We start from the raw sequence: 57,671 nt of genomic DNA, 5'->3' as shown, positions 1-57,671 counted from the left end.
GGTAATAGGGCGAGACTTCGTCGGTGCGCACCGGATAGCGCCAGACGCCATTGGCATCGGCAAAGCGCCACAGTGGCGTGCCATCCTCGGCCAGCACCACCCGCGCCAGGTCATCCTTGGGCAGCGGCAGCGGCCAGATGCGGTCGGCCAGCCAAAGCCCGGCCCACAGCAGCAACAGGCCGCCCAGCACGGTCCGCAGGATGCGCCAGCCTCGGCGACCGCTTGGTTGCGGCGATGGCAAGCCGGGCGACTGTGCCTGGCCAAATATTCGCCACCAAAAACTGCGCAGGCGCGATGCAACTAATCGAAAAATCAAACCCGCGAACCTCTATGCTTGGAACGGAACTCGCCAGCGCGATTGATGGCCAAAGGCTCAGGTCTGGCAAGCACGCCAACTTTTTCATCAGGATGCACGCATGCAGGTAGAAAGCTTCTTTGAATGGCTCGGCCAGGCGCTGGGCTCGGTCATACGGTTTATCGTCGATGGCCTCAGCGGTCTGTTCAACGCCCTGACCAACGCCGGCGGCAACTTTATCGACGGCTTGTCGCGGGCGCTGGGCATGGACACCTCGATCATCAGCATCATCACCCTGATCGTCGGGCTGATGCTGCTGTACTCGGCGGTCCGCGCCTTCATGCGCGCCTCGATCGTCATGGGCATCATCTGGCTGCTGCTGGGGTTGTGGCTGCTGAGCTGGGTGGTGCACTGACCGATAGACGACCGCTGCGCGGTCGTATCGCGAGCAAGCTCGCTCCTACATGAGGAACGCGCTTGCCGCGATCACCCTTCTCAACGCGCCTTGATCACCATCTCCGGCAGGGTTTCACCCACGGCCTGCCAGTTCGGCCGGTACATCGACTCCACTTGCGGCGGCGGCACACGGTAAGTGCCGGGCGTGACTGCGCGTGCCAGGTACAGCAGGTGCGTGACGCTGTCGTAGCCGTCCAGGTTCAGCGCCGCCACGTAGCGGTCATCGCGGAACTCCTGGTGCTTGAGGCTGGCGTTCTGCATCGACTCGCGCCATTCCTTGACCTGGCTGCTGGCGTTTTCCAGGCTGGCGGCGCTCTGCGCCAGGTTCTGGTTTTCCAGTTCCAGGCCGGCCGGCAGCAGGTCCACCACCAGCGCATCCGGCACCCGCTGCTTGGCGCTGACCGCCAGGTGCACCAGCACCAGGTCGCCGCTGCCCAGGGCCCGCAGATTCAGTGGCTGGCCGTTCATCCCCAGGTATTCGCGCCGAATGCTCAGGTTCTCGCCACCGGCCAGCGGCGCCTGCTGTGGATAACCGGAAATGGTCAGTTGCTGGTACACCGGCTCGCTGCCCTGATTGCTGATCGACAACGGCGACGCCAGCAACGCGCCTTGCAGCTTCAGGCCGGGCTGGCTGTTGTTCAGCTCGCGGCTTTCGGCGCCACTGCTCAGTTGTGCGGTCCAGTTGGCTTCCGGCTTGCCCAGCAGGCCGCGACCGGCGAGGAACAGCGAGTTGCGCTCCTGGGTCGACAGGTACGGGCTGGCCGCCAGTTGGTCGGACAGCTCGAACAGCCGCTCCTCGCGCTTGCCCTTGGCCAGGTCGTGCTCTTCCAGCAGCGCCAGGATCAGCGCCTGATCCCGTAGCGGGCTGCCGTAGTCGGCCAGCCAGTCCTTGCTGTTGCGCGAAGCCGCCAGGCCCGCGGTCAAGGCCTGCTCGGCCCGTGGCTGGTCGCCCATTTTCTGCAAGGCGATGGCCAGCTGTACCAATGGCAGGCCGGAGCGCGCATCGGTACGCCGTTCGAACAGGCTGCGCAGCGCGCCCAGCGGTGCCTGCTGACTGCGCGCCAGCACCAACCCGGCGTAGGCCTGCACGGCAAAGCGCGTGTGCTCGGCATTTTCGCTGTAGTTGACCTCGATCAGGTTGCGCTCCTGCAGGTAACGCAGCAGGCGTTCGTTGGCCTTCTTCAGCGCCTCGGCCGGCACCGCGAAGCCCTGGTCGCGTGCCCGCAGCAGGAAGTCGGTGACATAGGCGGTCAGCCAGTATTCCTCTTCGCCGTCCGCGCCCCACAGGCCGAAGCTGCCGTTGTAGCGCTGCATGCCCAGCAGGCGTTCGATGCCCAGCTCGATCTTGCGCTTGCGCTCGGCATCCGGCTCGCCTTCCAGGCCCAGGCGTTTCAGGCTGACGGCATCGGCGTACAGCGCCGGGTAGAGGCCGCTGGTGGTCTGTTCCAGGCAGCCGTAGGGGTAGGCCTTGAGTGCGCGGATCTGCTCGCCGAGGTTCAGCGGCGGCCGGCTCGACAGGCTCAACAGTGCTTCACGCCCGGCCGGCTCGAATGCCGCCAGCTCGCCTTCCGGCAGGCTCCACGGCTGATCCTTGAGTACCACGCGGTAATGCCTGAGCAACGCCGGGTAAGCCGGTCGCACCCCCAGAGTCCATTCGCGGCTGAACGGCGGCAGGCTCTCGCCCGGAAGGTCCAGGCCATTGACCAGCACCTTGACCTTGCCCTGGCCGAAGCCGCCCAGCGCCCGCACCGGAATCCGCAACGTGGTGCGCTGGCCCTGGGTCAGTTGCACGCTCTGACGGGTTTCGTTGACCAGCGCCAGCTGGCCTTCGGCGCTCAGTTGCACATCGAGTTTCTGTGCCTTGCCCGACAGGTTGGACAGGTCCAGCGCCAGGGTGGTCTGGTCGCCGCCGGCGAGGAAACGCGGCGCCGACAGTTCGGCGATCAGCGGCGCGGCGATCACCGTCTTGCCTTCGGCCATGCCGTAGCGCTCGTCGGTCCAGGCCTGGGCCATCAGGCGCAGTTCGCCGTTGAAGTCTGGGATGTCGACGCTGACTTCGCCTTCACCCTGCTCGTTCAGGGTCACCGGCGCGCTTTGCAGGGCGACTATGGTGACGCTGGTGTCCGGACGCTTGCCGCCCTTGGCCAACGCCGCGTCGCCACCGAAGGCCAGGCTGGCCAAGCGGCCCTGGCCGGCTTCGATCAACTGGCCGTAGATATCCAGCTGGTCGGCGCCATAGGCCTTGCGCCCGAACAGGCTGGAGTACGGGTCCGGGGTCGGGTATTCGGTGATGTTGAGGATGCCCACGTCCACCGCCGCCAGCAGCACATGGGCCTGTTTCGGCACGCTGCCATCGGCGTTCCTGGCCTGGATCTTCACCTTGAGCGGCTGTTTGGGGCGCATTTTTTCCGGCGCCGTCAGGGTCAGGCCGAGCTTGCGCTGGGTGCGATCCAGGGGCAGGTGCAACACGCCCACCGCGCGTTTCGGGGTGATGTTGGCCTTGCGCTCGCCGGGACGGATCACCAGCGCACTGACGTACAGGTCGTGGCGCGCCCATTTCGGATCGAGCTTGATCGCATAGCTCTTGCCTTCGGCCGGTACGTCGATTTCCTGCCACCACAACGGACCGTCGCTGGACTCCACCAGCAGGTAGCCCTTGCCGGCGGCCGGCGGGGTCACCGTGACATTGGCGGTGTCGTCGTCGCCATACAGCGGTTTGTCCAGCACCAACTTGACCTGGTCGGGCCGCACCGCGCCGCCTTCGGCGTTGTCCTGGGAACGGTAGCCGGCCCAGAAACGCAGGCTGCTGACCAGCCCGGTCTGCGGGTCTTCGACCTCGACGCGATAAGGGCCCCACTCCACCGGGAAGCTGACCTTCGCGGTATCGCCGGCCTTGATACTCAGGACCTGTTCGTCCTGGGTGAGGAATTTCTCGTTGAAGTGATAACTCCAGCCGTCGCTTTCCGAGTAATTCCAGTAGTAGTCACGGCGCTCGCGCACCAGGCGCACCTTGAGGTTGTCCGCCGCCAGCTTCTGGCCTTCATTATTGGCCACCAGCAGTTCGAACTCGGCCGGGCCGTCGCCGTCGGTTTCCGCACCGTCGAACAGCGCGCGCAGCCCCGGCAACCTGTCCGCTGGCCATACCGGCAGCACCACCCGCCGGGTGATCGGACGACCGCCCGACTCCTGCAGGCTGCCCTGGACGATCAGTTGCAGCGGCGAACGGGCCTCGGCCCATTTGCTTTCCAGGGCGATCAGCTCTTCGCCGTTTTCATCCAGCGTCGACTCTTCTATCTCCAGGTCCTGGCTCAGCTCTTCTTCGGTGACCGAGCCGAACTGGTAGCCCGGCAAGGCCTTGACCGCCTCGCGCAGCGGTCGCACATAGATCTGGCCGCTCAGGCGATTGCCGGCGGCCGGGGCGCCATACAGGTAACGACCGTTGACGCTGATCTCGACGGTTTCGTCCGGTTTGAGCGGTGTGTCGCTGCCCTTGAGTTCCAGCGCCAGGCGCTCGGGCAGGAAGTCTTCCACGAGGAATTCATACAGCTGCGGCTTGCCGTCGCCGAGGTCGAACACCAACTGCCAGCGCCCGGTCGGCGCTTCGCCGGCCAGTTGCAGCTGGTACTGATAGAGCCCCGAGGCGTCGGCGTCCCAGACGAACTTGCGGCTGACCTGCTCATCCGGTCGGCGCACTTCGACGCTCACCGGCTGCGGCTTGACCGCATTGCCGTCCTTGTCCCGCAGCAGCGCGTTGAGCAGCACGGTTTCGCCCGGGCGATACAGGTCGCGGGGGCCGAACACGAAGAACTGCAACGGATGGGGCTGGGGGCCGCCGATATTGAATTCGGCCAGGTCCAGGGCGGCGCCGTTCAAGCGCAGCAGGCTGGTCTGCTCGCCCTGGTGGGCCAGCAGCACTTCGGCTTTCTTCGGCAGCGGCAACTCGGCATGGCCGCCCTTCTCGGTCTTACCCCGGCCGAGCACGCGGCCTTCGCCGTCCAGCAGTTCCAGGCTGACGCCGTCCAGCGCCTTGCCGCCTTCCAGGGCCTGGGTGAAGACATCCAGGCGGTTCTGGTAACGGTGCACCGACAGGCCGATGTCGCTGAGGGTGAACAGGGTCGCCGGTTGCGAATAATTGTAGGTGCCCGAGGCGCGCATCACCGCCAGGTACACGCCCGGCTGTTGCAGCGGCTTGAGCCCGGCGATCGGCAGCAGCAGGGTTTCCCGGGTATTGCGCGCCGGATTGAGGTCGAAGCGGCCGCCATACACCAGGTCGGCCATCGGCAGCAGTTCCCGGGACTCGTAACTGTGCAGGCTGTTATTACGCCCCCATTGGGCGAGGAACATCGGCAGCGATTCGGGCTTGATACGGAAGAACTCGACGTCGACCTTGTCGACGTTCAGCGCGATCACCGGCAGGCCTTCGGCGAGGCGGGTCGGCAACAGGGTGCCGCGGCTGGCGAACCCGACTGTGGCCTGCAGGTCGCGGGTTTCCAGGCGGCTGACGTATTCGGCGGCCAGGGTCGCGTCGTTCACCCCGCGCAGCCCGGTGTCGACGGTCAGCACCAGTTTGCGCTGCGGCTCGAGGTGGCGCAGGCGCAGCTCCATGAAGTTGTCCGACAGCTCCCAGGCACCGTCGACCTTGCCGCTCTTGCTGTCCACCAGATGCAGCTTGTCGGCGAACTTCTGCTGCGGCTCCAGGGGCACCGAGAAACTCACCGACAGGGTGCTGGCCCCGTCGAGTTGCACCTCGGACACGTCCACCACGTTCAACTCGCGACCGGCGTAGCGTTGCTTGAGCACAGCGACATCCTGCACGGGCCGGGCCTTGGCCGCGGGCACTGCCGCTGTCGGAGCCGAAGGGGTCGCCGCCTTGTCGGAGGTCGAGGAATCGCAAGCGCTCAGCAAGGCCAGCGCACAGGCCAGGAACAATCCTTTGTTAAACATGGGGCACTCATTGGCAGGAGTATCGAAGGGTTGAACTATATCTCACCGCCGTCCGGCTGGCTGTGGCGCAGCGCACATTGATCGACAGAGGGCCTGTCACCCGCAGCGTCTTTGTAGGATTCGGGCCGTGATCGGGATGGCATGGCCGGGCGGGCAAGCGGCTACAATGCCCGCTCTCAAGGAGCCTGCATGTCCAGCCTGATTTCTGCCTGGCGCCACCGTCCGACCCATGCTCGGGTGTGGGCGCTGGCCGCGCCGATGATTCTTTCCAATATTTCCGTGCCGCTGGTGGCGCTGGTCGACAGCACCGTCATCGGCCATTTGCCCCATGCCCACCAGCTCGGCGCGGTGGCGGTCGGCGCCAGCCTCTATACCTTCCTGGCCTGGGCCATGGGCTTTCTGCGCATGGGCGCCACCGGCTTTGCCGCCCAGGCCGCCGGGCGCGCCGACGGTGCGGCGCTGCGGCAGATCCTGGTGCAAGGCCTGCTGCTGGCCATGGGTCTGGCCCTGCTGCTGGGCGCCATAGGCGTGCCGCTGAGCGGCGCGGCCTTGCAGCTGATGCAGCCTTCGGCCGAGCTGGACGAAATGACCCGCACCTTCTTCCATACCCGCTTGCTCGGGCTGCCGGCGGCGCTGGCCAGCATGGCCCTGGTCGGCTGGTTCCTCGGCACCCAGAACGCCCGGGCGCCGCTGGCGATCCTGCTGAGCACCAACCTGATCAACATCGCCCTCAACCTGTGGTTCGTGCTGGGCCTGGACTGGGGCGTGGCCGGCTCGGCCAGGGCCTCGGTGATCGCCGAATGGACCGGTGCGCTGATCGGCCTGACCATGACCCGCCCAGCCCTGCGCGCCTACCCGGGGCAGATTGCCTGGGCGGCGTTGCAGCGCTGGGCCAGTTGGCGGCCGTTGCTGGCGGTCAACCGCGACATCTTCATCCGCAGCCTGGCGCTGCAATCGGTGTTCTTCCTGATCACCGTGCAAGGCGCGCGCCTGGGGGACGCGACCGTGGCCGCCAACGCGCTGCTGCTCAACGGCCTGCTGCTGACCGCCCACGCTCTGGACGGCCTGGCCCACGCGGTGGAAGCCCTGTGCGGTCACGCCATCGGCGCCCGCGATCGCCTGGCGCTGCGCCGTTCGCTGGTGGTCGCCGGCGGCTGGTCGCTGCTGGCCAGCATCGGTTTTGCCGTGCTGTTCCTGTGCGCCGGGCACCTGTTCATCGAGATGCAGACCGACATCGCCGAAGTGCGGCAGACCGCCTTCACCTACCTGCCCTACCTCGCCGCCCTGCCGTTGATCGCGGTCTGGAGCTACCTGCTGGACGGCCTGTTCATCGGCGCCACCCGCGCCCGGGAAATGCGCAACGGCATGCTGCTCAGCGTGCTCCTCACCCTGCCCTGCGCCTGGGCCTTGCAGGGCCTGGGCAACCACGGCCTGTGGCTGACGTTCCTGCTGTTCATGCTGGTGCGCAGCCTGACTCTGCTGGCCTTCGCCCTCGGGCTGCGCCGGCACGATGGCTGGTTCAGCCCGGCCCGCTGAGCTTTGCGGCGCGCATGAAAAAACCACCGCAAGCGGTGGTTTTTCTTGAGCCGTCGAAACCTCAGGAAGACAGGTACGACGAGCGGGTCAGGCCCAGACGCAGGGCGTCGAGGAACTGGGTACGCTCGCTGGCGCTGATCTTCGCGCTAGCCACCTTGTCGCGGTAATGAGTCATCAACTCCTCCGGCGACAAGTGCACGTAACGCAGCATGTCTTCGATGGTGTCATGGGTCTCGATCCCGGCGTGGTACACGGTGCCGTTCGGGTTCTGGTAGATGTTCACCGAGTCGGTATCGCCGAACAGGTTGTGCATGTCGCCGAGGATCTCCTGGTAGGCACCGACCAGGAACACGCCCAGCAGATAGTCCTCACCCTCGTTCAGGCCATGCACCGGCAGGCTGGTCTCGATGCTCTGCTCGTCGACGTACTGGTTGATCTTGCCGTCGGAGTCACAGGTCAGGTCTTGCAGCACGGCGCGGCGCAGCGGCTCTTCGTCCAGGCGATGCAGGGGGATGATCGGCAGGACCTGGTCGATGGCCCAGGTGTCCGGCAGGCTCTGGAACACCGAGAAGTTGCAGATGTACTTGTCGGCCAGCTTGTCGTTGAGTTCGTCCAGTACCTGGCGGTGCGAGCGCTGGCGCGCCTTCAGCGAGTTGTGCAGGCGCCGGCACACGGCGAAGTAGCACTGCTCGGCCAGGGCTTTCTCGGCCAGGGTCAGCTTGCCGTCGGCGTACTGGGCGGCCACGTCGCTCATGTAGTGGGTGGCGCGCCAGTAGGTTTCGGTGACCATCTCGATATCGGTCGGGCCCAGCAGATCCACCAGCCATTGCACGGTTTCCGGCAGGCTTTCCTTGTTCTCGATCAGCGGCACGTCGTCGTTGTGTTTCTCGACGTCGGTCACCTGCACCACCAGCATGGCGTGGTGCGCGGTCAGCGAACGGCCGCTTTCGGAGAAGATGTGCGGATGCGGCAGGCTCTGCGCGTCGCAGAACTCCTTGAGCATGCCGACCACGACACCGGCGTAGTCGTCCATGTCGTAGTTGATCGAACTGGCGTTGCGCGAGTGGGTACCGTCGTAGTCCACGCCCAGACCGCCGCCGACGTCGATGTGATCCACCGGCAGGCCGAGGTTGCGCAGCTCGCCGTAGTAACGGATGGCTTCCTTGAAACCGTGCTGGTAGTCCGCCAGGTTGGCGATCTGCGAGCCCATGTGGAAGTGCAGCAGGCGGATGCCCTGGTCCAGGCCGGCGCCACGGAAACGCTCGACCACCGACAGCAGCTGCGCCGCCGACAAGCCGAACTTGGATTTCTCGCCACCGGTGTCGGCCCACTTGCTCGACGCCAGGGACGACAGGCGCACGCGCAGGCCGACCTGCGGCTTGACCTTGAGCGAGGCGGCCTCTTCGATCACCAGGCCCACTTCGGATTCTTTCTCGATCACGATGAACACGTTGTGGCCCAGCTTCTGGCCCATCAGCGCCAGGCGGATGAACTCACGGTCCTTGTAACCGTTGCAGACGATGGTGCCGCCTTTCGGCGCCAGCGCCAGCACCGCCAGCAGCTCGGGCTTGGAGCCGGCTTCCAGGCCGATGGAGACGTTCTGGGTGGCGATGATGTTCTCGATCACCGCTTCCTGCTGGTTGACCTTGATCGGGTACAGCGCGGTGTACTTGCTCTGGTATTCCAGGCGCTCGATGTTGGCGTCGAAGGCACCGGTCAGCTGGCGCACCCGGTCCTGCAGGATATCCGGGAAGCGCACCAGCAGCGGCAGGGACAAGCCGCTCTTGCGCAGCTCCTCGACTTGTTCGAACAGGTCGATGGGCGAGCTGTTCGGGCCGTTCGGACGAACTTCGACGCGACCGGCGTCATTGATCGCGAAATACCCGGCCCCCCAATGGCGAATCCCATAAACACTGCGGCTGTCCGCAACTGTCCATTGGCTGCCATCGTCTTTGCGTGTGCGTCGTACGGACATCGAAGTCCCCTATAAAGAAGTCATAGAGCGCCACCCCGGTCCGGGGCTGGCGCAGTCTAAAGAATGAAAATGACGATTAGCCTGCAACGAGGACATAGACCTCGGTTACAGCGCTGAGTTTAGAAACCGGTCATGAACAGGCTCTGTGAAAACCATGAAGACGACGGCAAGCCTGAATCGGATCTGGGCTGCATCAAGTCGGGGGTGGTTTTCACAGAGGCTGCTAGCCGCCGGACTTCTTCGCCTTGAAACCGTGCTTGATCAGCTCTGCCAAGAGTAGCTCGACATGATCGCCCTGGATCTCGATGACGCCGTCTTTCAGCGCGCCACCGGTGCCACAACGTTTCTTCAACGTGGTCGCCAGCTCCTTGAGCGCGTCTTCGGCCAACGGCACGCCGGTGATGGTGGTCACCGTCTTGCCGCCGCGGCCCTTGCTTTCGCGACGCACGCGAGCGATGCCGTCGCCGGCAGGGATAACGGTTTGTTTGCAGATGCAGGCTGCCACCGGCTGGCTACAGTCCGGGCAATGTCGACCTGCGTCGGTGGAAAATACCAGGCCACCAAGGGCGGCGAAGGATGCGGCTTTTTTGGCCACCGGCAATCCTCTTGGGAGGACAAAGACTGGTCGAAGCACATGGCCTGTGCCATCGACCGCGAAGCCCCACTCAGGCAGGGGCAGCGCTACTGGACCGGTGCGCTTATATAAGAAGCAACGCCGGCTCAGCTTGAAAAAGGTCGCGCAGTGTAACGGCAAAAAGCCGACTTGCTAAGAGCCTAACCGCGCCAATTTATACAACTTTAGCGACGCCGCGCCAGATAGCGCTGCAAGGCCGCCAGGGAGTCCGGGCAATAGGGCTTTTCGGTGATTTCCCGCATCACTTCGTCGATCGCAATGAAGCGCGCTTCCAGCACCTCTTCCGGCTGCAGGCGCAGAGGCCCGTCCCAGACCGCCGAAAAGGCCGAGCACCAGAGACGATTGTCGGTGTCTTCGAAAAAGAAATGGTCATGGGCGGTCAATTCCACCCCGCTCACCCCCAATTCTTCCTCCAGCTCCCGGGCCGCCGACTCGGCGTAGCTTTCGACGGCCAGCACCATGCCGCCCGCGGCCACGTCCCAATAACCGGGGTAAATGGCCTTGCTCAGGGTGCGCCGATGCACACACAGCTCACCGGCGGAATTGAACAGCAGGATATAGGTGCCGCGCCCGATCAGGCCGCGCTCGCGCAACTCCGAGCGGGCCAGCGTGCCCAGCAACTGGTCTTCGCCATCGACCCAGGCGACTTGTTCGGCATCGGAGGCCGCGCGATGCGCGGCCTCATTGGAGGTAACCACCATGAATCAACCCTGATTGAGCAATTGACGCAAGTCGATGACAGCCGCGTTGGCGCGGGAAATATAGTTGGCCATGACCAGCGAGTGGTTGGCCAGCACGCCGAAGCCACTGCCGTTGAGAATCATCGGGCTCCAGATCGGCTCCTGGGACGCTTCCAGTTCACGGATGATCTGGCGCACGCTGACGGTGGCGTTCTTCTTGGCCAGCACGTCGGCGAAGTCGACCTCGATGGCACGCAGCAGGTGCGACAGGGCCCAGGCCTGGCCGCGTGCTTCATAGAACACGTTGTCGATCTGCATCCAAGGAGTTTCCACCACCTCTTCGTCGACCTGCGGCGACTGGCCCGGCGCCGGGGTTTCGGTTTTCAGCGCGGTGTTGAGCTTGACCCGGCCGACGCTGGCCGACAGGCGCTGGGACAACGAACCCAGGCGGGTCCCGACATCACCCAGCCAGTTGTTCAGGTTGTCGGCACGGGCGTAGAACAGCGCGCTCTTCTGGTTCGGATCGGACAGGCGTGCCTGGTAGCGGCTCAGGGAGTTGATGCCTTCCTGGTACTCGGACTCGCTGGACGGCAGCACCCAGCTCTTGTTGTCGAAGTTGAAGCGCGGCTCGGCCTTGGCCAGGTCGGCGTCCTCGGCGGACTGCGACTGGGAACGGGCGAAGTCCTTGCGCAGGGCCCGGGTCAGGTCGCGGACCTGCACCAGCACGCCGTATTCCCAGCTCGGCATGTTGTCCATCCACAGGCCCGGCGGGAAACGGTCGTTGGAGATATAGCCACCCGGCTTGTTCAGCAGGGTGCCGGCCACGGTCTTGAGGGTTTCCACCGTGGTGTAGCCCACGACCATCTGCTTGCCTTCCTTCTCGGCGGCAATTTGCGCGCCTTGCTGGACGGGGAACAGCGACGGTTCCTGGCTCCAGTACCAGCCCAGGGCACCGGCCACCAGCAGGTACAAGGCCACCAGGGTGCCCAGGGCGCGGCTGAACAGCAGGCCACCAAAGTAGCTGCGTGTCGCCGACTTGGGTTCGGCAGCACGATCCGGCGCGCTGCCCGCGCGGTTCTTCCAGTCCAGCATGGCTATATCCTTTCAATCACTTGGGTTCATCGGTTCGACCACAACCCTACTCCATCGTGCCTCGAACCGAGCGGATTAAAAATCATCCGCCGCGCAAGGCGCCACATGCCGGGTGTACATCGAGCGGCCACTATAAATGAAGCACAGTTCAGAACCTATGCGACCAGTCGGTCGGGAACTGAATAAGGTCGCGTTGCAGATTGTTGACGTACGACACTCGTACAATCCATAAGAGGTGCTAGCATAGAGCCACCAGTCGATCTCAGCATGCACCCTAACTAGTAGTCAGGATATGACCGAGCCAGAAGACCCCAGCCGTGAGCGCCTCAAGCACCACTTTGCCCAGCGGGTAATTCACCAGGCGCGTCAGATCCTCGAGATATGGCAGCGCCTGCAGCGCAGCGAATGGTCGACAGCCGACATGTCCGAACTCAGCGAGGCCAACCTGCGCCTGCTGCGTTTCGCCGAACGTTTCGAACAACCCGAACATACCCAGCTGGCGCGCAGCATCAGCGACTCGCTGGAAGCGGTGGACGCCAACCGCGGGCGCCTGAGCAGCGGCCTGATCACCGACCTCAACCGCCTGATGCAACGCCTGTCGCGCACCGGCCTGCGCCATGGCGACCAGTTGGAGCAGACCTTCCTGCCGCCCCTGCGCAAGCCGATCTACGTGATGCTGCAAGACCACGATCGCGGCGAGCGCCTGGCCAAGCAGCTGGAATTCTTCGGCCTCAGCGCCCAGTCCCTGGACAGCATCGCCGCGTTCCGCTCCTCGATGGTCGAGCGCTTGCCGGCGGCGATCGTCATCGACGTCGACTTCTGCGGCAACGGCATGGGCCTGCAACTGGCCGCCGAAGCCCAGGAAGGCCTGGAGCAGAAGCTGCCCCTGCTGTTCTTCAGCCTCCACGAAACCGACACCCCGACCCGCCTGGCCGCCGTGCGCGCCGGCGGCCAGGAGTTCCTCACCGGCACCCTGGAAGCCTCGAGCCTGCTGGAGAAGATCGAGATCCTCACCTGCGTCGCCCAGTACGAACCTTATAAAGTGCTGATCATCGACGACTCCCGCGCCCAGGCCCTGCACACCGAGCGCCTGCTCAACAGCGCCGGGATCATTACCCGGACGCTGATCGAACCGATCCAGGCCATGGCCGAACTGGCCGACTTCCAGCCGGACCTGATCATCCTCGACATGTACATGCCGGCCTGTACCGGCACCGAGCTGGCCAAGGTAATCCGCCATAACGACCGTTATGTCAGCGTGCCGATCATCTACCTGTCGGCCGAAGACGACCTGGACAAGCAGCTGGACGCCATGAGCGAAGGCGGCGACGACTTCCTGACCAAGCCGATCAAGCCGCGCCACCTGATCACCACCGTGCGCAACCGCGCCGCCCGCGCGCGCAACCTCAAGGCGCGCATGGTCCGCGACAGCCTGACCGGGCTGTACAACCACACCCATATCCTGCAACTGCTCGAAGACTGCAGCTTCCGCGCGCGCCGCGAAAACAAGCCGCTGAGCTTCGCCATGCTCGACATCGACCACTTCAAGCGGGTCAACGACAGCCACGGCCACCCCATGGGCGACCGGGTGATCAAGAGCCTGGCGCTGTTTCTCAAGCAACGCCTGCGCAAGACCGACTTCATCGGCCGCTACGGTGGCGAAGAATTCGCCATCGTCATGCCCGACACCGACCTGGAAGCGGCCTGCAAGGTGCTGGATGAAATCCGCCAGCGCTTTGCCGAAATCCATTACCCGGCCCAGCCCCAGGACCTGTGGTGCACCTTCAGCGCCGGAGTGGTTGAACTGCGGGAAGACTCCGACAGCCTGATGATGGCCAGCCAGGCCGACGAAGCGCTCTACCGTGCCAAGGACAGCGGGCGCAACCGGGTCCAGGCAGCGCGCCATCAAAGCGCCACTTTTTCACCGGAATCCACCGATTCGGTCATAACCCTGTAATACAAACGCAATAAGTTCAGGCGCTTACCATTCAAGTCGTTGGTAGGACGCGATGCGCCTGAAGCTGCTGACCAATCTCAATACCCTGCTATTAGTTGCCGTTTGCCTGGCCCTGGGCACAACGCTCTGGTGGTCGCAACGCGCCCTCGAGCGCCCCTACCTATTGATGGAGCGCTACCTGGGGCTGTCCCAGCAGTTCCAGAACCAGGTGGCGCGCAACATCGAGGACTACCTGGCCAGCGGCGACGCCCTGCGCCTGAGCAGCGCCAGCCAGGCCATCGAAACCCAGCAGGCCCAGCTCGACGAACTGCCCGCGGAACTGGCGCAAAGCCTGCGCCCGAGCCTGTCGGGCCTGGCCGAGTTCAGCAAGACCGACCTGCTGGCCGCCGGCAAACTGGCCGGCGATCCGCAAGCGCTGCTGCTGCAGGCCGAGCGCGAGCTGGGGGCCAGCCTCGAACAACTGAGCCAGTACGCGACCGGGGCGGCCAGCAATCCGAGCGCCGCGACCTACCTGCCGTTGCTGCTGACCGCCTCCCAGCACCTGGGCAAGCTGTCCCTGGCCCGCGACAAACTGGTGAGCAGCGGCCGCAGCGAACTGGCCGCCGATGTCGAGCGCGAAGTGAGCAACATGCGCGCCCAGGCCGAGCAGCTGGAAACCCTGCCGTTGCTGGGTGTCGCGGCCAGCAATGCGTCGAACACCGATGACTTCGCGGCCATGATGGGCCTGGAGAACACCGAGAAGGCCGCCGTCGAAGACGCCGGCATCGGCCTCAAGCGCGAACTCAACAGCCTGCTCGGCCGCTACCCCGCCGAGCTGAACCGCACCCGCGAACAGATCCAGAAACGCGCCGACCTCAGCGCCGCCACCCACCTGAAAATCACCGCCGTGCAGCAGGCCATCGCCGAACTGGAACCGGTCGTGCGCGCCCAGCACGGGCAGATCCAGGGCGAAGTGCGGCTGATGCAGGGCCTGATGATCGGCCTGATCCTGCTGATCGCCCTGCTGATCGACACCTTGCAGCGTCGGCTGGCACGGGTCCTGACCAACCTGGCGCCGGCCCTGTCGACCTGGGCCGAAGGCGACTTCAGCCGCGACATCCAGCTGGGCCGGACCAACCGCGAACTGCACGACATCGAAGAATCCCTGAACCGCCTGCGCGCCTACCTGGTGGACCTGGTGGGCACCATCCGGCAGAACGCCGAACAGGTCGCCGGCAGCAGCCGCGCCCTGGCGGAACTGAGCAGTGGCCTGCACGGCGGGGCCGAGCGCCAGGCCGGCGACACCGCGCAGATCCGCGACGCCCTGGGCGAGCTGGAAGCGACCATCCAGCAAGTCGCCGGCGATGCCAGCCAGGCCGCCGATGCCAGCCGCAGTGCCGGAATGGCGGTGGAACAGGGGCAGAAAGTGATCGGCCTGAGCCTGACCGGGTTACATGCCCTGGTCGGCGAAGTGCAAGGCAACGCGCAGATGATCGAACAGCTGGCCGAGGAGTCGGCAACCATCGGCGGCGTGCTCACGGTGATCCGCTCCATCGCCGACCAGACCAACCTGCTGGCCCTGAACGCCGCCATCGAAGCCGCGCGAGCCGGGGAAATGGGCCGCGGTTTTGCCGTGGTCGCCGAAGAGGTGCGCTCCCTGGCCCAACGCACGGCGGGTGCCACCGCCGAGATCCAGACCCTGATCGCCGGCCTGCAGGCCGCCGCCCGGCAATCGGTGGAAGGCATGCGCGCCCAGGTCGAACATGCCGAAGCCACGGCCAGCCAGGCCCAGGCCGCCGACGGCGCGCTGGATGAAATCGTCGGGGCGATCCAGACCATTTCCGACACCGCCATCCGCATCGCCGATGTCACGGCCCAGCAAAGCGGCGCCGTCAGCGAAATCCGCGACCACAGCGAGCGCATCCATCAATTGGGCGGGGATAACCTGCAACGCATCGGCGAAGGCCGCGAACAAGGCGAGAACCTGCTGGCCCTGGGCGGCCAGTTGCACACGGCGGTGCAGGCATTCCGCGTCTAGCCCTATAGTCCTGTAGCCGCTGCCGAGCCTGCGAGGCTGCGATCGAGGACGCAGTCCTCGCAAAACCGGCCTATGCAGGTTGCCTGAAAGAACGCGGTCGCAGGCTCGGCAGCGGCTACGGGGCGCATACGCATACCCCACCGCTCTCCGCTATCATGCGCACACCTTCGATTCGCGAGATTGCCATGCGTCGCCTGCTTTGCCTGATGCTGTTTGTGCTTGCCCTGCCGGCGAACGCCGCCGGGTTGCTGGACAGCCGCCCCAGTTCGACCCTGGGTTCGATCAACAACAGCGCCGACTTCCTGCCGGTGCGCGAAGCGTTCCAACTGAGCCTGCTGCAAAGCACGCCGCAGTCGATCAAGCTGCGTTTCGTCGCCACCGAGGGTTACTACCTCTATCGCCACCGCTTCCAGTTCCGCGCCGAGCCCGCCGATATCACCCTGGGTGCCGCCCAACTGCCCAAGGGCGAACAGAAACACGATGAGTTTTTCGGCGACGTCGAGGTCTACCACGGCATTGTCGATGTCGAACTGCCGCGCAGCGCCACGGACCAACGGGGCTTCACCCTGGCCGTGACCTACCAGGGCTGCGCCGACAAGGGCCTGTGTTATCCACCGGAAACCGAGCGTTTGCAGATCGATGCCGCGGCCTCCTCGGCAAATGCCTCAAGTGCCGGCGGCCCCGCTACCGATAATGGGAAAACCGCCTGGAGCTGGCGCGAACTGGCGCTGTTCTTCCTGGCCGGCATCGGCCTGACCTTCACCCCCTGCGTCCTGCCGATGCTGCCGATCCTGTCCGGCGTGGTCCTCAAGGGCCAGGTCGGCGGCTGGCGCGGCTTCAATCTGTCGCTCGCCTACGTGTTGCCGATGGCCGCCTGTTTCGCCCTGCTCGGCGCCTTGATGGGGCTGTTCGGCGCCCAGCTCAATTTGCAGGCACGCCTGCAATCGGCCTGGGTGCTGGTACCCTTTGCGTTGTTCTTCGTCGTGTTCGCCCTGGCGATGTTCGATGTCTTCGAACTCAAGCTTCCGCGCTTTATCAGCCAGCGCCTGGAACGCATCGCCGGGCGTACCGAGGGTGGTTCGCTGTGGGGCGCGGCGATTCTCGGGGTGGTGTCCAGCCTGCTGGTATCGCCCTGCGTTTCGGCGCCGCTGGCAGGCGCCCTGCTGTATATCAGCGCCAGCGGCGACGCCCTGGGCGGTGCCCTGAAACTGTTCGCCCTGGGCCTGGGCATGGGCGCGCCGCTGTTGCTGGTGGCCACCGGCGGCGCGGCCTGGCTGCCGAAAAGCGGGCCATGGCTGGTCTACGTGAAAAACGCCATTGGCGTGCTGTTGCTCGGCCTGGCGATCGGCCTGCTGAGCCGGGTCTTGCCGGGCCAGATCAGCCTGTTGCTGATTGGCGCGCTGGCGGCCGGCGTCGGCCTGTTTCTCGGTGCCCTGGAGTTTGTCTACAAGGCACCGCGCGCGCGCCTGGCGCAGCTGGGCGGGCTGTTCCTGCTGTTTTATGCCCTGGCCTGCTGGTACGGCGCATTCAGCGGCCAGACCGACCCGCTCAGCCCGCTCGCCCGCCCACCGGTCGCGGCCACCAGCAACAGCGCCGGACAAACCAGCGCCGGCCAGTGGCAGACCATCACCACCCCCGGTGAGCTGGAGCAGGCCCTGGCCGATGCCCGGAATGCCGGTACCCCGCTGCTCCTCGACTGGTACGCCGACTGGTGCATCAGTTGCAAAGTCATCGAACACGAGGTGCTCAACGACCGCCAGGTCGTCGAACGCCTGCAGGGCTACCGCCTGGTGCGCTTCGATATCACCGCCAGCAACCGCGAACAGCGCGCCCTGCTGGACCGCTACCAACTGTTCGGCCCGCCGGCGCTGATGTTCTTCGGCAAAGATGGCGTCGAACGTGCCGATGTGCGTGTGGTCGGCGAAATCAGCGCCGCGGACTTCGCTGAACGCATTGCTGCAGCAAATGACCGGATTTAGTCAGTTGGTCACATATTTTAGGTAAACATCGGTCATCGTGCTGCCTATTGCAGAGAACTGGACAGTCACAAAGGCTTTGCGGCATAGTCGCCGGGTTCTGATAACCGCACATTCCAATCACTGCGCAATAACAAGGAACGGCAGATGGCGACCCTACTGGTTCTTCACGGACCCAACCTGAACCTGCTCGGCACCCGTGAACCGGGGGTCTACGGTGCAGTCACCCTGGCTGAGATCAATCAGGACCTGGAACGCCGGGCCCGCGAGGCCGGCCACCATTTGCTCTACCTGCAAAGCAACGCCGAGTACGAATTGATCGACCGTATCCACGCCGCCCGCGATGAAGGCGTGGACTTCATTCTGATCAATCCAGCAGCTTTTACGCATACAAGCGTCGCATTACGTGACGCGCTGCTGGCGGTGAGCATCCCATTCATCGAAGTGCATTTGTCTAACGTGCACAAACGCGAACCTTTCCGCCATCACTCCTACTTCTCCGACGTTGCGGTGGGAGTGATCTGCGGCCTTGGCGCCAGCGGTTACCGACTGGCCCTGGAGGCCGCACTAGAGCAGCTTGAACAACAAGCTAAACGCCCCTGACCGACCCTTGGGAGTTGATGATTCATGGATATCCGTAAAGTTAAGAAACTGATCGAACTGCTGGAAGAATCCGGCATCGACGAGCTCGAGATCAAGGAAGGCGAAGAGTCCGTACGCATCAGCCGCCACAGCAAGACTCCAGCCCAGCAGTACTACGCACCGGCACCGATGGCTGCTCCAGTTGCCGCGCCTGCCGCTGCCGCTCCGGCCGCCGCTGCCGCACCAGCAGCTCCAGCTGCCCCAGCGCTGAACGGCACCGTTGCCCGTTCGCCGATGGTCGGCACCTTCTACCGCAAATCCTCGCCAACCTCGCCAGCCTTTGTTGAAGTCGGCCAGAGCGTGAAGAAAGGCGACACCCTGTGCATCGTCGAAGCCATGAAGATGATGAACCACATCGAAGCTGAAACCAGCGGTGTGATCGAATCCATCCTCGTCGAAGACGGCCAGCCGGTTGAGTACGACCAACCGCTGTTCACCATCGTTTGAACCGCGGAGAGCCAACGATGTCTGCGAAGTTGGAAAAAGTTCTGATCGCCAACCGCGGTGAAATCGCCCTGCGGATTCTGCGTGCCTGCAAAGAGATGGGTATCAAGACCGTCGCCGTTTACTCCAAGGCCGACAAGGAACTGATGCACCTGGGTCTGGCGGACGAATCCGTCTGCATCGGCCCGGCCTCCGCCGCGCACTCCTACCTGCACATTCCGGCGATCATCGCGGCCGCCGAAGTGACCGGCGCCACCGCCATTCACCCAGGCTACGGCTTCCTCGCGGAAAACGCCGACTTCGCCGAGCAGGTCGAGAACTCCGGCTTCGCCTTCATCGGCCCGAAAGCCGAGACCATTCGCCTGATGGGCGACAAGGTATCGGCCAAGCACGCCATGATCGCTGCCGGCGTACCTACGGTTCCCGGTTCCGACGGCCCGCTGCCGGAAGACGAAGAAACCGCGCTGCGCATCGGCCGTGAAGTCGGCTACCCGGTGATCATCAAGGCCGCTGGCGGCGGCGGTGGTCGCGGCATGCGCGTGGTGCATAAAGAAGAAGACCTGATCTCCTCGGCCAAGCTGACCCGCTCCGAAGCGGGCGCGGCGTTCGGCAACCCGATGGTCTACCTGGAGAAGTTCCTGACCAACCCACGTCACGTGGAAGTCCAGGTGCTGTCCGACGGCCAAGGCAACGCGATCCACCTGGGCGACCGTGACTGCTCCCTGCAGCGTCGCCACCAGAAGGTGCTTGAAGAAGCGCCGGCTCCGGGCATCGACGAAACCGCGCGCCAGGAAGTCTTCGCCCGCTGCGTCAAGGCGTGCATCGACATCGGCTACCGCGGCGCCGGCACCTTCGAGTTCCTGTACGAGAACGGCCGTTTCTACTTCATCGAGATGAACACTCGCGTGCAGGTAGAGCACCCGGTATCGGAAATGGTCACTGGCGTCGACATCGTCAAGGAGATGCTGAGCATCGCCGCTGGCAACAAGCTGTCGATCTCCCAGAAGGACGTGGTCATTCGTGGCCATGCACTGGAATGCCGGATCAACGCCGAAGACCCGAAAACCTTCATGCCAAGCCCAGGCACGGTCAAGCATTTCCATGCTCCGGGCGGCAATGGCGTACGCGTCGACTCGCACCTGTACAGCGGTTACGCGGTTCCACCGAACTACGACTCGTTGATCGGCAAGCTGATCACTTACGGGGCAACCCGTGAAGAAGCCATGGCGCGCATGCGCAATGCGCTGGACGAAATCGTGGTCGACGGGATCAAGACCAACATCCCGCTGCACCGCGACCTGACCCGTGACGAAGGCTTCTGCAAAGGTGGCGTGAACATTCACTACCTGGAGCACAAGCTGGCCGGTCAACACTGATCGACACCGCACCAGAACGACAAGGCCGCTTTCGAGCGGCCTTGTCGTTTCTGCCCCCTTGTAGGAGCGAGCCTGCTCGCGATAGGGCCATCAGCGACAGCGCGCATTTTCCTGGTGTTATGCGGCGCCCTTGCAGGCATCGCGAGCAAGCTCGCCCCTACAGAGAGGCGGTGCGGGCAAGTGGAAATGGTGCCTGGCGTGTCGTCTTCTGCGCCTCGCTCGCGTAAACTTGCGCGCTTCTCGCAGCCCGCTAGGCTGCACATTACATATTTCAAAGGTGCCCGCCATGCCTTGGCTGCAAGTCCGTCTCGCCATCAGCCCAGAACAAGCCGAAACCTACGAAGACGCTTTTCTCGAAGTCGGCGCCGTTTCGGTGACCTTCATGGACGCCGAGGATCAACCGATCTTCGAACCGGAACTCAACACCACCCCGCTGTGGAACCACACTCACCTGCTGGCCCTGTTCGAAGACGGCACCGAGGCCGCCAGCGTGCTGGCCCACCTTGAGCTGCTGACCGGCAGCCCGCTGCCCGAACATCACAGCGAAGTGATCGAAGACCAGGACTGGGAACGCAGCTGGATGGACAACTTTCAGCCGATGCGTTTCGGCCAGCGCCTGTGGATCGTCCCGAGCTGGCACGCCGCTCCCGAGCCGGACGCGGTCAACCTGTTGCTCGATCCGGGCCTGGCCTTCGGCACCGGCACGCACCCGACCACCGCCCTGTGCCTGGAATGGCTCGACGGTCAGGACCTGAAAGGCTGCAACGTGCTGGACTTCGGTTGCGGTTCCGGGATCCTGGCGATCGCCGCCCTGCTGCTGGGCGCCAAACAGGCGGTGGGCACCGACATCGACGTGCAGGCCCTGGAAGCCTCCCGCGACAACGCCGGGCGCAACAACATCGCCGAAGCGCTGTTCCCGCTCTATCTGCCGCAAGACCTGCCGCAGGTCCAGGCGGACGTGCTGGTCGCCAACATTCTTGCTGGCCCGCTGGTTGCCCTGGCGCCGCAGTTGTCCAGCCTGGTCAAGAGCGGCGGACGCCTGGCGCTGTCGGGCATCCTCGCCGAACAGGGTGAAGAAGTCGCTGCCGCCTACGCCCGGGACTTCGACCTGGATCCGATCGCCAACCTCGATGGCTGGGTACGCATCACCGGCCGTCGGCGCTAGAATGGCCGCCTGTATAAACCGGATCGCCGCATGACCGACAGTTTCGTCACCCAGTGTCCGCATTGCCAAACCAGCTTCCGCGTCAGCCACGCCCAGTTGAGCGTGGCCCGGGGCGTGGTGCGCTGCGGCTCGTGCCTGCAGGTGTTCAACGCCGCACGGCAGTTGCTTGAGCAACGCGCTGGCAAGGACGCTGTCGTCACACCTCCCGCACCGACGGCCCCTGCTGAACCGCTGACCCCGCCGCCACCGCGCGCCATCAGCCAGAAGCAGTGGAGCGCCACCGAGCTCGACCTGGACAGCCTCGACCTGGACGAGGAACTGGCCAAGCTCGAACAGCGGGAAATCCAGCCGACCAAGGCCTTCGGCCAGGAACGCGCCTCCAGGGAAGACGCCCTCAGCGCCCGCCGCGACCAGCCGGATGCCGAAGAGGAACACTGGCCCGACAGCCTGTTCAGCCAGCCACCCGGCACCAGCGGCGACCTGAACGAAAAACCTGAACAGCCGCCCGTCGACGCCGGCCGCTCCGGGCGTACCGAACCGTCGCTGTCCTTCAACCTGGACGATCTGGAAGACGAACCCAAGGCGCCCTCCCTGCTCCTGGACGACGACCTGGAGCCCACGCCAGCGCACGGCTCCCTGAAGGCCGACGAGCCCGATGAGATCGAGCCGCCAGCCAGCCCGGCGCCACGCAACAAGCGCGGGCGCGCCGAGCCCGAGGCGCCGGACGCCGTGCTGCTGGACCTGGAAGACGACCCGATCCAGCTGGACTGGCAAAAGCGCCGCTCGCCCTGGGGCCGCCGCCTGCTCTGGAGCCTGTTGATCCTGCTGGCCGCCGCCGGCCTGGCGGGCCAGTACATCGCCTATCACTTCGACGAACTGGCGCGCCAGGACCAGTACCGCCCCTGGTTCCAGCAGTTTTGCCCGGAACTGGGCTGCACGGTGCCCTCGAAGGTCGATATCGGCCGCATCAAAAGCAGCAACCTGGTGGTGCGCAGCCACCCGGACTTCAGCGGCGCCCTGGTGGTGGATGCGATCATCTACAACCGCGCGCCGTTCTCCCAGCCCTTCCCGCTGCTGGAACTGCGTTTCGCCGACCTCAACGGCCATCTGATCGCCAGTCGTCGCTTCAAACCCGGCGAATACGTCAAGGGTGAGCTCGAAGGGGTGTCGGAGATGCCGCCGCAGACACCGATCCATATCGCGCTGGACATCCTCGATCCGGGCCCCAAGGCCGTCAACTACAGCCTGAGCTTTCACTCGCCCGAGTAAGGCGCGCCATCCGAGCAAAGGCCGCCCGGGATTGACGGCGGTTTTCTGACTGCTGCCCAGCGGACCAAACCGTTGGCAATAACAGAATAACTGTTCAGATTTTATCCAATTCAGCCTTTATCCAGTCATCGAGAGCGGGTATCATGCCAACCCTTTTTCGAACTCTCATGATCCGGCCCCACAACAGGGAAGTCCTATGTCGGCGGTACGCATCGGCCCATATACATTGCACAACGGCTTGATTCTCGCCCCCATGGCGGGCGTCACCGACCAGCCCTTTCGTCAGCTTTGCAAGCGGCTGGGTGCAGGCCTTGTAGTCTCGGAAATGGTCACCAGCGACATGAGTTTGTGGAACAGTCGCAAATCGCGCCTGCGCATGATCCACGAGGGCGATCCCGAGCCGCGCTCGGTACAGATCGCCGGTGGCGATGCACAGATGCTGGCGGATGCCGCCCGCGCCAACGTCGAGTTGGGCGCACAGATTATTGATATCAACATGGGTTGCCCGGCGAAGAAGGTCTGCAACAAGGCCGCCGGCTCCGCGTTACTGAAAGATGAAGATCTGGTGAACGAGATCCTGCAGGCCGTGGTGGCCGCAGTCGATGTGCCGGTCACCCTGAAGATCCGTACCGGCTGGGACCGGGCGAACAAGAACGGCCTGACGGTGGCGAAGATCGCCGAACAGGCAGGCATCACGGCATTGGCGGTCCATGGCCGGACCCGGGCCGACCTGTACACGGGCGTTGCCGAGTACGACACCATCGCTGCGATCAAGCAGGCGGTGTCGATCCCGGTCTTCGCCAACGGCGATATCGACTCGCCCGAGAAGGCCCGCTACGTCCTCGACGCTACCGGTGCCGACGGGCTGTTGATTGGCCGGGCCGCTCAGGGGCGGCCATGGATTTTTCGTGAAATCGAACATTTTCTGCGTACCGGTCAAACCCTGCCGGCACCTGAACTGTTCGAAGTGGAACGTATTCTGCTTGAGCATCTGGCCGCGCTGCATGCCTTCTATGGCGATGTCATGGGCGTACGCATTGCTCGCAAGCATGTGGGCTGGTATCTCGCAACTCTGCCGGGCGCCAGGGAGTTTCGCGCCCACTTCAATCGTTTGGAAGATACGGAAGCACAGTGCGCCAACGTTCGTGAGTTCTTTGCCGAGCGTTACAAGAGCCTGGTGACAGGGGACGGAGAAGGGGTGGCCGCATGACGATGATGACCGAGACTTTAGTGAGTGGAACAGCACCCGTGAGCGACAACGTGAATTTGAAACAGCACCTCAATACGCCGAGCGAAGAAGGCCAGACCCTTCGCGGGAGTGTCGAGAAGGCGCTGCACAATTATTTCGCCCACCTTGAGGGCGCGGCCGTCACGGACGTGTACAACCTGGTGCTCTCCGAAGTCGAGGCTCCTTTGCTCGAAAGCGTGATGAACTACGTCAAGGGCAACCAGACCAAGGCCAGCGAGCTGCTCGGTCTGAACCGCGGCACCCTGCGCAAGAAACTCAAGCAGTACGATTTGCTGTAAGCATTCAATCAAACCAGAAAGGCGCCCGCGTAAAACCGGTCGCCTTTTTTGCTGACTCCTTTGCTTTTGATGGAAATTGAGATGACCGACCAGACTACCCGCCTGCCGATCCGCCGCGCCTTGATCAGTGTTTCCGACAAGACCGGGATCCTCGAATTCGCCAAGGAGCTGGAAGCCCTGGGCGTGGAGATCCTCTCCACCGGCGGGACCTTCAAACTGCTGCAGGACAACGGCGTGGCCGCAGTGGAAGTCGCGGATTACACCGGTTTCGCGGAAATGATGGACGGCCGGGTGAAGACCCTGCACCCGAAAATCCACGGCGGTATCCTCGGTCGTCGCGGTATCGACGACGCCATCATGAACGAGCACGGCATCAAGCCGATCGACCTGGTAGCGGTCAACCTCTATCCGTTCGAAGCCACCATCTCCAAGCCGGGCTGCGACCTGCCGACCGCCATCGAGAACATCGACATCGGTGGCCCGACCATGGTCCGCTCGGCGGCCAAGAACCACAAAGACGTGGCCATCGTGGTCAACGCCAGCGACTACGGCCAGGTGCTGGAAAGCCTCAAGGCCGGCGGCCTGACCTACGCCCAGCGTTTCGACCTGATGCTCAAGGCCTTCGAACACACCGCGGCCTATGACGGCATGATCGCCAACTACATGGGCACCGTGAACCAGGCGGCCGAAACCCTGACCACCGAAGGTCGCAGCGAATTCCCGCGCACCTTCAACAGCCAGTTCATCAAGGCCCAGGAAATGCGCTACGGCGAGAACCCGCACCAGAGCGCGGCGTTCTACGTGGAAGCCAAGCCTGCCGAAGTCGGCATCGCCACCGCCACCCAGCTGCAAGGCAAGGAACTGTCGTACAACAACGTGGCCGACACCGACGCCGCGCTGGAATGCGTGAAGAGCTTCGTCAAGCCGGCCTGTGTGATCGTCAAGCACGCCAACCCGTGCGGCGTGGCCGTGAGCCCGGACGCCGAAGGCGGTATCCGCCAGGCGTACGAACTGGCCTACGCCACCGACACCGAATCGGCCTTCGGCGGCATCATCGCCTTCAACCGCGAACTGGACGCCGAGACCGCCAAGGCCATCGTCGAGCGTCAGTTCGTTGAAGTGATCATTGCCCCTTCGGTCAGCAACGAAGCCCGTGCCATCGTTGCCGCGAAAGCCAACGTGCGCCTGCTGGCCTGCGGCCAATGGTCGGCAGACCGCGTTCCGGCCTGGGACTACAAGCGCGTCAACGGTGGCCTGCTGGTGCAGAGCCGCGACATCGGCATGATCGGCGCCGACGACCTGAAAGTGGTGACCAAGCGCGCCCCGACCGAACAGGAAATCCACGACCTGATCTTCGCCTGGAAAGTGGCCAAGTTCGTCAAGTCCAACGCTATCGTCTACGCCAAGAACCGTCAGACCATCGGCGTCGGCGCCGGCCAGATGAGCCGCGTGAACTCCGCCCGTATCGCCGCGATCAAGGCTGAACACGCCGGCCTGCAAGTGCAGGGCGCGGTCATGGCGTCCGATGCGTTCTTCCCGTTCCGCGACGGCATCGACAACGCGGCCAAGGTCGGCATCACCGCGGTGATCCAGCCAGGCGGCTCGATGCGCGACAACGAAGTGATCGCCGCCGCCGACGAAGCCGGAATCGCAATGGTATTCACCGGTATGCGCCACTTCCGCCACTAATACGGCAGCGGCCGCACTGAAGCAGGCATCTGCTGCGTTGCAGCCGCTTGCGATGATGCTCATTGCCAGAAGGCAACTCCGCTCATCGCAAGCGACTGCGCCTTGCATCTACCTACTTCATTGCGACCTCCTGAAGCGTGAAGAGCTTTAGGCTCCTAACAGAATTAGCGTCATCCGAGGTTTTTGAAATGAATGTACTGATCATTGGTAGCGGCGGTCGTGAACACGCCCTGGCCTGGAAAGTCGCTCAAGACCCACGGGTCGAGAAAGTCTTCGTTGCCCCGGGCAACGCCGGCACCGCCATCGAAGCCAAGTGCGAGAACGTGGCCATCGACGTATTGGCCCTCGAGCAGCTGGCCGACTTTGCCGAGAAGAACGTGTCCCTGACCATCGTCGGTCCGGAAGTACCGCTGGTGGCTGGCGTGGTCGACCTGTTCCGCTCCCGTGGCCTGGATTGCTTCGGTCCGACCGCTGGCGCGGCCCAGCTGGAAGGCTCGAAAGCCTTCACCAAGGATTTCCTGGCGCGCCACAAGATCCCGACCGCCGACTACCAGAACTTCACCGAGATCGAGCCGGCCCTGGCTTATCTGCGGGAAAAAGGCGCGCCGATCGTGATCAAGGCCGACGGCCTGGCCGCCGGTAAAGGCGTGATCGTCGCCATGACCCTGAGCGAGGCCGAAGACGCCGTGCGCGACATGCTGGCCGGCAATGCCTTCGGCGACGCCGGTTCGCGCGTGGTGATCGAAGAGTTCCTCGACGGCGAGGAAGCCAGCTTCATCGTCATGGTCGACGGCAAGAACGTGCTGCCCATGGCTACCAGCCAGGACCACAAACGCGTCGGCGACGGCGACAGCGGCCCGAACACCGGCGGCATGGGGGCCTACTCCCCTGCCCCGGTGGTCACCGCCGACGTGCACCAGCGCGTGATGGACCAGGTGATCTGGCCGACCGTGCGCGGCATGGCCGACGAAGGCAACGTCTACACCGGTTTCCTGTACGCCGGCCTGATGATCGACAAGGCCGGCAACCCGAAAGTCATCGAGTTCAACTGCCGCTTCGGCGATCCGGAAACCCAACCGGTGATGCTGCGCCTGCAATCGAGCCTGGTGCTGCTGGTCGAGGCCGCCCTGGCCCAGGCGCTGGACAAGGTCGAAGCGCAATGGGATCCACGTCCGAGCCTGGGCATCGTCCTGGCCGCTGGCGGCTATCCTGGTGACTACGCCAAAGGCGCGGTGATCGAAGGCCTGGACGCGGCCGCCAAACTGGAAGGCAAAGTCTTCCACGCCGGCACCGCGCTCAAGGACGGTCAGGTGGTAACCTCCGGCGGCCGCGTGCTCTGCGCCACCGCCCTGGGCGAAAGCGTGGGTGCCGCGCAGCAGCAGGCCTACCAACTGGCAGCTAAGATCGATTGGCAAGGCTGCTTCTACCGCAAAGACATCGGTTACCGGGCCATTGCCCGCGAGCGTGGCGAAAGTCAGGAGTAATCCTGTCTTCCTGTCCGGCAGGGGCCCCAGGCCCTTGCCGGACGGCTCCAGCGCCGCGCATAGTTATAATCTGGCATCAACCTACGAAGGGATTTCGCCGTGCGCTGGCTCAGGACTGCCATAGGTTTCACCGTCACTCTGCTGACCCTGCTCTGCTTGATCCCGGCCCAGGCCGCACAAGGCAGTAACTGGGCCGTTTTGCTCGATGAACAGGCCGACCTGCAACTGAGCGATATCCGCTCCCCGCGCTACACCAATCAATTCAGCCCGATCGAACTGGAACGCATCACCGCCGCCGAACCCGGAGGCGCGTTATGGCTGCGTTTCAAACTGCAACCGGGCAAGCACGAACAACTGCTGCGGATCTTCGCGCCCGACCTGTCACGCCTGGACATGTATGTGCTGGACGGCGACAACCTGGTCGAGCAACTGACCTCCGGCACCCAGCAGCCCCAGGCCGAACGGCCTTTGCCCAGCAGTGACTTCATGCTGCCGCTGCCGCAGAACCAGAAGACCCTCGATGTCTACCTGCGCCTGGTCTCCGACCATCAGTTGCGCCCTTACATCACCCTGCAACCGGCGGTCATGACCGCGGCCAATCAAGGCCAGAGCGTGCTGTACGGCCTGCTGTTCGGCTGCATGGGCATGCTGATGCTGCACAACCTGGTGCGCTACGCCTACACCCGTTCGCGCAGCAGCCTGTGGCTGGCGTCCTGCGAAGCCCTGGTGATGCTCAGCCTGGCGCTGATGCTCAACCTGTTCGGCCCCTGGCTGCCGGACTGGCACGCGATACAGACCCCTGGCGCCTACCTGGCGCTGTTGCTGACCACCCCTTGCGGGCTGATGTTCGTCTATCGTTTTTTTGCCCCGCTGGGCCCGCACCCACTGAACAAGCTGCTGCTGGTCGACATCCTGATGGTCGGCCTGTGCAGCCTGTTGCTGCTGTTCGTCGATTCGCTCCCGCTGAACCTCATCACCTACGGCCTGGTGGCCCTGGTCGGCCTGAGCATGCTGTTCATCGCCGGTTATCACTGGCACAAAGGCTACCGCCCGGCGCGCTACTTCGTGGCCGGCATGGGCATCTTCAACATCGGCGCGCTGATCGTGCTGCCGGCGCTGCTGGGGCTGACCATGGTCGCGCCCCAGGGCCTGATCATCACCCTGCTGGTGACCATGTGCCTGAGCGGGTGGGCGATGAGCATCGCCCTGGGCGAGCGCCAGCGCAGCATCACCGAGAACGAGTTCAGCGTCAGCCGCGACCTCGCCGCCAGCAACGCCGAGGTCAATGCCAAGGCCGAGTTCCTGGCCAAGATCAGCCACGAGATCCGCACACCGATGAACGGCGTGCTGGGCATGACCGAGCTGCTGCTGGGCACGCCACTGTCGGTCAAGCAACGCGACTACGTGCAGACCATCCACAGCGCCGGCAACGAGCTGCTGACCCTGATCAACGAGATCCTCGACATCTCCAAGCTCGAGTCCGGGCAGATCGAGCTGGACGACGTGCAGTTCGACCTCAATGCACTGATCGAAGACTGCCTGAGTATTTTCCGCGCCAAGGCCGAGCAGCAGAACGTCGAGCTGATCAGCTTCATCCAGCCGCAGGTGCCGCGCGTGATCAGCGGCGACCCGACGCGCTTGCGCCAGGCCATGCTCAGCCTGTTGGAAAACGCCCTGAAGAAGACCGACGAAGGCGAGGTCCTGGTGGTGGTCGCGCTGGACGAGCGCACCAGCAAACCGCGCCTGCGCATCGCCGTGCAGGACAGCGGCCAGCCGATGGAAGCCGAAGAGCGCGATGCCCTGCTGCATTCGGAACTGCACAGCAAGAACTTCCTCGCCAGCACCCGCCTGGGCGGCAATCTCGGCCTGGTCATCGCCCGCCAGCTGATCCTGCTGATGCATGGCGAGTTCGGGGTCAAGACCAGCGCCAACCAGGGCAGCACCCTGTGGCTGACCCTGCCGCTGGACCCTGAGCGCCTGGAGCACCCGACGTCCGACCTGGATGGCCCGCTGCAAGGCGCCCGGGTACTCGTGGTGGACGACAACGACACCTGCCGCAAGGTCCTGGTGCAGCAATGCAGCGCCTGGGGCCTGAACGTCAGCGCCGTGCCTTCGGGCAAGGAAGCCCTGGCCCTGCTGCGCACCAAGGCGCACCTGCGCGACTACTTCGATGTGGTGCTGCTCGACCAGAACATGCCCGGCATGACCGGCATGCAACTGGCGGCCAAGATCAAGGAAGACCCGAGCCTGAACCACGACATCCTGCTGATCATGCTCACCGGCATCAGCAACGCGCCGAGCAAGGTCATCGCGCGCAACGCCGGGGTCAAGCGCATCCTCGCCAAACCGGTGGCCGGCTATACCCTCAAGACCACCCTGGCCGACGAGCTGACCCAGCGCAACAAGGGCCAACTGGTCCCCCATCAGCCCCATTCGCTGAGCGGGGTTGCGGTGCCGGTCAAGGTGCCGAGCGACTTCCGCATCCTGGTCGCCGAGGACAACAGCATCTCCACCAAGGTGATTCGCGGCATGCTCGGCAAGCTCAACCTGCAGCCCGATACCGCGAGCAACGGCGAAGAAGCCCTGCAAGCGATGAAGGCCCAGCGCTACGACCTGGTGCTGATGGACTGCGAAATGCCGATCCTCGACGGTTTCTCCGCCACCCAGCAGCTGCGGGCCTGGGAAGTCGGCAACCAGCGCGTGCGCACGCCGGTGGTGGCGCTGACCGCGCACATCCTCACCGAGCACAAGGAGCGCGCGCGGCAGGCCGGCATGGACGGGCACATGGCCAAGCCGGTGGAGCTGTCGCAACTGCGCGAACTGATCGAACACTGGGTGGCGCAGCGCGACCTGCAGGACCGCACCACGGCGCAACCGTCCTGAGCCGACAGTCCGGCAAACGCCTGTTAAACTCCGCTCGCCCTCCTTCGCTGTGAGTTTGCGCCATGCTCCATGTGCTGTTCAGCGTGTACCTGAAGATGCTGGTGCTCTACAGCCCCTTCTTCGTCCTGTCCTGCTTCATTAGCCTGACTCGCGGCTACTCCAGCAAGGAGCGTCGGCGCCTGGCATGGAACGTCGCCCTGGCGACCCTGGCCTCCAGCGTGCTGCTGTATCTGTTCGGACGGGTGATCTTCAATGTGTTCGGCATCACCGTGGACGCCTTCCGCATCGGCGCCGGTAGCGTGTTGTTCATCTCGGCACTGGGCATGGCCCAGGGCAAGTCGGCGATCCAGACCGACAACGTGCAGCAGGACGTGACCATAGTGCCCTTGACCATCCCCCTGACCGTCGGCCCCGGCACCATCGGCGCCCTGCTGGTAATGGGCGTCAGCCAGCCGCACTGGGACGACAAACTCACCGCGATCCTCAGCATCGCCCTGGCCAGCTTCACGGTCGGCGTGGTGCTCTACCTGTCCAACCGCATCGAACGCATCCTGGGCGAGCAAGGCTTGCAGATCGTCAGCCGACTGATGGGCCTGTTCGTCTGCGCCCTGGCGGCGCAGATCATCTTTACCGGGGTCAAGGGGTATCTGGGGTAGAGGCAGCGGCAAGCTTCAAGCTACAAGCGGCAAGAACAAGCAGGCTCACTGGGGACAGTGAGCCTGGGCTTTTTCTGGGGTGGGATTTTTTACGCCTGCAGTTGCCACTGCAAGGCATCCAGCGCGTCGCAGCCGTCTTGCAGCAACAGGTGGGCGGCGTTGACGAAGTGAATCAGATCCTGATCGCCCACACCTTTGACACTCAGGCAATTGAGGCTGTGCATCAAATCCCGCGAAGCCTTGATGCGCTGTACCGCGCCGCCATGCAGATCGGCTGCGGGCGCGTTGCGGTCGAGGTGGAAAATTGGGGTGGGGGTGAGATTGCTTTGTAGTGGGATGAACTCGGTCATTGGGAAGCTCCATGGTTAGCATTTCTGCATTCATAGGCTCGCTTTCCGACCGGCTAAGATCGGCCGCCGATGCGTCGGCGACCGGGCAACTATGGCTTCGCAAAAAAACTGCGACAACCCTCAATGTGTTGCCATTCTTTCCCTCTGACGGCCCCCACGCTTCCTGTAGCCGCTGCCGAGCCCGCGAGGCTGCGATAGGACCGAAGGTCCTCCAGCGGTTTCAAGACCCTGCGTCCGCTTCGCGGCCGATCGCAGCCTCGCAGGCTCGGCAGCGGCTACAGGGTTAGCGCCGACCGGTAGGTCGCGCCCGGCTTTTGATCTTGATCTACCCGCCCCATCGGGAGGCCGAGTGGAGGTGTTCATCAGGGGGATGGCGCGCAGCGCCCCTCGACGCAGTCGAGGACATCGTATGGAGGTCGAAGCGAAGCCGACCGGAGTCGATGCCCCCTGATGGACGCCGGAGCGAGGGAACCTGAGCGCAGCGAAGGCCGTACGCAGGGGCAAGCGTTTTTTGGTTACTTTTTTTGGCGTTTGAAAAAAAGTGACCCGCCGTAAGGGCGGAACCCTAAGTGGCCGTTACCGCAGCAACGGATATATACACCGTCCAAAAAATGCAGCGCCAGCACAGACGCCATCGCAGGCAAGCCTCGCCCCTACAGCGGTTCGAAGTTGCCTAAGGTTTCTGCCCGTACCACCTCGGCGTATACACCCACTCCCCCCCTCCAACCTTGGGAAACACACAGGTCGTGGATGACCCCACCAACACCATGGTCCGCATATCCACCTGCTCCGCTGTCAGCTCGCCCAGGGTGATAACGCGCAACGTCTGCCCCGGACGCCCGATATCCCGCCCCAGCACCACCGGCGTTTGCGGCGTGCGGTGCTGGCGCACGATCTCCAGCGCGCGCCCCAGTTGCCAAGGGCGCGAGCGCGAGATCGGGTTGTAGAACGCCAAGGCCAGGTCGGCCTGGGACGCCAGGTCCAGGCGCTTCTCGATGATTGCCCAGGGCTTGAGGTTGTCCGACAGCGACAGCACGCAGAAATCATGCCCCAGGGGCGCACCGGCCTGGGCGGCGGTGGCCAGGGAAGCGGAAACCCCGGGAAGGATTTCCAGCTCGACCTGATGCCAGCTCGGCTCGCTGGACTCGTGCAACGCTTCCAGCACCGCCGCGGCCATGGCGAAAACCCCCGGGTCGCCGGAGGACACCACCACCACCGAACGGCCTTGGGCCGCGAGCTCGAAGGCGTGGCGGGCACGCTGCATTTCTTCGCGGTTGTCGGTGCAGTGCATGACCTGGTCGGCGCGGAACGGGCCGGCCATGCGCACATAGGTTTCGTAGCCGAGGATATCGTTGGCCCGCGCCAGTTCGGCTTTCACCGCCGGCACCATCAGTTCGGCGGCGCCAGGGCCCAGGCCGATCACCGCCAGGCGGCCACGGGGGCGGCCGATCTGCTGCGGGTCCAGCGGCTGGCTGGCCACGGCAATGGCGATGTCTTCACCCACGCTGAGCGGCGGCAACAGTTGCGGCACAGCCTGTTGCGCCAGTTCGGCCACGCTGCTGGCGGCCGGGGCGAAACGCAAAGATACGCCCAGCTCGGCGGCGGCTTCGCGCAAGGCCGGGCTGGCCATCTCGGTATCGGCGGCCAGCAGGCAAGCGACGGACTGCACGGCGATTTTGGCGGTGTGCAGGGCGGCTCGCAGATGCGCGGCGAGTTCGGGGCCGCTATCGCGAGCAAGCTCGCTCCTACAGGTGAGGGCGATGAGGACGCTGCGCGGATAGATCAGCAGCTCATTGGCGGATGGCTCGCACTCGGCGGAGCCGACGCGAATGGTCAGCCGGGCCTGTTGGTCTTCCGGCAACTTGGCTTCGGCCAGCCAGGGCGCGGCGCCTTCGATGCGCACGCTTTCACCGCCCAGCAGGTCGGAGACGAAACGCTTGCCCAGCTCCAGATCACCCAGGGCATAGCCGCTCGGTGGGTTGAGCAGGCAGGTGCCGAAGCGCAGCTCGCCGCTGGTGGTGATGGCCGCCGCCACACCCAGGCCGGCGGCGATTTCCCGGGCCATGACGTTCACTCCGCCCAGGCCACCGAGCAACGGCACCACGGCGCTGCCGTCTTCGGCCACAGCCAGCACCGGCGGCTCCGCGCCCTTCTCCAGCAGCAGCGGCGCCAGGGTGCGGATAACGATGCCCGCGGCGCACAGGGCGATGATCGGCGTGTCCTGTTGATACAGCTGACGCAAGGTCGCGCCAAACTCCTGGTACGGGCGGTCGGTGCCCTCGACCCGTTCGGCCAGGCCGTGGATCAGCGCGTCCGGGTACAGCTGCTGAAGTTTGCGTGCAGTCGCCAGGCTGCCTTGGCCAAGGATGACGATGGCCGGTGCGGGACGGGCCATCAACCTTGCCACCTTTCACCGGGCACGATGATCAACGAGAAATACGGCGAGGACATCGGCTGCACTTCATCCAGCGGCACGATCTTCTGGTTGGCCATGGTCGCGCGCTCGACGTACAGCGCGCGCTCGGCCAGGCCCAGCTCTTCGAGCACCTGGCGCACCTTGGGGAAGTTGCGCCCCAGCTTCATCACCACCGCCGCGTCGGCATCGGCCAGGCGGCGCTTGAGTTCGTCATGGGGCAACACGCCGGAGAGCACCGACAGGCTCTGGTTGCGATACACCAGCGGCGCACCCAGCACCGAGGCGCCACCGAGCATCGAGCACACCCCCGGCACCACTTCGGCCGGGTAATGCTCGGCCAGGCGGTCGTGCAGGTACATGTAGGAGCCGTAGAAGAACGGGTCGCCTTCACAGATCACCGCCACGTCGCGGCCGGCGTCCAGATGCCTGGCCAGGTCTTCGGCGGCGCTGTCATAGAAGTCGCTGATCACTTGCTCATAGGACAGCGGCGCCGGCAGCACTTCGGTGGTCACCGGATAGACCAGCGGCACCAGGGTCTGCGCGCCTTGCAGGTGCGCTTCGATGATGCCGAAGGCATTGCCCTTTTTACCCTTGGCGACGAAGTACGCCACCACCGGCGATTCACGCAGCAGGCGCAGGGCCTTGACGGTAATCAGTTCCGGATCACCGGGGCCGACGCCCAGGCCGATCAAACGTCCAGGTTGCTGCATCATTCGATCTCCGTGGCCAGGGCGTTGACGGCGGCGGCGGCCATGGCGCTGCCGCCCAGGCGGCCTTGCATGATCACAAAAGGCACGCCGCGGCTGTCGGCGGCGAGCATCGCCTTGGACTCGGCCGCGCCGACGAAACCTACTGGGAAACCGAGGATCAGCGCCGGCTTCGGCGCGCCGGCGTCGAGCATTTCCAGCAGGTAGAACAGCGCGGTCGGGGCGTTGCCGATCACCACCACGCTGCCTTCCAGGTACGGCCGCCACAGCTCCAGGGCTACCGCCGAGCGGGTGTTGCCCAGCTCGCGGGCCAGCTCCGGCACGCTTTCGTCGCGCAGGGTGCAGATCACCTGATTGTTCGCCGGCAGACGGGCGCGGGTAATGCCTTCGGCCACCATCCGCGCATCGCAGAGAATCGGCGCGCCGGCCGCCAGGGCAGCGCGCCCGGCCTGGCCCGCGCCTTCGGAGAACTGCAGGCCGTCGATGGCATCGACCATGCCGCAGGCGTGGATCACCCGCACCGCGAGCTTTTCCAGGTCCGCGGGGATGCGATCGAGCCTGGCCTCCTCGCGAATGATCGCGAAGGAGTTGCGATAGATCTCCTGACCGTCGCGGATGTAATCAATCATGGGTGTTGCTCCGTGGGCGGGCATCGAGCAATGCGCCGGCCGCTTCAAGGGAAAGGTTGCGTGCGTGCAGCGTGCCGAAACCCGGCTGCGCGGCATCGCGAAAATAGAGGTCGTAACGACCGGGGGCGACGGCCAGCAAGGTAGCCGGTGCCACATGGGCGGCGGCGCAGGAACGCGAGCAGCCGGACAGGTGCACGTCCAGCTGATGGCCGTGGCGCTGGAGCAAGGCGGCCAGCTTCACCGCGTCGCCCTTGGTGTCGGCCAGGGCCTTGCCGCAGCCACTGGAACCGGTGCAGGCAATCAGGTGGACCAGGGGCTGCTCTGGCGAGCAGAGAAAACCCAGCTGTTGCAGGTGATGTGTGACTTCAACTGCGTCTTCGGCCCGCAGATTTGGCAGCAACAGGCTCTGCCAGGGGGTGAACCTCAGGCTGCCGTCGCCCCATTGCTCGGCCAGCTGCGCCGCGCCGCGCAGCATCGACGGGTCCAGCCGCCCCAGGGGCGTGACCGCGCCGACATAGACCTGGCCCGGTTGCCGCTGTGGATAAGTGCCGATATGCAGCGGCTCGGAAGGGGCCACGCGCTGCCAATCGCCCACCCTGATTACCGGCCCCGACAAGCGCGCGGACACCTGCGCCAGCAGTTCGTCCGCCGAGTGCTCCGCCGACAGCTGGCGCATGCGGGTCTGCTCGGGGCGGGCCAGGTCGAGGAACAGCTCCAGCACCGCCACCACCAGGGCCAGCCCATCCTCCAGCGCCACGCTGGCCAGGGGTCGGTCCCCAGGACAGCCGGCCAGGCCAAAGGCCAGCCAGGGCTCGCCCGCGCCTTCGAACGCCGAGAGCCACAGGTCATGGGGATGCTTCAGCATGGCCAGGGCCTCGCCGCCGTCGAGTTGCACGGCGAACTTGGGCGACAACTCATGAAAGCGCGGATGGCTTTGCACAGTGGCGAGAATCTGCCCGGCCAGGGGACGGGTGTCGAGGATCATCGTGCGGTCGATCCCGGCCGTGGGGCTGAGCATCAGGTTGCGCACGTCATCGCCGGCCGCGGTGGTCGGTCCCAGGCCGGCGGCCAGCAGATCGGCGATCAGCGCCTGATGCTCGGCGCCGATCCCGCGAATCTGCAGGTTGGCGCGGTTGGTCGCCTCGATCACCCCGCCGGCATAACGCTCGGCCGCAGCAGCCACCGCGCGGGCCTGGGCGGCGCTGATCGCCCCGCCGGCCAGCTTGATCCGGCAGATACCGCCGTCCAGCGCCGGGACGATACGCAGCAACCCCGGACAGGCCGAGGGGCGTAAGGCGGTGGACATCGGACGTTCGTTCAAGGGGGTGACCGGCTGTGTGGGAAAGGCGCTTCGCGGGCGAAGGCGCGGTATTATGCCTGCTTTGTCCGAAGGCATGAAAAGCCTGCCTGTCGGAAGAACAGGTTTTACCCTCGAGGAATAGCGATGTCGCCCTGGCTGACAGTAGTGGGAATCGGTGAAGACGGCTTCAAGGGCCTGGGCAAGAACGCCCGGTGGGCCCTGATGGGCGCTTCACGGATCGTCGGCGGCCAGCGGCAACTGGACCTGTTGCCGGTGTGCATCCGCGGCGAGCGGCAACTGTGGCCGAGCCCTTTCTCACTGGAGCCGGTGCTGGCCAAGCGCGGCGAGCCGGTGTGCGTGCTGGCCAGCGGCGACCCGATGCTGTTCGGCGTCGGCGCCAGCCTGGCGCGGCAGGTGGCTCAGGAAGAAATGCACGTCCTGCCCTCGCCTTCCTCTTATTCACTGGCGGCCGCGCGCCTGGGCTGGCCGCTGCAAGAGGTGGTGACGCTCTCGGTGGTCGCCCGCCCCGTGGCGGCCCTCAGCGCCCAGCTGTTCAGCGGCGTGCGCCTGCTGGTCCTGAGCAATGACGGCCTCAGCCCCTCGGCCATCGCCGCGCTGCTGCGCGAACGCGGCTTCGGCCCGAGCCGTCTCAGCGTGCTCGAGCACCTGGGCGGCGAGGCCGAACGACGGACCGACAGTACCGCCAACGACTGGAGCGACCCGGCCATCGCCGACCTCAACCTGGTGGCCATTGAATGCCTGGCCGAGCCCGATACGCCGCGCCTGTCGCGCCTGGCCGGCTTGCCCGACTCGGCCTTCCAGCATGACGGCCAGCTGACCAAGCGCGACGTCCGCGCCATTACCCTGGCTCGCCTGGCCCCTGTGCCTGGCGAACTGTTGTGGGATGTCGGCGCCGGCAGCGGCTCGATCGGCATCGAGTGGATGCGCGCGCACCCCAGCTGCCGGACCCTGGCCATCGAAGCCGACCCAGGCCGCCAGCAACTGATCGAACACAACCGCGACGCCCTCGGCGTGCCCGGCCTGCAACTGGTTCGCGGCAGCGCGCCCCAGGCGCTGGATGGCCTGGAAGCCCCGGACGCGATCTTCATCGGCGGCGGCGTGACCCGCCCCGGCGTGCTCGACGCCTGCTGGGCCCGGCTCAAGCCCGGTGGCCGGCTGGTGGCCAACGCCGTGACCCTGCAAAGCGAAACGACCCTGATGGCCTGGCGCGAACGGCATGGCGGCGAGCTGACCCGCATCCATGTCGCCCAGGCCCTGCCGCTGGGGGACTTCGACACCTGGCGCCAGGCCCTGCCCATTACCTTGCTCGACCTCGTCAAACCGCTATGAGCACCCTGCCCTCCCCTGTAGGAGCGAGCGTGCTCGCGATCCAGACCACGCGGTCCGTCTGGCGGACGCTATCGCGAGCAAGCTCGCGCCTGCACAAGGCCGCGCGGCATGCGTGAAGAAACGGCGGAACAACCGGCCCCGCTGCGCAGCGGCCTGACCACCGGCAGCTGCGCCACCGCCACCAGCCTGGCGGCGGCGCGCCTGTTGCTCGGCGGCGCCAGCAGCGACGCCGTGGAGATCGTCCTGCCCAAGGGCAAGCAGGTGCAGATGCGCCTGGAGTTCTGCCGCCTCACCGACACCGGCGCCGAAGCCGGCACGATCAAGGATGCCGGCGACGACCCCGACGTGACCCACGGCGCCCTGCTCTATTCCCAGGTGCGCCTGAGCCCGGACAGCGGCATTCGTTTCATCGCCGGCCAAGGCGTGGGCACCGTGACCCGCCCAGGGCTGGTGCTGGGTGTGGGCGAGCCGGCGATCAATCCAGTACCGCGCCGGATGATCAGCGAGCACCTGACGACGCTGGCCCGGGAACGCGGCTACCAGGGCGGCTTCGAGGTCACGGTCAACGTCAAGGATGGCGAAGCCCTGGCGCTGAAAACCATGAACCCGCGCCTGGGCATTCTCGGCGGCCTGTCAATCCTCGGCACCAGCGGCATCGTGCGGCCGTTTTCCTGCGCGGCCTATATCGCCTCGATCCACCAGGGCATCGATGTCGCCAAGACCAACGGCTACCTGCACATCGCCGCCTGTACCGGCAACGCCAGCGAAGACACCATGCGCCGCGTCTACGACCTGCCGGAAATCGCCCTGATCGAAATGGGCGACTTTGTCGGCGCCGTGCTCAAGCACCTGCGCAAAGTGCCGGTGGACAAACTCAGCCTGTGTGGCGGCTTCGGCAAGATCAGCAAGCTTGCGGCCGGGCACATGGACCTGCACAGCCGCCACTCCAGCATCGACCTGCCGCAACTGGCCGAGTGGGCCGCAGCGGTCGGCGCCGACCCGGCGCTGCAAAGCGCCATCCGTGGCGCCAACACCAGCCAGCAAGCGCTGGCCATGGCCAGCGCCGCCGGCATCGCCCTGGGCGACGCGGTGTGCCAGCACGCCCTGGATTTCGCCCGCAGCGTGGTGCCGCCACAGGTCCAGGTCGAAGTCTTCGCCATCGATCGCCAGGGCGGCATCGTTGGCCATGCCGGAGCTTTTCGATGAAACCCATACTGCTGCTGGGCGGCGTGACCGAGGCCCTGGCCATCGCCCGGACCCTGGGGCCGGAGCACATCTATAGCCTGGCGGGCATCGGGCGCGTGCCCGCAGACCTGGACTGCCAGGTGCGGGTCGGCGGCTACGGCGGCGCCGAGGGCCTGGCCCGGTTCATCCGCGAGCAAGGCATCGAGCTGCTGCTGGACGCCACTCATCCCTATGCCGCCCAAATCAGCCAGAACGCCGCCACGGCCGCGCAGCTGTGTGGCATCCCCTGCTGGGCCCTGCGCCGACCGGCCTGGCAAGCACAGGCCGGCGACGACTGGCGCGAAGTCCGCGACTGGGCCGAACTGGTCCAGGCACTCGAACCCTTCAAGCGCCCGCTGTTCACCCTGGGCCGCGAACCCTTGCAGCATCTGCATGAGATCCCCTCCGGGCAGTTCTGGACACTGCGCGCCCTCGACCCGTACCCCGGCAATGACCGGTGCGAAGTGATAGGCGCACGCGGCCCCTTCCTGATCGACAGCGAACGCGAGCTGTTCGAACGCCGCCGTATCGACGTGCTGATCAGCAAGAACAGCGGCAGCAGCGCCACCGAACCCAAGCTGGAAGTGGCGCGCGAGCGTGGGGTGCCGGTGCTGATCCTGCAACGGCCGTCGTTGCCAGCCGTCGATCGGGAATTCCATGACCTGGGCGAGTTGCTCCAGGCCCTGCGCTGACCGCCTGGCCGCGCAAAACCCGGCCGATACATCGAGTTACCAAATCCCCCGCTGAACGGTAGGACGCAGCCCTGGCCGCCGCGCCACGGGACCTTCGCGTATTGAAGACAGAGGAAACACTTGCGGCGTTGGCCACGGACAGGCTTTGCGGCACGATCAAAGGCCTACCCATATAGTAACTTATTTGTTACCTTTAAGGCCGACGATGATCACAGTCGAGGAATACCAGCAAGAGAACCAGCGCAGCCCCTTCGGTCGCTGGTTCGAAACGCTGGATACCCAGGCAGCCGTCAAGGTTTCCACCGCGCTGCTGCGCCTGGAAATGGGCAACACATCCAACATCAAGTGGTTCGACGGGCTTGGCGAATACCGCATCGATTGGGGCCCCGGCTACAGGATCTACCTGATCCAGGAAGGCCGGCACCTGGTGATCCTGTTTGGCGGTGGCGACAAGTCCAGCCAGCAGGCCGACATCAGGCAGGCAAAAAAACTGATCGCCGAATTCCATCACCGCAAGAAGGCCGAACTGAAAACGAGGTGACACCCATGGCACTGACTCGAAGCTTCAAGCACAGCATTGCCGAACGCGCCGAGCGCGACCCGGCGTTTTCCCAGGCGCTGCTGGACGAGGCTGCTACGCTGTTTCTCAACGGCGAACCGGAGATGTCGCGGATCATTCTGCGCGACCTGGTCAACGCCACCGTCGGCTTCGAAGCCCTGGCCCGCGAGACCGCCAAGCCCAGCAAGAGCCTGCATCGCATGCTGTCCGCCAGCGGCAACCCGAGCATGGACAACCTGGCCGCAATCTTCGCCGCCATCCGCGCCAAGCTCGGCGTGGCCATCGAGGTCCGCGCGGTACCGGCTCACTGAGGAACGGCCAATCCAGGTGGCTCTGCGACACCACACCGCACGGCGCCTTTTTACTTATCCACAGCGATCAGGCTAAATACCCCCCTGTTCGCTCAACCTGACGGATCGTCACCATGTCCCGACAACGGCTCGCATTTGCCTGGATCGCCTGCTTCGCAGTGCTGTTCAACATGCTTGCCATGCCGCTTTCGGGAGCCATGCAGCAGGCCGATCGAGCACCTGCCGAGCAACTGTTATGGGGCAGTTTCTGTTCCTCCAGCGGCACCAAACTGGTGGCGATCTCCCTGGGCAAGCTGGAACAGCAAGCCCCGCAGAACGACGATCACTCCACGATGCAGCACTGCTGGTGCTGTTCCGGCTCGGCACCCCTGGTCGCCCTGCCAGGCCATGCGCCGCAGTTGTATTTCGCCCGTTTCGAGTCCAACCGCAGCGTCGCGCCACCCGCGCTGGTCATGCCCACGCCACGCCAGCAATGGCCGAGCCTCAATCCCCGCGCTTCACCTCTGGTCTGATTCCACCTCGCAATTGATCTGCGTGTCGAATCGTTCTGGAGAACTGCCATGTTGAAATCCGTACAGGCCCTGCAAGCCCTGCTGCTGGCCGCCCTGCTGTTGCCCGCTGGTTTTGCCACCGCCCATGAATACCAGGCTGGCGAGTTGCAGATTGCCCACCCCTGGTCACAGGAGCTGCCGCCCAACGCACCGACGGTGGCGGCCTATTTCGTCATTCACAACACCGGCAAGAATGCCGACCGCCTGCTCGGCGTCGACTCGCCGATCTCGGGCAAGGCCGAGCTGCATGAACACGTGCAGCAGGGCGACCTGATGAAAATGCAGCAGGTGCCCAACGTGGCGATAGCCCCAGGTGCGACCGTCACCTTCGCCCCCATGGCCTATCACGTGATGCTGCTGGAGCTCAAAGACCGCAGCCTGCTCAGCGACGGCAAGCGCTTCCCGCTGACCCTGCACTTCGAGAAATCCGGCGACGTCACGGTCGAGGTGGCAGTGCAGAAGCAGGCGCCCGTGGGCAACCAGGAACACATGCACGCCCAATAAGCCCCGGCCATCGTTACCGTGAATGCCTTGCGCTCGCCTGGCACCCGGCGATCCGTGCGCACGCCCCTGAAAGTACGGCGCGGCAGCTGGATCAGCCTGTTCGCCATGCTGATGATCTTTATCGGTCCACTGATTTCCCAGTCGATGCCGATGGATCAGGCCATGCCGATGAACCTGTCCATGTCGATGGACATGAACATGGGCGAGCCCGGCTGCCACGGTGAAAACCCTCACGGCACGGAGCACGGCAAGGTCCAGGGCGAACACCATGCGCTCTGGGAAAAATGCGGCTATTGCAGCCTGCTGTTCAACTGCCCGGCACTGCCTGGCAGCCTGTCGTTCACAGCACTCGACAGTTCACCGTCCAGCCACTTCCTCACCCCCTCGCCGCGCCTGGGCCATGCCCGGCAGACGGTGTTCCCCGGCGCCCGGACCCGCGCGCCACCTGTCATTGCGTAAACCCCTCAACCGCACTTCACCCGGCCGACTGTAGAAAAGACAGCCGCAGGCTGCTGGCCGTGTTGTTTACGAAATGATTGATGGAACCTTTATGTCCAGGTTTTCTGCTGACACTCGCCTGTGCTCCGCCCAGGCCCCCGCTACCTTTGCCCTGAACGAACCTCGCGTACGTTTCAACCACGCCATCGCCCTGCTCTGCGGCGCCCTGCTCACGCCGCTGGCCCTGGCGGCCGAACAACCGGTGGATCACAGCCAGCACGGCGAAGAACTGAGCCCGACGGTGATCACCGCCATCGCCCCCAGCTCACCGCTGACCGTGGTCACCAACCCCAAGGATCCGCGCCAGCCGGTCCCGGCCAGCGATGGCGGCGACTACCTGAAGACCATTCCCGGCTTCGCCCTGGTGCGCAACGGCGGCACCAACGGCGACCCGGTGCTGCGCGGCATGTTCGGCTCGCGCCTGAACATCCTCACCAACGGCGGCATGATGCTCGGCGCCTGCCCTGGCCGCATGGACGCGCCGACCTCCTATATCTCGCCGGAAACCTACGACAAGCTGACGGTGATCAAGGGTCCGCAAACCGTGCTCTGGGGGCCGGGCGCTTCGGCCGGGACCATCCTCTTCGACCGCGAGCCGGAAAACTTCGGCGAGCTGGGTACCCGGGTCAATGCCAGCGTCCTGGCCGGCTCCAACGGCCGCTTCGACAAGGTGGTGGATGCCGCCGCCGGCGGACCGCGGGGTTACGTGCGGGTGATCGGCAACCAGGCCCATTCCGACGACTACAAGGACGGCAACAACGACACCGTGCCGTCGCGCTACGACAAGTGGAACGGTGACGTGGCCCTGGGCTGGACCCCGGACGCCGACACCCTGCTGGAGCTCACCGCCGGCAAGGGCGACGGCGAAGCGCGTTACGCCGGGCGCGGCATGGACGGCTCGCAGTTCAAGCGGGAAAGCCTGGGCCTGCGTTTCGAGCGTTCCAATATCGGCGAGGTGCTGGATAAGGTCGAGGCGCAGGTCTACTACAACTACGCCGACCACGTGATGGACAACTACAGCCTGCGCACGCCGTCCGGCACCGGGATGATGGCCGGCCCCATGGCCAGCAACGTCGACCGCCGCACCCTCGGCGCGCGGATCAAGGCCACCTGGCGCTGGGCCGATGTGCAGTTGATCAGCGGTATCGATGCGCAGACCAACGAGCATCGCCAACGCAGCGCCATGGGCATCGACACCTATAAGGACCAGCCGCGCACCAAGGACGCCGACTTCCATAATTACGGCGCATTCGGCGAACTGACCTGGTACGCCGCCGATCGCGACCGGCTGATCAGCGGCGCCCGAGTGGACCGCGCCTCGGCCAAGGACTACCGCCAGAGCATCGGCTCCGGAATGATGACCCGGCCCAACCCGACCGCCGGCGATACCCGCGCCGACACCCTGCCCAGCGGTTTCATCCGCTACGAGCATGACCTGGCCGACAGCCCGACCACGGTCTACGCCGGCCTCGGCCACGCGCAACGCTTCCCGGATTACTGGGAGCTGTTCTCGCCGAAAATGGGCCCGGCCGGATCGGTCAACGCCTTCGATTCGATCAAGCCGGAAAAAACCACCCAGCTCGACTTCGGCCTGCAATACAAGACCGCGGAACTGGAAGCCTGGGCCTCGGGCTACATCGGCCAGGTACGCGACTACATCCTGTTCAACTACCGCCCGGGGATGATGGGCATGACCTCGCAAGCCGAGAACATCGACGCGCGCATCATGGGTGGCGAACTCGGCGCGGCCTACAAGCTGACCGACAACTGGAAGGCCGACGCCACCCTCGCCTACGCCTGGGGCAAGAACAGCAGCGACGGCTCGCCGCTACCGCAGATGCCGCCGCTGGACGCGCGTTTCGGCCTGACCTACAGCGCGGACAACTGGAGCGCAGGCGCCCTGTGGCGAGTGGTGGCGGCGCAGAACCGCATCGATGAAAACAAGGGCAACGTGGTCGGCAAGGACTTCGGCAAGAGCGGCGGCTTCGGCGTGTTCTCGCTCAACGGCGCCTATCGGATCAACAAGAACCTGAAGGTCAGCACCGGCGTCGACAACCTGTTCGGCAAGGCCTACGCCGAGCACCTGAACCTGGCCGGCAACGCCGGGTTCGGCTACCCGGCCAATGACCCGCAAGCCATCAACGAACCGGGGCGCACGCTCTGGACCAAGGTGGATCTGAGCTTCTAAACACAACAACAAATGGAACCGCTGCCCAAGGGCTGCGATAAGGCCGAAGGCCTTCAGCGCTATTGAGTACGTTGCGGCCGTTCCGGCCGATCGCAGCCTATCGGCAGCGGCTACAGAGAGTAATTGCCCATGCGGAGCGTTCCCTGATGAGCCAACCGAAAGTGTCTTTCTACAACCTGGCCTGGCGCTGGCATTTCTACGCCGGGCTGTTCGTGGCCCCTTTCATGGTGATGCTGTCCCTGACCGGGATCATCTACCTGTTCAAACCCCAACTCGACCCGCTGATGTACGGCCACCTGCTGCAAGTGCCGGCGGGGCACCACATGCTCAGCGCCGATGAACAACTCCAGCGGGTCCGGGCCGCGTATCCCCAGGGCCATGTCAAACAGTACCTGCCGCCGCTCGAAGCCGGACGCAGCGCGCAGTTCGTGGTGCAGAAGGAAGGTGGCGAACTCAATGTGTTCGTCGACCCTTACCACGGCAATATCCTTGGCGAGCAAGACGCCAAGAACAATCTGCAAGCCATCGCCCGGGCCATTCATGGCGAGCTGATGATCGGCACCCTCGGCGACCGGCTGGTAGAGCTGGCGGCGGGCTGGGGCATCGTCCTGGTGGTGTCCGGGCTGTATCTGTGGTGGCCGCGCGGCAAGTCTTCGGCCGGGGTGTTGTGGCCGCGGTTCAGCAGCCGCGGCCGTGTGCTGTGGCGCGACCTGCACGCCGTGGTCGGCTTCTGGGGCGCGGCGTTCCTGCTGGTGATGCTGCTCAGCGGCATGACGTGGACCGGCTTCTGGGGCAAGCAATACGCCGAGCTGTGGAACCGCTTCCCGGCGGCGATGTGGAACGATGTGCCCAAGTCCGACCAGCAGGCCGGCGAGCTCAACACCGCCAGCCGTCAGACCGTACCCTGGGCCATGGAGAACACACCGCTGCCGATGTCCGGCGACCATGCCGAACACATGGCCCACGGTGCCGCGCACGAAGGCCCGGCGGCGCCCACGGTCAGCCTGCAGCAGGTGCAGGACATCGCCACCCAGCGCCAGGTCGAAGCCGGCTACAGCATCACCTTGCCGACCAGCGCCAGCGGCGTGTTCACCATCGCCGTGTTCGCCGACGACCCGCGCAACGACGCCACCCTGCATGTCGACCAGTACACCGGCAAGGTCCTGGCCGATGTGCGCTGGCAGCAGTACAGCAACGTCGCCCGCGCCACCGAAGTCGGGGTGATGCTGCACGAAGGCAAGATGTTCGGCCCGTTCAACCAGATCGTGGTGCTGCTGATCTGCCTGATGATTCTGCTGAGCGCCGTCAGTGGCCTGGTGATCTGGTGGAAGCGTCGTCCTCAGGGGCGCCTCGGTGTACCGCCGCTGCGCCATGACCTGCCGAAATGGAAAACCGCGATGGCGATCATGCTGGCGCTGGCCGTGGCCTTTCCCCTGGTCGGGGCCTCGCTGGTGGCCGTGTGGCTGCTGGATCGCGTGCTGTTGTCGCGCTGGAACCGCTCGACTGAATCAGCCTCATCTTCATCATGAATCAGGCGAGATGCGCGGTTTAGAGGGATCTGTAGACTGCTGTCGGTTCAATTTACGACACGCATAATGTTACCTTGTAACATTAAAGTGTAAGATCCCCTACCCGCAGCCGCCCATGCTGCGGGTAACCCTCTCGAAGAAGCGACTCAGCCGCCCCGATGAACCGCCCGACAACTAAGCTCCTGGCGTCCAGCCTCTGCCTGCTGGTCCTGAATCACTCCGCCCAGGCCGACGACGCCCCCCTGATACTGCCCACCGGCACCATCAGCGCGCCAGCCATCGATACGCAGGACATCAGCCTGCACACCCCGACCACCGCCGGTTCGCGCCTGGGCCTGAGCGCCCTGCAAACCCCGGCCAGCACCGAGAGCCTGAACGGCGAGCGCATTCGCCAGCGCGGCGACCGCAGCGTGCAGGACGCGGTGTCGCGCAGCACCGGGATCAGCCGCACCGGCACGCCCGGCGACGGCGGCACTTCGTTGTCGGCGCGCGGCTTTACCGGCCAGGGTTCGGTGATGCAGCTGTACGACGGCAATCGCCTGTACAGCGGCATGGGCACCGTGACCTTCCCGGTGGACACCTGGTCGGTGGAGCGGGTGGATGTGCTGCGCGGTCCGGCCTCGGTGCTGTATGGCGAAGGCGCCACCGGCGCGGTGGTCAATGTGATCCCGAAGAAACCCTTCGCCGGCGAGATCGAAAACCACCTGCGCCTCGGCTACGGTTCCTACGACAGCCAGCAGCAAGCCCTCGACAGCGGCGGCTCGCTGAGCGACACCCTGAGCTATCGCCTGAACCTCAACCGCCTGCGCAGCAACGGCTGGATCGATCGCGGCGACAGCACCAGCGACTTCATCAGCGCGGCGCTGCGCTGGCAGGCCACGGACGACCTGGCGTTCACCCTCGCCCACGACTACGGCGACCAGCAGCCGATGAATGATTTCGGCACCCCGCTGGTCAATGGCCGCTTCCATGAGGGCCTGCGGGACAAGAACTACAACATCGGCAACGACAAGCAGCACTACAACGATCAGTGGACGCGCCTGACCAGCGAGTGGCAGCTTTCCGACAGCGTCAGCGCCAGCAACGAGCTGTATTACCTCAAGGCCCAGCGCCGCTGGCAGAACGCCGAGAACTACAGCTGGGACACCGCCGGCCAGCAGTTGCTGCGCAGCGGCAACTTTGCCATCAAGCACCAGCAGGAGCAGGTCGGCGATCGCCAGACCTTCACCGTCAAGCACAGCCTGTTCGGCCTCGACAGCCAGACCCTGGCCGGGGTCGATTACAACCGCATCCGCTTCCAGCTCAATAGCAACTCGCCGTTCAAGGATGCGCTGCCGGATGGCCAGCCGCTGGATCTGCAACACCCGGACAAGGGCCGCTTCGACAGCGCCTCGGCCTATCGCCCGCAATTCCAGAGCACCACCAAACAGATGTCGGCCTTCGCCGAAAACCGTACCCAACTGAGCGAGCGCTGGTCGCTGGTGACCGGCGTGCGCCGCGACTACGTGCAGGTGGATCGCGACAACCTGGTGGACGGCAGCCAGAGCGACAAGACCCTGACCGGCAACAACTGGAAGGCCGGGCTGGTGTTCGCGCTGACGCCGGACACCTCGTTCTACGGCCAGTACGCCACCAGCACCGACGGCATCGGCGGCCTGATTTCCCTGAGCCCGAGCCAGCAGCAATACGACCTGGCCCGCGCCCGGCAGAGCGAGATCGGCCTCAAGCAGATGTTCTGGGACCAGCGCGGCGAGTGGACCCTGGCGGCCTATCACATCGTCAAGAAGAAGCTGCTGACCGACGACCCGGGCAACCCGACGCTCAAGCAGCAGGTCGGCCAGCAATCGTCCCGCGGCCTGGAAGCCAGCCTCGAGCTGCAACTGCCCCACGCCTGGCAACTGCAAGCCAATGCCGCCATCGTCAAGGCCGAGTACGACGACTTCCAAGAACAGGTCGGCAACCAGTTCGTCTCGCGCAGCGGCAATCGCCCGGTGGACGTGCCACGGCGCACCGCCAACCTGTGGCTGAACAAGGCGGTGACCGATAACCTGCAGGCCGGCGCCGGGGTGCGTTATGTCGATACCCGCTACGCCGACCTGGCCAACCGCAACGAGCTGCCCAGCTACACCGTGGTCGACGCGGTGCTGTCGTGGAAAGCCCTGCGCGATACCACCTTCGGTTTGCAGCTGAACAATCTGTTCGACCGGCAATACGCGCAAAGCCAATACAATGAGGGCCAGCAATGGATCCTCGGCGAACCACGGTCGTTTTTCGTGACCGCCGATTACGCCTTTTAACCAATACCTGTGCCGCCGCCGAAGGCTGCGATCGGTCTGCGCGGCATTCCGACGCAGCACACGCGCTCTTGAGGTCCTCGGAAGGTCCTACGGACCTTTTCGCAGCCTTCGGCAGCGGCTACAGGGCATCACACGGACACCGCATGACCTCGCTGAACCTCACCAACCTGGCCTGGACACCCCTGGGCCAGGGCCACTGTCATCACCAGTTCCAGCTGCGTGAGGCCAGCCTGCGCGTGGCGCCGGGGGAGTTCGTCGGGCTGATCGGACCCAACGGCAGCGGCAAGACCAGCCTGCTGCGCTGCAGCTATCGCTTCAGCCGGCCGGACCAGGGCGAAGTCCGGCTCGATCACTACAACGTCTGGAAGCAGACACCGCGCTGGTGCGCGCAACGCATCGCCGTGGTGTTGCAGGAGTTCCCCGATGCCTTCGGCCTGACCGTCGCAGAAGTGGTCGCCATGGGCCGCACGCCGCACAAGGGCCTGTTCGACGGTGACAGCGCCGCCGACCGCGCCATCGCCCGCCAGGCGCTGGAGTCGGTGGGCCTGCTGGGTTTCGAGGCGCATGCCTTCGCCACCTTGTCCGGCGGGGAAAAGCAGCGGGTGATCCTGGCCCGCGCCCTGGCCCAGCAACCGCAACTGCTGATCCTCGACGAGCCGACCAACCACCTCGACCCGCGCTACCAGCTGGAGCTGCTGCAACGGGTCAAGCGCCTGGGCATCGGCACCCTCGCCAGCATCCACGACCTGAACCTGGCCGCCGCCTTCTGCGATCGCCTGTATGTGATCGATCACGGACGCATCGTCGCCAGCGGCACGCCCGAGCAAGTGCTGACGGTCACGCTGCTGCGCGAGGTGTTCGGCGTCGACGCCCTGGTCGACCGACACCCGTTGTCCGGCTACCCACGAATCACTTGGATAACCCAACCATGACCCCGCGCGTCTCCCTCAACTGCCTGATCCCTGCCGGCCTGGCCCTGTCGCTGCTCGCCAGCCAGGCCTGCGCCGAAGCCACCCGTTACCCGCTGACCGTCCACAGTTGCAACCGCGAGGTGACCTTCAAGGAAGCACCGAAGCACGCCCTGAGCCACGACATCAACATGACCCAGATGATGCTCGCCCTGGGCCTCAAGTCGCACATGGTCGGCTACAGCGGCATCAGCGGCTGGAAGGCGGTGACGCCCGAGATGCAGGCCATCCTCGACGGCCTGCCGGAGCTGGCGGCCAAGTACCCGTCGGTGGAAACCCTGCTCGACGCCAATGTCGATTTCTTCTTCGCCGGCTGGGACTACGGCATGCGCGTCGGCGGCGACCTGACTCCACAGACCCTGACGCCGCTGGGCATCAATGTGCTGGAGCTGACCGAGTCCTGCGCCTTCGTGATGAAGCGCCCGGCCGCCAGCCTCGACGACACCTACAACGACCTGCGCAACCTGGGACGGATCTTCGACGTGCAGGACCGCGCCAACCAGTTGATCGCCGGCATGCAGCAGCAGGTCGCCGCGATCCAGCAGGACCTGCCCACGGAAAAACCGCGGGTGTTCCTCTACGACAGCGGCGAAGACCGCGCCATGACCTCCGGCCGCCTGGGCATGCCCCAGGCGCTGATCGACGCCGCCGGCGGACGCAACATCCTCGACGATGTCGAGGCCAGCTGGACCCGGGTCAACTGGGAAACCGTGGTCGAACGCAACCCGCAGGTGATCGTGATCGTCGACTACAGCGAAGTCACTGCCGAGCAGAAACAGCAGTTCCTGCTCAACAACAAGGCCCTGCAATCGGTGGATGCGATCCGTAACCAGCGCTTCATCGTGATCCCTTACGTGCAGGCCACGCCGGGCATCGATAACGTCGAAGCGGTGCAAACCCTGGCCAAGGGTTTCCACGGCGCATGATCGATCGTCGTTATGCCTTGTTGCTGACTGCCCTCGGCGCGTTACTGCTGGCGTCCTGCGTGCTGTCCCTGGGCTTCGGCTCGGCGCGGGTGCCGGTGGATGTGGTCTGGCGCATCCTGCTGCACAAGACCCTCGGCCTGGGCGAGGCGGACTGGAGCGCCGGGCAGGAACATATCGTCTGGCTGATCCGCGTGCCGCGCATGCTGCTCGGGGCCCTGGTCGGCGCCGGGTTGGCCTTGATCGGCGCGGTGCTGCAAGCAGTGACGCGCAATCCGCTGGCCGACCCGCACCTGCTCGGCGTGACCTCCGGCGCCACCCTGGGCGCGGTGATCGTGGTGCTGCATGTGGGTGAAGTCGTCGGCCTGCTGACCCTGCCTATCGCCGCCTTTATCGGCGCGTTGGCGAGCATGCTGCTGGTGCTCGGCATCGCCGCGCGCCACGGTCGGCTCGACAGCGACCGCCTGCTGCTGTGCGGGGTGGCGGTGTCCTTCGTGATGATGGCGGTGGCCAACCTGCTGCTGTTCATGGGCGACCACCGCGCCAGCTCGGCGGTGATGTTCTGGATGCTCGGCGGGCTGGGCCTGGCGCGCTGGGAACTGCTCGCGGTGCCGGCGGCCAGCGTGCTGCTCGGGCTGGTCCTGCTGCTGGGCATGGCACGGCCGTTGAACGCGCTGATGGCGGGCGAGCAGACCGCGGTGACCCTCGGCCTGAATGCCCGCAACGTGCGGCTGCGGGTGTTCCTGATCGCCTCGCTGATGACCGGGGTGCTGGTGTCCATCAGCGGCTCCATCGGCTTCGTCGGGCTGATGGTACCGCACATCGCCCGGCGTCTGGTGGGCGCCGAGCATCGGCGGCTGTTGCCGGTGTGCGTGCTGCTGGGCAGCGTGTTCCTGGTCTGGGTCGATGTCGCCGCTCGCACCCTGATCGCCCCCGAAGACCTGCCCATAGGCGTGGCTACGGCGGCCATCGGTGGGCTGTTCTTTATCGGCCTGATGCGCCGCCGCTGAAAGACGTCCTACAGAAGAACAATGTCCGACGAAGCCCTGTAGCCGCTGCCGCAGGCTGCGCTAAGGCCGAAGGCCTTTGGCGATCTTGAAGCCGTGCGCGCCCTTCGGTCGCGATCGCAGCCTGCGGCAGCGGCTACAGGTCATCACTGGCACCAGCGCGGCGCATTCGTGCGCACCAAAGCCGCCTGGCGGCCCCGCATTGGTGCGCCACCCCTCCCCTCCACGCCATGAAAGCGACGTTTTCATGCCCTGTGCCGACTAGGCACACCCCTTGCAAAACAGCCCTTCAGTAGTCCGCATCTGCCAACCAAGAAAACTCATAAGTTCATGGAGATCGCACAATGAAGCGTCGCAGCTTGATCAAGGCTTTCACACTCACGGCAAGCATTGCCGCGATGGGCATGACCTGGACCGTCCAGGCCGCCGAGACCATCAAGGTCGGCATCCTGCATTCGCTGTCGGGGACCATGGCGATCTCCGAAACCTCGCTCAAGGACATGGCGCTGATGACCATTGACGAGATCAACGCCAAGGGCGGCGTCAACGGCAAGCAGCTCGAGGCGGTGGTGGTCGACCCGGCGTCGAACTGGCCGCTGTTCGCCGAGAAAGGCCGCCAGCTGCTGACCCAGGACAAGGTCGCCGTGGTGTTCGGCTGCTGGACCTCGGTGTCGCGCAAGTCGGTGCTGCCGGTGTTCGAGGAGCTCAACGGCCTGCTGTTCTACCCGGTGCAATACGAAGGCGAAGAGATGTCGCCGAACGTGTTCTACACCGGCGCGGCGCCTAACCAGCAGGCGATCCCGGCGGTGGAATACCTGATGAGCGAAGACGGCGGCAGCGCCAAGCGCTTCTTCCTGCTCGGCACCGACTATGTCTACCCGCGCACCACCAACAAGATCCTGCGCTCGTTCCTGCATTCCAAGGGCGTGGCCGACAAGGACATCGAAGAGGTCTACACCCCGTTCGGCCACAGCGACTACCAGACCATCGTCGCCAACATCAAGAAGTTCTCCGCCGGCGGCAAGACCGCGGTCATCTCCACGGTCAACGGCGATTCCAACGTGCCGTTCTACAAAGAGCTGGCCAACCAGGGCCTGAAAGCCACCGACGTACCGGTGGTGGCCTTCTCCGTGGGCGAGGAAGAACTGCGCGGCATCGACACCAAGCCACTGGTGGGCAACCTCGCGGCCTGGAACTACTTCGAGTCCGTGGAGAACCCGGTGAACCAGAAGTTCGTCGCCGACTGGAAAGCCTACGCCAAGGCCAAGAAGCTGCCGGGCGCGGATAAAGCCGTGACCAACGACCCGATGGAGGCCACCTACGTCGGCATCCACATGTGGGCCCAGGCGGTGGAGAAAGCCAAGTCCACCGACGTCGACAAGGTCCGCGAAGCCCTGGCCGGCCAGACCTTCGCCGCGCCGTCGGGCTACACCCTGACCATGGACAAGACCAACCACCACCTGCACAAGCCGGTGATGATCGGCGAGATCCAGCCGGACGGTCAGTTCAACGTGGTCTGGCAGACCGAAGGCCCGATCCGCGCCCAGCCGTGGAGCCCGTTCATCCCGGGCAACGACAAGAAGCCGGATTACGCGGTGAAGAGCAACTAAGCAACGGATGGATGCCGGCCGCCGCTCCCGCGTCCGGCACAACCTCTGTAGCCGCTGCCGCAGGCTGCGATAAGGTCCGCAGGACCTTCGAGGCCCTCAAGAGCACGTCCTCTGCGAGGCCGATCGCAGCCTGCGGCAGCGGCTACAGACCCACGCTCCGCGCAAGGCCATTGATATGCCCACTGCCCTCTACCGTTTCATTCTCGCCTGCCTGCTGTTGCTGCCATTGGCCGCCAGGGCCGGCGACGCCGAAGACTTCGTCGCGGCCAACGCCACGCAACAGGCCAGGCTGCTGGAAAGCTGGGCCGCGCAGCCCGACCCGGCGCGCCTCGAACTGCTTGGCGCCTTGCAACAAGGCCAGCTGACCGTCGATGGCCAAGCCAAGACCTTGCGCCTGAACAATCGCCTGCGGGGTCTGATCGACACCGCCATGGCCAGCCATCAACTGCTCGCCGCCGACGCAAAAGTCCGCCTGGCCGCCGCGCAGCAGTTGCAGAAAAGCGCCAAGCCGGCGCAGCTGAAATTCCTCGATGCCAGCCTGGCCGCCGAACAGGACCAGGCCGTACACGACGCCCTGAGCCTGGCCCTGGCCAACCTGCAACTGGTGGACAGCGACCCGGCCGTGCGCCTGGCCGCGGTGCGCCTGCTGGGTGAAACCGGCGACCCGCTGGCCCGTACCCGCCTCGAAGGCCTGCTCGAACCCGGCGTGGAAGCCGATGCCGGGGTGCGCACCGCCGCCGAAACCAGCCTGGCCCAGGTCAAGCGCAAACTGCTGGTGGGCGAGGTGCTCGGACAGGCCTTCAGCGGCATGTCCCTGGGCTCGATCCTGCTGCTGGCGGCCCTGGGCCTGGCGATCACCTTCGGCCTGCTCGGGGTGATCAACATGGCCCACGGCGAGATGCTGATGCTCGGCGCCTACTCCACCTACATGGTGCAGCTGCTGTTCCAACGCTACGCCCCGCAGGCCATCGAGTTCTACCCGCTGATCGCCCTGCCGGTGGCGTTCTTTGTCACCGCCGGCATCGGCATGGCCCTGGAACGCACGGTGATCCGCCATCTCTACGGCCGGCCGCTGGAAACCCTGCTCGCCACCTGGGGCATCAGCCTGATGCTGATCCAGCTGGTGCGCCTGGTATTCGGCGCGCAGAACGTCGAGGTGTCGAACCCGGCCTGGCTGTCCGGCGGGATCCAGGTGCTGCCCAACCTGGTGCTGCCCTACAACCGCATCGTGATCATCGCCTTCGCGCTGTTTGTGGTGGTGCTCACTTGGCTGCTGCTGAACAAGACCCGCCTGGGCCTGAACGTGCGCGCGGTCACCCAGAACCGCAACATGGCCGCCTGCTGCGGCGTACCGACAGGACGGGTCGACATGCTCGCCTTCGGCCTCGGTTCCGGCATCGCCGGCCTCGGTGGCGTGGCCCTGAGCCAGATCGGCAACGTCGGCCCGGACCTGGGCCAGAGCTACATCATCGACTCGTTCCTGGTGGTGGTGCTCGGCGGCGTCGGCCAACTGGCCGGTAGCGTGTTCGCCGCGTTCGGCCTGGGGGTAGCCAACAAGATTCTCGAACCCCAGATCGGCGCCGTGCTCGGCAAGATCCTGATCCTCGCGCTGATCATTCTGTTTATCCAGAAACGTCCGCAAGGCCTCTTCGCATTGAAAGGACGGGTGATCGACTGATGAATCAGCCTCTATTGGTTACCGCTACACAAAAGGCCGGGCCCAAGGTCTCGGTCGCCGTCGGCGCGCTGATCCTGGCGGTGCTGCTGGCCCTGCCGCTGCTCTCGCTGCTGGCGCCGGACAACCCGCTGCACGTCTCGGCCTACACCCTGACCCTGGTGGGCAAGATCCTCTGCTACGCCATCGTCGCCCTGGCCCTGGACCTGGTCTGGGGTTATGCCGGGCTGCTGTCCCTGGGCCATGGCCTGTTCTTCGCCCTCGGCGGCTACGCCATGGGCATGTACCTGATGCGCCAGGCCGCGGGGGACAGCCTGCCGGCGTTCATGACCTTCCTCTCGTGGACCGAGCTGCCGTGGTACTGGAGCGGCACCGGCAGCTTCCTCTGGGCCCTGTGCCTGGTGGTGCTGGCGCCGGGCTTGCTGGCGCTGGTGTTCGGTTTCTTCGCCTTCCGCTCGCGGATCAAGGGCGTGTATTTCTCGATCATGACCCAGGCCCTGACCTTCGCCGGCATGCTCCTGTTCTTTCGCAACGAGACCGGGTTTGGCGGCAACAACGGCTTCACCAACTTCCGCACCATCCTCGGCTTCGGCATCACCGAGCCCGGGACCCGCGCGGTACTGTTCCTGGCCACCGTGCTGTTGCTGGTGGCCAGCCTGTATATCGGCTGGCGCCTGGCCCGGAGCAAGTTCGGCCGGGTGCTGACCGCGCTGCGGGACGCGGAAAACCGCCTGATGTTCTGCGGCTACGACCCACGCGGCTTCAAGCTGTTCGTCTGGGTGCTGAGCGCGGTGCTGTGCGGCCTGGCGGGGGCCTTGTACGTACCGCAAGTGGGCATCATCAACCCCAGCGAAATGTCGCCGACCAACTCCATCGAGGCTGCCGTGTGGGTCGCCCTGGGCGGTCGCGGCACGCTGATCGGCCCACTGCTCGGCGCCGGCGTGGTCAACGGCATGAAGAGCTGGTTCACCGTGGCCTTCCCGGAATACTGGCTGTTCTTCCTTGGGGCGCTCTTCATCATCGTCACCCTGTATTTGCCCAAAGGCATCATCGGCTTGCTGAAGAAAAGGGGCGAATCATGAGAATCACACCGACGGCCGAATTCATGCTCGAACCTATCCTCGATGCCAACAAGGATGCAGGCGCCAGCCGCGACGCCATCGGCCTCGGCCAGGCCGCCGGCAAGGGCCTGAACACCCGCCACGGCACCATCCTGACCCTGGAAGACATCAGCGTCAGCTTCGATGGTTTCAAGGCGCTCAACGACCTGAACCTGTACATCGGCGTCGGCGAGCTGCGTTGCATCATCGGCCCCAACGGCGCGGGCAAGACCACCCTGATGGACGTGATCACCGGCAAGACCCGGCCCACCCACGGCAAGGCCTGGTTCGGCGAAACCCTGGACCTGACGCAGATGAGCGAGGTGCAGATCGCCCAGGCCGGCATCGGCCGCAAGTTCCAGAAACCCACGGTGTTCGAAGCCCTGAGCGTGTTCGAAAACCTGGAGCTGGCGCAGAACACCGACAAGTCGGTATGGGCCAGCCTGCGGGCGAAACTCTCCGGTGAGCAGAAAGACCGCATCGACGAAGTGCTGGAAACCATTCGCCTGACCGCCTCGGTGGAACGCCAGGCCGGCCTGCTGTCCCACGGCCAGAAGCAGTTCCTGGAAATCGGCATGCTGCTGATGCAGGACCCGCAGTTGCTGCTGCTCGACGAGCCGGTGGCGGGCATGACCGATGCCGAGACCGAGTTCACCGCCGAGCTGTTCAAGCGCCTGGCGGGCAAGCATTCGCTGATGGTAGTGGAGCACGACATGGGCTTCGTCGGCTCGATCGCCGACCACGTCACCGTGCTGCACCAGGGCAGCGTGCTGGCCGAAGGGTCGCTGGAACAGGTGCAGGCCGATGAACGCGTTGTTGAAGTTTATTTGGGGCGATGAATCGGCCAGCTTCAAGCCGCAAGCTTCAAGCGGCAAGTGAACAGCAAAGCCATGCACCTCGCTCTTACTTGCAGCTTGAAGCTTGCCGCTTGAAGCCCTACTAACGGAGTTCCAATGCTACAGGTCCAACACCTTCATCAGTACTACGGCGGTAGCCACATCCTGCGCGGCCTGAGCTTCGAGGCGAAGGTCGGTGAAGTCACCTGCCTGCTCGGACGCAACGGGGTGGGCAAGACCACCCTGCTCAAATGCCTGATGGGCCTGCTGCCGGCCAAGGAAGGCACGGTGAACTGGGAAGGCCAGGCCATCACCGCCTACAAGCCCCATCAACGGGTGCATGCCGGCATCGCCTACGTGCCCCAGGGCCGGGAGATCTTCGGCCGCCTGACCGTGGAAGAAAACCTGTTGATGGGGCTTTCCCGTTTTGGCGCGAAAGAAGCCAAGGAAGTGCCGGCCTTCATCTACGAGCTGTTCCCGGTGCTGCTGCAAATGAAACAGCGGCGCGGCGGCGACCTGTCCGGCGGCCAGCAACAGCAGCTGGCCATCGGCCGGGCCCTGGCCAGCCGGCCACGGCTGTTGATCCTCGACGAGCCCACCGAGGGCATCCAGCCGTCGGTGATCAAGGAAATCGGCGCGGTGATCAAGAAACTCGCAGCCCGCGGCGACATGGCGATCCTGTTGGTGGAGCAGTTCTACGACTTCGCCGCCGAACTGGCCGACCAGTATCTGGTGATGTCCCGGGGCGAAATCGTCCAGCAGGGCCGCGGTGAAAATATGCAAGCCGAGGGTGTACGCGGCCTGGTTACCATCTAAGTTACGATCTAGCCTGTAACGTCCAGACATTAAGCACGAACCATGAACCTGCCAGCCCACACCGCCCTGTTCACCCCCAGCTGGCATGCCGAGCTGGAACTCGGCTACGCCCGCTTTGACGACAGCACGCGCCCAGTGCAGCGCCGGCACAAGGGCCCGCTGCGGGTGCAGAAACACCTGTACGCCGAAGGCCCCGAGGTCTGCCAGCACATCATCGTGCATCCGCCCGGCGGGATTGCCGGCGGCGACCGCCTGCAGATCCGCGCCAGCGTCGAGCGCGATGCCTGGGCGCAACTGACCAGCCCCGGCGCCGCCAAGTGGTATCGCGCCAACGGGCCCGCCTATCAGACCCTGGAATTGAACGTCGCCGCCGGCGCCACCCTGGAATGGCTGCCCCAGGAAACCATCGTGTTCAGCGCCGCCCAGGCCGAACTGAGCACCCGTATCGAGCTGCAAGGCGACGCCCGGCTGTTCTACTGGGATGTGGTGGCGCTCGGCCGCCCGGCCAGCGACGAGCGCTTCGACCTCGGGCATTTCCAGTCGCACCTGGACATCCGCCGCGACGGCCAGTTGCTCTGGCACGAACGCCAGCGCATCGGCGGCGGCGACGGTTTGCTCGACTCACCGATCGGCCTGGACGGCCAGCCGGTCTTCGCCACCCTGCTGGCCACCGGCGAAATCGACAGCCAGCTGCTGGAGCGTTGCCGTTCGCTGCCTCATGCCGTGCGCGGCGACCTGACGCAACTGCCCGGCCTGCTGGTGGCCCGCTGCCTGGCCAGCGAAGCGCTGCTGGCCCGCGCCTGGCTGATCGACCTGTGGCGCCTGTTGCGCCCGGCCCTGCTGGGGCGCGAGGCGCTGCCGCCGAGGATCTGGAACACATGACACAGCGACACGACTTTCCTGTAGCCGCTGCCGCAGGCTGCAATCGTCCGCG

At 65.1% G+C, this 57,671-nt stretch carries 46 protein-coding genes and 1 pseudogene (1 of these 47 only partly in view); 36 read left to right on the top strand and 11 right to left on the bottom strand.

Features of this window, described 5'->3' with window-relative positions:
• Positions 1 to 199 carry the start of a peptidoglycan glycosyltransferase PbpC gene (gene pbpC, locus AC3RCP_RS04565; protein WP_492571469.1) on the bottom strand. The gene continues 2,114 nt to the left of window position 1, outside the view, so 199 of the gene's 2,313 nt are visible here — the first part of the coding sequence; it begins with the start codon at positions 197 to 199; the stop codon falls past the left edge of the window.
• Between the two features lie 217 nt (positions 200 to 416).
• Here pbpC and AC3RCP_RS04560 point away from each other — a divergent pair, with 217 nt between their 5' ends.
• Positions 417 to 710, top strand: a complete 294-nt coding sequence (locus tag AC3RCP_RS04560) for a hypothetical protein (protein ID WP_007921634.1) — start codon at positions 417 to 419, stop codon at positions 708 to 710.
• Positions 711 to 790: 80 nt separating this feature from the next.
• Here the strand turns inward: AC3RCP_RS04560 and AC3RCP_RS04555 are convergent, their stop codons facing one another.
• Complete coding sequence (locus tag AC3RCP_RS04555) at positions 791 to 5,695, bottom strand: alpha-2-macroglobulin family protein (RefSeq protein ID WP_492571438.1); 4,905 nt, start codon at positions 5,693 to 5,695, stop codon at positions 791 to 793.
• 189 nt (positions 5,696 to 5,884) lie between these two features.
• Between AC3RCP_RS04555 and AC3RCP_RS04550 the strand changes: the two genes are divergently transcribed.
• Positions 5,885 to 7,231 (top strand): MATE family efflux transporter, encoded by a 1,347-nt coding sequence (locus AC3RCP_RS04550; RefSeq protein ID WP_492571437.1) that lies wholly within the window; start codon positions 5,885 to 5,887, stop codon positions 7,229 to 7,231.
• Positions 7,232 to 7,292: 61 nt separating this feature from the next.
• Here the strand turns inward: AC3RCP_RS04550 and speA are convergent, their stop codons facing one another.
• From speA to AC3RCP_RS04530, 4 genes are all read right to left on the bottom strand, one after another.
• Entirely contained in the window at positions 7,293 to 9,206 is a 1,914-nt protein-coding gene (gene speA, locus AC3RCP_RS04545) for an arginine decarboxylase (RefSeq protein ID WP_007921637.1), read from the bottom strand.
• A gap of 223 nt (positions 9,207 to 9,429) precedes the next feature.
• Positions 9,430 to 9,801: a translation initiation factor Sui1 gene (locus AC3RCP_RS04540; RefSeq protein WP_007921638.1), complete on the bottom strand. Its 372-nt coding sequence runs from the start codon at positions 9,799 to 9,801 to the stop codon at positions 9,430 to 9,432.
• Between the two features lie 203 nt (positions 9,802 to 10,004).
• On the bottom strand, positions 10,005 to 10,541 hold the full coding sequence (locus AC3RCP_RS04535; protein ID WP_007921639.1) for an NUDIX hydrolase: 537 nt from the start codon (positions 10,539 to 10,541) through the stop codon (positions 10,005 to 10,007).
• A gap of 3 nt (positions 10,542 to 10,544) precedes the next feature.
• Entirely contained in the window at positions 10,545 to 11,612 is a 1,068-nt protein-coding gene (locus AC3RCP_RS04530) for a DUF2333 family protein (protein WP_053259488.1), read from the bottom strand.
• Between the two features lie 292 nt (positions 11,613 to 11,904).
• Between AC3RCP_RS04530 and AC3RCP_RS04525 the strand changes: the two genes are divergently transcribed.
• From AC3RCP_RS04525 to AC3RCP_RS04460, 14 genes and pseudogenes are all read left to right on the top strand, one after another.
• Entirely contained in the window at positions 11,905 to 13,569 is a 1,665-nt protein-coding gene (locus AC3RCP_RS04525; protein ID WP_007921641.1) for a response regulator, read from the top strand.
• Between the two features lie 1,510 nt (positions 13,570 to 15,079).
• Positions 15,080 to 15,586, top strand: a pseudogene (locus AC3RCP_RS04520) (methyl-accepting chemotaxis protein); the annotation flags it as partial.
• A gap of 185 nt (positions 15,587 to 15,771) precedes the next feature.
• Positions 15,772 to 17,565: a protein-disulfide reductase DsbD gene (locus AC3RCP_RS04515; RefSeq protein ID WP_492571435.1), complete on the top strand. Its 1,794-nt coding sequence runs from the start codon at positions 15,772 to 15,774 to the stop codon at positions 17,563 to 17,565.
• A gap of 144 nt (positions 17,566 to 17,709) precedes the next feature.
• Positions 17,710 to 18,165 (top strand): type II 3-dehydroquinate dehydratase, encoded by a 456-nt coding sequence (gene aroQ / locus AC3RCP_RS04510; RefSeq protein ID WP_007921644.1) that lies wholly within the window; start codon positions 17,710 to 17,712, stop codon positions 18,163 to 18,165.
• A 24-nt stretch (positions 18,166 to 18,189) separates the two neighbouring features.
• On the top strand, positions 18,190 to 18,651 hold the full coding sequence (accB, locus tag AC3RCP_RS04505) for an acetyl-CoA carboxylase biotin carboxyl carrier protein (protein WP_007921645.1): 462 nt from the start codon (positions 18,190 to 18,192) through the stop codon (positions 18,649 to 18,651).
• A gap of 17 nt (positions 18,652 to 18,668) precedes the next feature.
• Complete coding sequence (gene accC / locus AC3RCP_RS04500) at positions 18,669 to 20,024, top strand: acetyl-CoA carboxylase biotin carboxylase subunit (protein WP_007921646.1); 1,356 nt, start codon at positions 18,669 to 18,671, stop codon at positions 20,022 to 20,024.
• Positions 20,025 to 20,310: 286 nt separating this feature from the next.
• Entirely contained in the window at positions 20,311 to 21,189 is an 879-nt protein-coding gene (gene prmA, locus AC3RCP_RS04495) for a 50S ribosomal protein L11 methyltransferase (protein WP_007921647.1), read from the top strand.
• A gap of 30 nt (positions 21,190 to 21,219) precedes the next feature.
• On the top strand, positions 21,220 to 22,458 hold the full coding sequence (locus AC3RCP_RS04490; protein WP_101336722.1) for a DUF3426 domain-containing protein: 1,239 nt from the start codon (positions 21,220 to 21,222) through the stop codon (positions 22,456 to 22,458).
• 196 nt (positions 22,459 to 22,654) lie between these two features.
• Positions 22,655 to 23,668, top strand: coding sequence for a tRNA dihydrouridine synthase DusB (gene dusB, locus AC3RCP_RS04485; RefSeq protein ID WP_007921649.1), 1,014 nt, complete (start codon positions 22,655 to 22,657; stop codon positions 23,666 to 23,668).
• Entirely contained in the window at positions 23,665 to 23,985 is a 321-nt protein-coding gene (gene fis, locus AC3RCP_RS04480) for a DNA-binding transcriptional regulator Fis (protein WP_007921650.1), read from the top strand. The genes dusB and fis overlap by 4 nt, the downstream gene beginning before the upstream one ends.
• Before the next feature lie 81 nt (positions 23,986 to 24,066).
• Entirely contained in the window at positions 24,067 to 25,674 is a 1,608-nt protein-coding gene (gene purH, locus AC3RCP_RS04475) for a bifunctional phosphoribosylaminoimidazolecarboxamide formyltransferase/IMP cyclohydrolase (protein ID WP_101336721.1), read from the top strand.
• A gap of 188 nt (positions 25,675 to 25,862) precedes the next feature.
• A complete protein-coding gene (purD, locus tag AC3RCP_RS04470) occupies positions 25,863 to 27,158 on the top strand; it encodes a phosphoribosylamine--glycine ligase (protein WP_007921652.1) in 1,296 nt (431 codons plus the stop codon).
• A gap of 99 nt (positions 27,159 to 27,257) precedes the next feature.
• Complete coding sequence (locus AC3RCP_RS04465; RefSeq protein WP_053259482.1) at positions 27,258 to 30,041, top strand: hybrid sensor histidine kinase/response regulator; 2,784 nt, start codon at positions 27,258 to 27,260, stop codon at positions 30,039 to 30,041.
• A 62-nt stretch (positions 30,042 to 30,103) separates the two neighbouring features.
• Positions 30,104 to 30,697 (top strand): MarC family protein, encoded by a 594-nt coding sequence (locus tag AC3RCP_RS04460; protein WP_007923493.1) that lies wholly within the window; start codon positions 30,104 to 30,106, stop codon positions 30,695 to 30,697.
• Between the two features lie 89 nt (positions 30,698 to 30,786).
• Here AC3RCP_RS04460 and AC3RCP_RS04455 read toward each other — a convergent pair whose 3' ends face one another.
• The 5 genes from AC3RCP_RS04455 to cobG all read right to left on the bottom strand — a co-directional run bounded on the left by AC3RCP_RS04455 (position 30,787) and on the right by cobG (position 36,105).
• Complete coding sequence (locus AC3RCP_RS04455; protein WP_007923491.1) at positions 30,787 to 31,047, bottom strand: hypothetical protein; 261 nt, start codon at positions 31,045 to 31,047, stop codon at positions 30,787 to 30,789.
• 673 nt (positions 31,048 to 31,720) lie between these two features.
• Positions 31,721 to 33,442: a precorrin-3B C(17)-methyltransferase gene (cobJ, locus tag AC3RCP_RS04450; RefSeq protein WP_492571434.1), complete on the bottom strand. Its 1,722-nt coding sequence runs from the start codon at positions 33,440 to 33,442 to the stop codon at positions 31,721 to 31,723.
• Positions 33,442 to 34,173, bottom strand: a complete 732-nt coding sequence (locus tag AC3RCP_RS04445) for a precorrin-2 C(20)-methyltransferase (protein ID WP_492571468.1) — start codon at positions 34,171 to 34,173, stop codon at positions 33,442 to 33,444. The genes cobJ and AC3RCP_RS04445 overlap by 1 nt, the downstream gene beginning before the upstream one ends.
• Positions 34,173 to 34,799, bottom strand: a complete 627-nt coding sequence (locus AC3RCP_RS04440; RefSeq protein WP_007932940.1) for a precorrin-8X methylmutase — start codon at positions 34,797 to 34,799, stop codon at positions 34,173 to 34,175. The genes AC3RCP_RS04445 and AC3RCP_RS04440 overlap by 1 nt, the downstream gene beginning before the upstream one ends.
• Entirely contained in the window at positions 34,792 to 36,105 is a 1,314-nt protein-coding gene (gene cobG, locus AC3RCP_RS04435; RefSeq protein WP_492571433.1) for a precorrin-3B synthase, read from the bottom strand. Before cobG ends, AC3RCP_RS04440 begins: the two co-directional genes overlap by 8 nt.
• 138 nt (positions 36,106 to 36,243) lie before the next feature.
• Here cobG and cbiE point away from each other — a divergent pair, with 138 nt between their 5' ends.
• The 20 genes from cbiE (at position 36,244) to AC3RCP_RS04335 (ending at position 57,619) form a co-directional block, all read left to right on the top strand.
• Positions 36,244 to 37,449 (top strand): precorrin-6y C5,15-methyltransferase (decarboxylating) subunit CbiE, encoded by a 1,206-nt coding sequence (gene cbiE / locus AC3RCP_RS04430; RefSeq protein ID WP_492571432.1) that lies wholly within the window; start codon positions 36,244 to 36,246, stop codon positions 37,447 to 37,449.
• Between the two features lie 108 nt (positions 37,450 to 37,557).
• A complete protein-coding gene (locus AC3RCP_RS04425; protein WP_492571431.1) occupies positions 37,558 to 38,655 on the top strand; it encodes a cobalt-precorrin-5B (C(1))-methyltransferase in 1,098 nt (365 codons plus the stop codon).
• Positions 38,652 to 39,365 carry a cobalt-precorrin-6A reductase gene (locus AC3RCP_RS04420; RefSeq protein ID WP_087089982.1) on the top strand — a complete coding sequence of 238 codons (714 nt, stop codon included), beginning with the start codon at positions 38,652 to 38,654 and terminating at the stop codon, positions 39,363 to 39,365. The genes AC3RCP_RS04425 and AC3RCP_RS04420 overlap by 4 nt, the downstream gene beginning before the upstream one ends.
• A 205-nt stretch (positions 39,366 to 39,570) precedes the next feature.
• The gene (locus tag AC3RCP_RS04415; protein WP_009046759.1) at positions 39,571 to 39,906 is read left to right on the top strand and encodes a type II toxin-antitoxin system RelE/ParE family toxin; all 336 of its coding nucleotides are present in this window, start codon (positions 39,571 to 39,573) and stop codon (positions 39,904 to 39,906) included.
• 5 nt (positions 39,907 to 39,911) lie between these two features.
• Entirely contained in the window at positions 39,912 to 40,235 is a 324-nt protein-coding gene (locus tag AC3RCP_RS04410) for a helix-turn-helix domain-containing transcriptional regulator (RefSeq protein WP_007932872.1), read from the top strand.
• Positions 40,236 to 40,348: 113 nt separating this feature from the next.
• Positions 40,349 to 40,747: a DUF2946 domain-containing protein gene (locus tag AC3RCP_RS04405; protein ID WP_101336710.1), complete on the top strand. Its 399-nt coding sequence runs from the start codon at positions 40,349 to 40,351 to the stop codon at positions 40,745 to 40,747.
• Positions 40,748 to 40,795: 48 nt separating this feature from the next.
• On the top strand, positions 40,796 to 41,290 hold the full coding sequence (locus AC3RCP_RS04400) for a copper chaperone PCu(A)C (protein WP_101336709.1): 495 nt from the start codon (positions 40,796 to 40,798) through the stop codon (positions 41,288 to 41,290).
• Between the two features lie 105 nt (positions 41,291 to 41,395).
• The gene (locus AC3RCP_RS04395; RefSeq protein ID WP_371860895.1) at positions 41,396 to 41,749 is read left to right on the top strand and encodes a DUF2946 domain-containing protein; all 354 of its coding nucleotides are present in this window, start codon (positions 41,396 to 41,398) and stop codon (positions 41,747 to 41,749) included.
• Between the two features lie 91 nt (positions 41,750 to 41,840).
• Positions 41,841 to 43,976, top strand: coding sequence for a TonB-dependent copper receptor (locus AC3RCP_RS04390; protein ID WP_492571430.1), 2,136 nt, complete (start codon positions 41,841 to 41,843; stop codon positions 43,974 to 43,976).
• Between the two features lie 146 nt (positions 43,977 to 44,122).
• Complete coding sequence (locus AC3RCP_RS04385; RefSeq protein ID WP_053259468.1) at positions 44,123 to 45,505, top strand: PepSY-associated TM helix domain-containing protein; 1,383 nt, start codon at positions 44,123 to 44,125, stop codon at positions 45,503 to 45,505.
• A gap of 158 nt (positions 45,506 to 45,663) precedes the next feature.
• Positions 45,664 to 47,802: a TonB-dependent receptor gene (locus tag AC3RCP_RS04380; RefSeq protein ID WP_492571429.1), complete on the top strand. Its 2,139-nt coding sequence runs from the start codon at positions 45,664 to 45,666 to the stop codon at positions 47,800 to 47,802.
• Between the two features lie 143 nt (positions 47,803 to 47,945).
• The gene (locus tag AC3RCP_RS04375) at positions 47,946 to 48,734 is read left to right on the top strand and encodes an ABC transporter ATP-binding protein (RefSeq protein WP_007930927.1); all 789 of its coding nucleotides are present in this window, start codon (positions 47,946 to 47,948) and stop codon (positions 48,732 to 48,734) included.
• Positions 48,731 to 49,696 (top strand): ABC transporter substrate-binding protein, encoded by a 966-nt coding sequence (locus AC3RCP_RS04370; protein ID WP_007930925.1) that lies wholly within the window; start codon positions 48,731 to 48,733, stop codon positions 49,694 to 49,696. Before AC3RCP_RS04375 ends, AC3RCP_RS04370 begins: the two co-directional genes overlap by 4 nt.
• Positions 49,693 to 50,703, top strand: coding sequence for a FecCD family ABC transporter permease (locus AC3RCP_RS04365; protein ID WP_492571428.1), 1,011 nt, complete (start codon positions 49,693 to 49,695; stop codon positions 50,701 to 50,703). The genes AC3RCP_RS04370 and AC3RCP_RS04365 overlap by 4 nt, the downstream gene beginning before the upstream one ends.
• Before the next feature lie 341 nt (positions 50,704 to 51,044).
• On the top strand, positions 51,045 to 52,310 hold the full coding sequence (gene urtA, locus AC3RCP_RS04360) for an urea ABC transporter substrate-binding protein (RefSeq protein WP_007930955.1): 1,266 nt from the start codon (positions 51,045 to 51,047) through the stop codon (positions 52,308 to 52,310).
• A gap of 175 nt (positions 52,311 to 52,485) precedes the next feature.
• A complete protein-coding gene (gene urtB / locus AC3RCP_RS04355) occupies positions 52,486 to 53,988 on the top strand; it encodes an urea ABC transporter permease subunit UrtB (RefSeq protein WP_492571427.1) in 1,503 nt (500 codons plus the stop codon).
• Positions 53,988 to 55,067 (top strand): urea ABC transporter permease subunit UrtC, encoded by a 1,080-nt coding sequence (gene urtC, locus AC3RCP_RS04350; protein WP_062823804.1) that lies wholly within the window; start codon positions 53,988 to 53,990, stop codon positions 55,065 to 55,067. Before urtB ends, urtC begins: the two co-directional genes overlap by 1 nt.
• A complete protein-coding gene (urtD, locus tag AC3RCP_RS04345; RefSeq protein WP_087089961.1) occupies positions 55,064 to 55,924 on the top strand; it encodes an urea ABC transporter ATP-binding protein UrtD in 861 nt (286 codons plus the stop codon). The genes urtC and urtD overlap by 4 nt, the downstream gene beginning before the upstream one ends.
• A gap of 114 nt (positions 55,925 to 56,038) precedes the next feature.
• Positions 56,039 to 56,737 (top strand): urea ABC transporter ATP-binding subunit UrtE, encoded by a 699-nt coding sequence (gene urtE, locus AC3RCP_RS04340; protein ID WP_087089959.1) that lies wholly within the window; start codon positions 56,039 to 56,041, stop codon positions 56,735 to 56,737.
• A 42-nt stretch (positions 56,738 to 56,779) separates the two neighbouring features.
• Complete coding sequence (locus AC3RCP_RS04335) at positions 56,780 to 57,619, top strand: urease accessory protein UreD (RefSeq protein WP_492571426.1); 840 nt, start codon at positions 56,780 to 56,782, stop codon at positions 57,617 to 57,619.
• Positions 57,620 to 57,671: the final 52 nt, after the last annotated feature.

The organism is Pseudomonas sp. GW822-FHT05A08 (assembly GCF_058800485.1).
The sequence above is the reverse complement of the archived record's forward strand: the minus strand, read 5'-3'. Positions and strand labels throughout refer to the sequence as shown.

Bases quoted from the DNA above. Each gene is read 5' to 3' on its own strand.
- AC3RCP_RS04560 (WP_007921634.1), top strand. From the start codon at position 417: ATGCAGGTAGAAAGCTTCTTTGAATGGCTCGGCCAGGCGCTGGGCTCG.
- AC3RCP_RS04555 (WP_492571438.1), bottom strand. From the start codon at position 5,695: ATGTTTAACAAAGGATTGTTCCTGGCCTGTGCGCTGGCCTTGCTGAGC.
- AC3RCP_RS04550 (WP_492571437.1), top strand. From the start codon at position 5,885: ATGTCCAGCCTGATTTCTGCCTGGCGCCACCGTCCGACCCATGCTCGG.
- speA (WP_007921637.1), bottom strand. From the start codon at position 9,206: ATGTCCGTACGACGCACACGCAAAGACGATGGCAGCCAATGGACAGTT.
- AC3RCP_RS04535 (WP_007921639.1), bottom strand. From the start codon at position 10,541: ATGGTGGTTACCTCCAATGAGGCCGCGCATCGCGCGGCCTCCGATGCC.
- AC3RCP_RS04530 (WP_053259488.1), bottom strand. From the start codon at position 11,612: ATGCTGGACTGGAAGAACCGCGCGGGCAGCGCGCCGGATCGTGCTGCC.
- AC3RCP_RS04525 (WP_007921641.1), top strand. From the start codon at position 11,905: ATGACCGAGCCAGAAGACCCCAGCCGTGAGCGCCTCAAGCACCACTTT.
- AC3RCP_RS04515 (WP_492571435.1), top strand. From the start codon at position 15,772: ATGCGTCGCCTGCTTTGCCTGATGCTGTTTGTGCTTGCCCTGCCGGCG.
- aroQ (WP_007921644.1), top strand. From the start codon at position 17,710: ATGGCGACCCTACTGGTTCTTCACGGACCCAACCTGAACCTGCTCGGC.
- accB (WP_007921645.1), top strand. From the start codon at position 18,190: ATGGATATCCGTAAAGTTAAGAAACTGATCGAACTGCTGGAAGAATCC.
- accC (WP_007921646.1), top strand. From the start codon at position 18,669: ATGTCTGCGAAGTTGGAAAAAGTTCTGATCGCCAACCGCGGTGAAATC.
- prmA (WP_007921647.1), top strand. From the start codon at position 20,311: ATGCCTTGGCTGCAAGTCCGTCTCGCCATCAGCCCAGAACAAGCCGAA.
- AC3RCP_RS04490 (WP_101336722.1), top strand. From the start codon at position 21,220: ATGACCGACAGTTTCGTCACCCAGTGTCCGCATTGCCAAACCAGCTTC.
- dusB (WP_007921649.1), top strand. From the start codon at position 22,655: ATGTCGGCGGTACGCATCGGCCCATATACATTGCACAACGGCTTGATT.
- fis (WP_007921650.1), top strand. From the start codon at position 23,665: ATGACGATGATGACCGAGACTTTAGTGAGTGGAACAGCACCCGTGAGC.
- purH (WP_101336721.1), top strand. From the start codon at position 24,067: ATGACCGACCAGACTACCCGCCTGCCGATCCGCCGCGCCTTGATCAGT.
- purD (WP_007921652.1), top strand. From the start codon at position 25,863: ATGAATGTACTGATCATTGGTAGCGGCGGTCGTGAACACGCCCTGGCC.
- AC3RCP_RS04460 (WP_007923493.1), top strand. From the start codon at position 30,104: ATGCTCCATGTGCTGTTCAGCGTGTACCTGAAGATGCTGGTGCTCTAC.
- AC3RCP_RS04455 (WP_007923491.1), bottom strand. From the start codon at position 31,047: ATGACCGAGTTCATCCCACTACAAAGCAATCTCACCCCCACCCCAATT.
- cobJ (WP_492571434.1), bottom strand. From the start codon at position 33,442: ATGGCCCGTCCCGCACCGGCCATCGTCATCCTTGGCCAAGGCAGCCTG.
- AC3RCP_RS04445 (WP_492571468.1), bottom strand. From the start codon at position 34,173: ATGCAGCAACCTGGACGTTTGATCGGCCTGGGCGTCGGCCCCGGTGAT.
- AC3RCP_RS04440 (WP_007932940.1), bottom strand. From the start codon at position 34,799: ATGATTGATTACATCCGCGACGGTCAGGAGATCTATCGCAACTCCTTC.
- cobG (WP_492571433.1), bottom strand. From the start codon at position 36,105: ATGTCCACCGCCTTACGCCCCTCGGCCTGTCCGGGGTTGCTGCGTATC.
- cbiE (WP_492571432.1), top strand. From the start codon at position 36,244: ATGTCGCCCTGGCTGACAGTAGTGGGAATCGGTGAAGACGGCTTCAAG.
- AC3RCP_RS04425 (WP_492571431.1), top strand. From the start codon at position 37,558: ATGCGTGAAGAAACGGCGGAACAACCGGCCCCGCTGCGCAGCGGCCTG.
- AC3RCP_RS04420 (WP_087089982.1), top strand. From the start codon at position 38,652: ATGAAACCCATACTGCTGCTGGGCGGCGTGACCGAGGCCCTGGCCATC.
- AC3RCP_RS04415 (WP_009046759.1), top strand. From the start codon at position 39,571: ATGATCACAGTCGAGGAATACCAGCAAGAGAACCAGCGCAGCCCCTTC.
- AC3RCP_RS04410 (WP_007932872.1), top strand. From the start codon at position 39,912: ATGGCACTGACTCGAAGCTTCAAGCACAGCATTGCCGAACGCGCCGAG.
- AC3RCP_RS04405 (WP_101336710.1), top strand. From the start codon at position 40,349: ATGTCCCGACAACGGCTCGCATTTGCCTGGATCGCCTGCTTCGCAGTG.
- AC3RCP_RS04400 (WP_101336709.1), top strand. From the start codon at position 40,796: ATGTTGAAATCCGTACAGGCCCTGCAAGCCCTGCTGCTGGCCGCCCTG.
- AC3RCP_RS04395 (WP_371860895.1), top strand. From the start codon at position 41,396: ATGCTGATGATCTTTATCGGTCCACTGATTTCCCAGTCGATGCCGATG.
- AC3RCP_RS04390 (WP_492571430.1), top strand. From the start codon at position 41,841: ATGTCCAGGTTTTCTGCTGACACTCGCCTGTGCTCCGCCCAGGCCCCC.
- AC3RCP_RS04385 (WP_053259468.1), top strand. From the start codon at position 44,123: ATGAGCCAACCGAAAGTGTCTTTCTACAACCTGGCCTGGCGCTGGCAT.
- AC3RCP_RS04380 (WP_492571429.1), top strand. From the start codon at position 45,664: ATGAACCGCCCGACAACTAAGCTCCTGGCGTCCAGCCTCTGCCTGCTG.
- AC3RCP_RS04375 (WP_007930927.1), top strand. From the start codon at position 47,946: ATGACCTCGCTGAACCTCACCAACCTGGCCTGGACACCCCTGGGCCAG.
- AC3RCP_RS04370 (WP_007930925.1), top strand. From the start codon at position 48,731: ATGACCCCGCGCGTCTCCCTCAACTGCCTGATCCCTGCCGGCCTGGCC.
- AC3RCP_RS04365 (WP_492571428.1), top strand. From the start codon at position 49,693: ATGATCGATCGTCGTTATGCCTTGTTGCTGACTGCCCTCGGCGCGTTA.
- urtA (WP_007930955.1), top strand. From the start codon at position 51,045: ATGAAGCGTCGCAGCTTGATCAAGGCTTTCACACTCACGGCAAGCATT.
- urtB (WP_492571427.1), top strand. From the start codon at position 52,486: ATGCCCACTGCCCTCTACCGTTTCATTCTCGCCTGCCTGCTGTTGCTG.
- urtC (WP_062823804.1), top strand. From the start codon at position 53,988: ATGAATCAGCCTCTATTGGTTACCGCTACACAAAAGGCCGGGCCCAAG.
- urtD (WP_087089961.1), top strand. From the start codon at position 55,064: ATGAGAATCACACCGACGGCCGAATTCATGCTCGAACCTATCCTCGAT.
- urtE (WP_087089959.1), top strand. From the start codon at position 56,039: ATGCTACAGGTCCAACACCTTCATCAGTACTACGGCGGTAGCCACATC.
- AC3RCP_RS04335 (WP_492571426.1), top strand. From the start codon at position 56,780: ATGAACCTGCCAGCCCACACCGCCCTGTTCACCCCCAGCTGGCATGCC.